Origin of the sequence: Nitratireductor sp. PBL-C9 (assembly GCF_050877045.1) — a bacterium.
In the GTDB taxonomy this organism is placed as follows: Bacteria; Pseudomonadota; Alphaproteobacteria; order Rhizobiales; family Rhizobiaceae; genus Nitratireductor; species Nitratireductor aquimarinus.
In genome coordinates this window covers 1-56,497 of sequence record NZ_JBPAXW010000002.1, presented here as the reverse complement: position 1 = coordinate 56,497, position 56,497 = coordinate 1, and the positions used below count along the sequence as shown (strand labels likewise).

Here is a 56,497-nt window from a genome sequence, read left to right as displayed (position 1 = left end):
GTCGCCGAGCCCATATGCGGCAGAATCACGATCTTGTTCTTCTTCGCGAGCTTGAGAAGCTTGGGATTGACCGACGGCTCATGCTCGAAGACGTCGAGCCCTGCGCCTGCCAGCTTGCCCTCTTCGACCAGGCGGATCAGCGCATCCTCATCCACCACATCGCCGCGGGCCGTGTTCACCAGATAGGCGCGCGGCTGCATCAGCTCCAGCCGGCGCGCCGACAGGAGATGGAAGGTTGCAGGCGTTGAAGGGCAGTTGACGGAGATGATGTCCATGCGGGCCAGCATCTGGTCGAGGCTGTCCCAATAGGTTGCCTCCAGCTCGTCTTCGATGGCCGGGGAAACCCGCTGACGGTTGTGATAATGGATCGACAGGCCGAACGCCTTTGCGCGCCGCGCCACGGCGGTGCCGACGCGGCCCATGCCGACAATGCCAAGACGCTTGCCCCAGATGCGGTGCCCCAGCATCCATGTGGGCGACCAGCCATCCCACTTGCCGCCGCTGCGCAGAACCTCTGCGCCCTCGGTCAGACGGCGCGGCACGGCGAGCATGAGCGCCATGGTCATGTCGGCCGTGTCTTCATTGAGAACATTGGGCGTGTTGGTGACGGTGATGCCCTTCTTGGCGGCGGCCACCACATCGACATTGTCGACGCCATTGCCGAAATTGGCGATCAGCTTGAGCTGATCGCCGGCCTGCGCGATGAGGGCGGCGTCGATCCGGTCCGTGATCGTGGGAACAAGAACGTCGGCTTCCTTGACCGCAGCCACCAGTTCGGGCTGCGTCATCCGCCTGTCGTCGAGATTGAGGCGCGCGTCGAACAGTTCGCGCATGCGCGTTTCGACCTGATCCGGCAGCTTGCGGGTGATGACGACGAGAGGCTTCTTCCTGACGGTCATATGGTCTCCAAAATAACGCCCTGTTGATACCTCTTTAACCAAGATACGCGACACTGCAATGCCGAGCCGGGCTGCCTTCTCTCTATCAAGCGGTGGCGGCCAAGACAAAGAAAAAGGGTGGAAGCGCTCGTTCCGCCAGAACAAGGTTACCGGGAGTTCCGCAATGCCGGCCAACGCGCCATTCCGTTCACTGTTTGCAGCCCTTGCCGTCGCCATGCTGGTTGCGACGCCAATGACGACACATGCACAGGCAAACACTGAACCGAATGAGAAGGTCGGCCCGAGCGGGCTGCCCCTGCCCCGTTTCGTCAGCCTGAAATCGAGCCGCGTGAACATGCGCGTCGGCCCCGGGCTGAGCTACGCGGTGAACTGGATGTACATGAAGTCCGGTCTACCGATGGAGATCATCCAGGAATACGACAACTGGCGGCGCGTGCGCGACGCCGATGGCGCGGAAGGCTGGATCAACCAGGCGCTGCTTTCAGGCCGCCGCACGGCCATCGCGGCCCCGTGGTTCAAGGGCAAGGAAGCCGATATCGAACTGCGCGCAGACCCGCAGGAAGACGCGCGCCTCGTGGCCCATATCGAGCCCGGCGCGATCGGCTCCATCAAGCTCTGCAACGGAGACTGGTGCGAAATGGAATTCGCCGGTTATTCGGGCTGGGTGAACCAGTCGCAGATCTGGGGCGCTTATCCCGGCGAAACGATCAAGGATTGATCGCGGGCGGCGAACGCCGCAGCCTCAGAATATCGGACTGAAAAGTGAAAGCAGGGGGGCTGGCGCGTCCTTCGTGCATCCGACTGGATGCACGGCGATCCAGAGCGTTCCCGCTCTTCCTGGAATTGCAAAAACGCTCGAATGCTTGTTTTTGCGCAATTCCGGACGGACAACCGGTTCCCACTTTTCCTGGAATTGCTCTAGTGGCGCTTGCGGCGCAGTCTCACAACGATATCGACATTCGCGATTTCCATACCTTCCGGCGGTTCGGGAAGGTTGCGGACCTCGACGCCACGCGAGGGAATGTCGAACACCGTCTCGTCTTCCTCGAAGAAGAAGTGATGGTGATCGGACACATTGGTGTCGAAATAGGTGCGTGCGCCTTCCACCTGAACGATGCGCAGCATGCCCGCCTCGGTGAACTGGTGCAGCGTGTTGTAGACGGTGGCAAGCGAAACGGAGAAGCCGGCATGCTGGGCTTCCTCATGCAGTGCCTCGGCCGAGACATGGCGGTCGCCGGAGGCGAAGAGGAGATCGGCGAGCGCGATGCGCTGGCGTGTCGGGCGCAGGCCCGCATTCCTCAAACGCTCTTCCAGCGTGACGTTCTGTCCTTCGTTCGAGATAGACAATGAAACCGTCCGTCTTTCCTGTTGCATGAGCCCCGGATTGTATTTCCCGGCTCTGGCTGCAGCATTTTCTTCATCCGACATATATTCGCTCCATTCAAAGCGATCAATAGCGGCAGTTTTTCGGGGGCAGTCATGGCCGGTTTTGCAAATTCCCACAACGGCTGTTTCCAGCAAGAAACAAGCTGTGATAGGGAGAGCGCACAATGACAAGAAAGGTTTCGGCACGACCGGACCATGGACGGGATGGCTTTTGATGGCGCAAACGAAGAACAGCTACGACTACGAAGATCTCCTGGCCTGCGGCCGGGGTGAACTTTTTGGACCCGGCAACGCCCAGTTGCCTGCTCCGCCCATGTTGATGTTCGACCGCATCACCGACATTCAGGAAGAGGGCGGTGAGTTCGGAAAGGGCTATGCCCGCGCCGAGTTCGACATCAAGCCGGACCTCTGGTTCTTCCCCTGCCACTTCATCGGCAACCCGGTGATGCCTGGCTGCCTTGGCCTCGACGCCATGTGGCAGCTGACCGGCTTCTACCTCGGCTGGCTTGGCTTACCCGGCAAGGGCATGGCGCTCTCCACCGGGGAAGTGAAGTTCAAGGGCATGGTCACGCCTGACGTGAAGAAGGTCGAATACGGCATCGACTTCAAGCGGGTGATGAAGGGCCGCCTCGTGCTCGGCATCGCTGATGGCTGGCTCAAGGCCGATGGCGAACAGATCTACAAGGCAACCGACCTGCGCGTCGGCCTGGCCAAGCAGGAAGCCTGATTTTCAATCACTGACTGGCGGCCGACGTTCGGCCCAAGGAGAGCATCATGAGACGTGTCGTCGTCACCGGTCTCGGAATCGTATCCTCGATTGGCAACGACGCAGACGAGGTAACCGCCTCGCTGCGCGATGCAAAATCGGGCATTTCGTTCTCGGAAGATTTCGCCGAACACGGCTTCCGTTGCCAGGTATGGGGCGCACCGACGCTCGATCCGGCTGAGGTCGTCGACCGCCGCGCCATGCGCTTCCTCTCGAAGGGCGGCGCATGGAACCACGTGGCCATGGAGCAGGCGATTGCCGACTCCGGCCTCGAGGAAGGCGACATCACCAACGAGCGCACCGGCATCATCATGGGTTCGGGCGGTCCGTCCACCCGCACCATCTTTGAAGCCGCGCAGACGACCATCGAAAAGGGCTCGCCCAAGCGCATCGGACCGTTCGCCGTGCCGAAGGCCATGTCTTCGACGGCGTCGGCGACGCTCGCCACCTGGTTCAAGATCCACGGCGTGAACTACTCGATCTCGTCGGCCTGCTCGACCTCCGCACACTGCATCGGCAATGCGGCGGAATTGATCCAGTGGGGCAAGCAGGACATCATGTTCGCCGGCGGCCACGAAGATCTCGACTGGACCATGTCGAACCTCTTCGACGCCATGGGCGCCATGTCCTCCAAGCACAACGACACGCCGGCCACGGCCTCACGTGCCTATGACGCGACGCGTGACGGCTTCGTCATCGCTGGCGGCGCGGGCGTTCTGGTTCTGGAAGAGCTCGAGCACGCCAAGGCGCGCGGTGCGAAGATCTATGCCGAGCTGACCGGCTATGGCGCGACCTCCGACGGTTTCGACATGGTTGCTCCTTCGGGTGAAGGCGCGGTGCGCTGCATGAAGCAGGCGCTCTCCACGGTGACCGGCGATGTCGATTACATCAACACGCATGGCACGGCGACGCCGGTGGGCGATTCCCGCGAGATCGAAGCGATCCGCCAGGTGTTTGGCGACAAGATCCCGCACATCGCATCGACCAAGTCGCTGACCGGTCACTCGCTCGGCGGCGCAGGCGCACAGGAATCGATCTATTCGATCCTGATGATGCAGGCAGGATTCATTGGCGAGAGCGCGCACATCACCGAGCTCGACCCCGAGTTCGAGGGCGCGCCGATCGTGCGCAAGCGCATCGACAACGCCAAGATCGATACTGTGCTTTCCAACTCCTTCGGCTTTGGCGGCACCAACGCCACGCTGGTTTTCCAGCGCTACGCAGGTTGAGATAAGGTCCATGGACGGTTTGATGAAGGGTAAGCGCGGCCTCATTATGGGGGTCGCCAACGACCATTCGATTGCCTGGGGCATTGCCAAGAAGCTTGCCGAACAGGGCGCGGAGCTTGCCTTCACCTATCAGGGCGATGCTTTTGGCCGCCGTGTGAAGCCGCTGGCCGAGAAAGTGAACTCCAAGCTGCTCTTCCCGTGCGACGTGGAAGACAGCGCTTCCATCAACTCCGTCTTCGACGGTCTGAAGGAAGAGTGGGGTTCTCTCGACTTCATCGTTCACGCGATCGGTTTCTCCGACCGCAACGAGCTGAAGGGCCTCTACGCCAACACCACGCGCGAGAACTTCGTGCGCACCATGGTGATCTCCTGCTATTCCTTCACGGAAGTTGCCCGCAAGGCGGCTGAAATGATGGACAATGGCGGGCAGATGCTGACGCTGACCTATGCGGGTTCCACCCGCGTCATGCCCAATTACAACGTGATGGGCGTGGCCAAGGCCGGTCTTGAGGCAAGCGTGCGCTATCTGGCGAGCGACTACGGCCCGCGCAACATCCGCGTCAACGCGATCTCGGCAGGCCCGGTGCGCACCCTGGCTGGTGCCGGCATCTCCGACGCCCGCTACATGTTCTCCTACCAGCAGCGCAATGCGCCGCTGCGGCGCACTGTGGTGATCGACGAGATCGGCGGATCGGCGCTTTACCTCCTGTCCGACCTGTCGTCCGGCGTGACCGGCGAAATCCACTATGTGGATTCCGGCTACAACACCGTTTCCATGCCCACCATGGAAGAGCTGAAGCGGATCAGCGCCGCCACCGGCGACGACTGAACCGGAACAGATCGGCCCGCTACTTGCGGGCCCACAAAACCTTGAACACCGTATCGCGGCGCAGCTCACCCTGTGCCGCGAAATGCTTTTGGAGGCTCTCTTCATAGGGAAGCTGCCTGTTGGCGACGAGGAACAGCCGCCCGCGCGGCTTGAGCGCCTTTGCCGCCGCCGCGATCATCGCATGGCCCATATCGGGCTCCGCAGCCCGGCTGCGATGGAAAGGCGGGTTCATCAGGATCACGTCATAGCGCTCGTTCACCGGCTCTCCCAGAAGGTCCTGCCAGAAGAAGCGCGCCGGCATCTGCGGCGCCCTTGCGGCCATGTTGCGCCGCGCCGCCTCCAGAGACGCGTGATGCGCCTCATAGAGATCGATACTCTTCACCTCCGGTGCGCGCTCGGCCGCGGCAACGGAAAGATAGCCCCAGCCGGCCGCGAAATCAGCTATCGCGCCTGACAGATTGTCCGGCAGGCATTCAACGAGAAGCGCCGAGCCCGGATCAATGCCGTCATCGGAAAAGCCGCCGGCTGCGGTGGCGAAACCGTCCGCCTCGCTGTCGCCGGCGCTCAGCTCGGCCATCAGCGCAGGCTCCAGCCGCTCAGGCCGGCGCAACCAGAACACGACACCATGATGCTTGGAGGCATGATCCTCAAGCTCCACCAGCGACGCCATGCGCTTGCGCACGCTGCCGCCGCCGTCTTTCTTGGCGCAGGCCGCAATGATGAGCGCGCCGGCGCGTGTCCGGTTCAAGGCCTCGGCAAGGCGCTGTTCGTTCTCACGCCGGTGCCTGCCAAGCAGGACAAGCGCCATGTCATAGCCCTCGCCCACCGGCTCCGGCTCCACGGTCACGCCAGCCTGGCTGAGCGCCAGATAGTCGGGCCGATAGCCCTGAATGGCCGTGAGACTTCCCGAGAAGTCGGATGGCAGCAGCAGGCCGCCCGGTGCGCCCAGAAAAAGCACACGCTCCCCCTCGCCCGGCGGATCGATCAGCCCGCGCTCGAATGGAAACAGAAGGGTGGGAAGCGGTGTGTCGGTCATGGATGCGGTTCCGGATATGAAAACGGGCGCGACCTGAATGGCCGCGCCCGCATGTTGGTTCAGAAGGGAAGCGGGATCAGCCCTCGGCGTCCTCGGCCTCTTCCTTCTTCTTCTCGCGGACGATTTCCTTGCCCGTCTCCTGGTCGACGACCTTCATGGAGAGGCGAACCTTGCCGCGCTCATCGAAGCCCATCAGCTTCACGAACACCTTGTCACCTTCCTTGACGACATCGGTGGTCTTGCCAACGCGCTCCTGCGCGAGCTGCGAGATGTGCACCAGACCGTCGCGCGGACCGAAGAAGTTCACGAATGCGCCGAAGTCGGCGGTCTTGACGACCGTGCCTTCGTAGATCTCGCCCACTTCCGGCTCTGCCGTGATGGAGTGGATCCACTTCTTCGCTGCCTCGATTTCCTTGGCGTTGGAAGAAGCGATCTTCACGGTGCCGTCGTCCTCGATGTTGATCTTGGCGCCGGTCTTCTCGACGATCTCGCGGATCACCTTGCCGCCGGAACCGATCACGTCGCGGATTTTGTCGGTCGGGATCTGCATGACCTCGATGCGCGGAGCGAACTCACCCAGCTCACCACGGCTCTCGGAAAGGGCCTTGGCCATCTCGCCGAGAATGTGCAGACGGCCGTCCTTGGCCTGGTCGAGGGCGATCTGCATGATCTCCTCGGTGATGCCATCGATCTTGATGTCCATCTGGAGCGAGGTGATGCCCTCATCCGTGCCGGCGACCTTGAAGTCCATGTCGCCGAGGTGATCTTCGTCACCCAGGATGTCGGAGAGAACGGCGAAGCGCTCGTCTTCCTTGATCAGGCCCATGGCGATGCCGGCAACCGGCTTTGCCAGCGGCACGCCGGCGTCCATGAGGGCCAGCGAGGTGCCGCAGACGGTTGCCATGGAGGACGAACCGTTGGACTCGGTGACCTCGGAAACGACGCGCAGCGTGTAGGGGAACTGGTCCGCTTCCGGCAGCATCGGGTGGATGGCGCGCCATGCGAGCTTGCCATGACCGATCTCACGACGGCCGGGCGAACCCATGCGGCCCGTCTCGCCCACGGAGTAGGGCGGGAAGTTGTAGTGCAGGAGGAAAGCCTCCTTGTAGGTGCCGGTGAGCGAGTCGATGAACTGCTCGTCTTCGCCGGTGCCCAGCGTTGCAACCACGAGGGCCTGCGTCTCACCACGGGTGAAGAGCGCGGAACCGTGCGTGCGCGGCAGAAGGCCTGCCTGGGCTGCGATCGGGCGAACCGTCTTCAGGTCGCGTCCGTCGATGCGGCCGCCGGTGTCGAGGATGTTCCAGCGAACGATCTTGCCCTGCAGGCTCTTGAAGACCGTGTTGACCTGCTCGGCCGACCACTTGGTCTCTTCCTCGCCTTCCGGCAGGAGCGTCTCTTTCACCTTCGCCTTGGCGGCGTCAACGGCATCGTAGCGCTTCTGCTTGTCGGTGATCTTGTAGGCTTCGCGCAGATCGCTTTCGACGATCTTGAGCATCTCGCCTTCGAGCTCGGAGAGATCCGGCGGCGTGAAGTCGCGGGGTTCCTTGGCGGCAACTTCGGCGAGCTTGATGACCGCGTCGATGACCGGCTGGAAGTTCTTGTGGCCGAACATGACGGCGCCGAGCATGACGTCCTCGGGGAGCTGCTGAGCTTCCGATTCCACCATCAGAACGGCATCGCCCGTACCGGCGACGACGAGGTCGAGCTTGGTCTCTTCCATCTCGTCGACATGCGGGTTGAGGACGTACTCACCACCGATGTAGCCAACGCGCGCTGCGCCGATCGGGCCCATGAAGGGAACACCGGAGAGCGTGAGCGCTGCGGAAACGGCAACCATGGCGACGATGTCCGGATCATTCTCCAGATCGTGCTGCAGCACGGTGGCGATGACCTGGGTGTCGTTCTTGTAGCCATCGACGAAGAGCGGGCGGATCGGACGGTCGATCAGGCGGGAGACCAGCGTCTCCTTCTCGCTCGGACGGCCTTCGCGCTTGAAGTAGCCACCCGGGATCTTGCCGGCGGCAAAGGTCTTTTCCTGGTAGTTGACGGTCAGCGGGAAGAAGTCGAAGCCCGGCTTCGGCTCTTTCGCGGAAACGACGGTTGCGAGAACAACGGTCTCGCCATAGGTGGCGAGCACTGCGCCGTCTGCCTGACGGGCAATCTGGCCGGTCTCAAGAATGAGCGGACGACCGCCCCATTCGATCTCAACTTTGTGGTGCTTGAACATATCTTGTCCTTTTGCGCCGAAGGGTGCGCCAACGCCTGGCTGCGCGTCTCTCCGGCTCTGCTTCGTTGTCGGACGAGCCACGGGCAAGACAACGGGAGGCTTGGGTTTGGCCGGCTCTGTGCCGCAAGCATCCTGCAATCCTGCCCCATGACCTGTCCATTAGGGCCTCGGCTATCCGGTCTTGCAGGCATGAGATGGCGGCAAAGCCGCCGTCGCAATCATGCCTGGCCGGAGCCGTGAGACATGCAAATCTTTCGCATGCCCAAATGAGACCGGCGGACACCCCTTGGTATCCGCCGGCCAAATCAGCTTAGCGCCGCAGTCCGAGCTTCTCGATCAGCGTCTTGTAGCGGCCTTCGTCCTTCTTCTTCAGATAGTCCAGAAGACGGCGACGCTGGGAGACGAGCTTCAGGAGGCCACGACGGGAGTGATTGTCCTTCTTGTGGTCCTTGAAGTGCTCGGTGAGGTTCTTGATCCGCTCGGTCAGAATAGCGACCTGGACTTCCGGAGAACCCGTGTCGCCCTGAACGGTGGCAAATTCTTTCAGCAAATCCTGTTTGCGCTCTGCAGTAATCGACATCGGCTTCCTTTCTGGAATTTAGGGAAAAGGGTCGCCCTCAGCCGGGATGTCGTCCAGCCGGGGCCATTCAACAATGCGCACTCAAGGCGCAATGATGGCTGGCATATAGGCGAAATCGCATGCGATTACCAGCCCAAACATTGTCCGTTGCGCCGCCGCTCAGCCCGCCGCTCAGCCCTGGGGCTCCTCGCCGCGCGCCGCTTTGGTGAGATCCGGCTCGAGCCTGTCGACCGGAATCTTGAACACGCATTCCAGCCCGTCACGGTGGAAGACACGTGAAATCTCCGCGTCCAGCGTACCGCCCACCATGCGATCGATGATCTCCGTGCCGAAACCGCGACGGTTTGTGCGCCGGCGCGCCCGCGCCACATGTTCACGCCAGTTGATGACCAGCATGTCGTCCCTGATTTTCCAGGTGATGTCGAGACGCCCGTCATTGTTCGAAAACGCACCATACTTGGCGGCGTTGGTCGCCAGTTCGTGCACGGCAAGACCAATAGTCTGGGCCGGCTGGTTTGCGAGACGGAATTTCGGACCGTTCATCGTCAGGCGATCAGGGCTGTCGGGGCGGAACGGATCGACCTGCACCGACAGAAGTTCATGGAGTTCCACGCCGGCCGCACCGCCGGCGATGAGCAGATCGGTGGACCGCGCAAGACCGTACAGACGCTTCTGGAACGCATCCTGGAAACCGGCGAAGGTGCGCGAACTGCGCGCCGTCTGCTTGGCCATGGACGAAACCACGGTGAGCTGGTTCTTCGAGCGATGCGCCACCTCGCGCATGAGAAGACGGATCTCGTTTTCCGCCTGCTCTCGGTCAAGCGCGGCTTCGGCAAGTGCAGAGGACACGGTTGCGACCTCGGCAATCGGATATTCGATGGCGTGGACCGGTTCGCCCGCCCCCAGCCGTCGCGCATCACGTGCAAGCCGGCGCACCGGCCCGGCGATCTGCCGACCGAGAAGCCATGCCGCGAATGCGCCGATGGCGATGACCAGAAGACCGCCAGCCAGAAGCATGCGCAGCGAATAGCGCATGGGCTCCTCGATCGTCGTGGTGGAAGCCCAGACCACGGATTTCCAGCCGCTGAAGCCCGATTCATCGATGATCGTGATATAGGTGCCGCCCTCCCGGCCCTCCGCTGGCTCCGCCTCGCGGTAGATGCCATCGCCCTCCAGATCCAGGAAGAACGGCTTCCCGACCTCCGAAGACATGAAGGACGAAGCGACAACGGTGTTGTTCTTGTCCACCACCGAGGCGTTCCAGCCGCCACGCAGCATCTGCTGGGACAGCACGTCCGTCAGCGTATCCGCATAGCGCGTCATCACGAGCGTGCGCGGTGGTCCGGAATCGGGAAAGAACGGCTTGACCACCTTGAAGCTCCACTTGCCGGCGAGCTTGCCGAACAGAACGCCCGAGGTGACCGTGGCCTTGCCCTTCAATGCCGCCTCGGCGACCAGAGGATCATCAAAGGGCTGCAAAGCCTCGCCAAACGGCACATTCGTGTTGAGGAGCGGTTTGAAGTTTTCGTCCAGCACGCGCAGGTTGGAGCCACTGCCCGCCAGGGCAAGCTTGGCGCGGTAGTAAAAGTCCTCCATGTCGCCCTCGGTCAGCGACGGCGTGGTGGAGAGGACGCGCAGCGTGGTGTTCATGCCGCTCAATTCGCGGTCCACCGCCTCGGCGATGGAACCGGCCATGGCTTCGGCCAGTGTCGTCACCACTTCGCGCTGTGCTTCATTGTTGCGTTGAAGCAGAACGACCGAAACCCCGATCGCGGGGATGATGGTGACCGCGATCAGGAGGAACAGAAAGAAGCTGATTGGTTTGGGACCTGAGACAAACGCCCCTATGCGCTCAGACAGTGTTCCCCGAGACGCGCTATCCGTTGACTGCATGCAATTCGCCCGACCCTAGCCTTGTTTGTGTACACAATGCACGAAACGGCCAAGGGTTGCGCGGCGAATTGCAGAAATCGTTCTGTTGCCGGATTGAGATCGGAGTGGTCGGGCCGGCAGCTTCAGGCGGCGAAAACGCGCTTCGGCTTGAACATGCCGGCCTCGACGGCGCCAAGCGCCACAAGGCGTCCGCGGGCGCTTGCCCAGGCTTCGGGCGCTTCCACCGGCGCATCGCGTCCGCGCACGATCACCGGATTGCCGAGCCTGAGACGCGCTGCGGCGTCATCGGTGACGGCAACTTCCGGCAGCCCTTCGAGCGCCGTTGCAATGTCGAGAAGATAGGCGTCGAGCGCTGCAAAGTCGCCAGCCTCGCGGTCGCAGTCTTCCAGCGCTTCCTCAAGGGCTTCCAGCGTGACGAGCTGTTCGTCCACGAACGGATAGACCTCGGTACGGCGCAGTTCGGCGATGTGGCCGTAGCAACCCAGATCGCGCCCCATGTCGCGTGCGAGGCTGCGCACATAGGTGCCCTTGCCGCATTCGACCTCGAAAACCGCCTCATCCGGCGTGAACGAAACCAGGTCTAGCCGGCCGATCTCGATTTCGCGCGCGGCGATTTCCACCGTCTCGCCCTCGCGGGCAAGATCGTAAGCACGCTCGCCGCCGATCTTCACGGCGGAATATTGAGGCGGCGTCTGCATGATGATGCCGGTGTAGTTCGGCAGAAGCGCGCGCACGGCCTCTTCGGTCGGGCGCTCGTCGGATGTCTGGGTGACCGGACCCTCAAGATCGTCGGTGGAGCGCTCCTCGCCCCAGGCAACCTTGAAGCGATAGACCTTCGCGCCGTCCATGACGAAGGGAACGGTCTTGGTCGCATCGCCAAGCGCGATGGGCAGCATGCCGGAAGCCAGCGGATCGAGCGTGCCTGCATGGCCCGCTTTCTCCGCATTGAACAACCACTTGATCTTCGAAACGGCGTTGGTGGACCCCATATTGGCTGTCTTGTCCAGAATCAGCCAGCCATTGATACGACGTCCCTTTCGCTTACCGCGTCGCGCCATCAAAGATCATCCTCATTGCCGTCGTCGTCCCCCAGGTCGCGGGCCACTTCCGGCGACTTCAGAAGGCGATCGATCTTGTTGAAATTCTCGAAACTGTCATCCACCCGGAACCGCAGCTCCGGCATGTATTTCATCTGCCGCAGGGCCGGGGTGATACGGCCGCGAATGTAGCGCGCATGGCGGTTGAGCGCCGCGACGACCACATCCTTGTCGGCAGCGCCCAGCGGCGAAACATAGGCCGTGGCGATCTTGAGGTCCGGCGACATGCGCACCTCGGAAACCGAAATCACCGTATTGGCGAGCGCATCGTCGCTGACATCGCCGCGCTGCAGCGCCTGCGAGATTGCATGACGGACCTGCTCGCCGACGCGGAGCTGGCGTTGTGAGGGAGCGGAAGACGGCATGGAGCACCTTCTTGCGGGGAAAGCCCTATTGTATCCGCATCGCGGATATCGGCAAATTATGAAAGCGGAACGTCAGACGCCGGAATGAGAGATGGGGCATCAAGTGCCCCATCTTCCACGTTCCAAACGTACGCGCACCAGAGCATCGGACCGAAAAGTGAAAACCGGTTTTCGGCAGTTCCGATGCTCCATCAACAATCCGGATCGTCCTTTGTGCGTCCGGATGGACGCACGACGACCTAGAGCGAGCGCGTGACCATCTCGACGCGATAGGCCTCGATGACATCGCCGGGGCGAATGTCTTCGTAGTTCTCGAACGCCATGCCGCATTCCTGACCGGCAGGCACTTCGGAAACCTCGTCCTTGAAGCGCTTGAGCGTCTTCAGCTTGCCTTCGTGGATCACCACGCTGTCGCGGATGAGACGCACGCCGGCGCCACGCTCGACCTTGCCTTCGGTGACACGGCAACCGGCAACCTTGCCGACCTTCGTGACGTTGAAGGTTTCCAGGATCTCGGCGTTGCCGAGGAAGGTCTCGCGACGCTCCGGCGACAGAAGGCCGGACATGGCCGCTTTGATGTCATCCACGAGGTCGTAGATGATGTTGTAGTAGCGGATCTCGATGCCTGCATCCTCGGCTGCGTCGCGCGCCTGCTTGTTGGCGCGAACGTTGAAGCCGATGATCGCGGCGCCCGAGGTCTCGGCCAGCGACACGTCGCTTTCCGTAATCGCGCCGGCACCCGAGTGAACGATGCGTGCGCGAACCTCGTCGGTGCCCAGCTTGTCGAGCGCGCCGGCAATGGCTTCGATGGAGCCCTGCACGTCGCCCTTGACGATGAGCGGGAACTCTTTCAGGCCCGTGTCCTGCAGCTGCGACATCATCTGCTCGAGCGAACCGCGCTGACCCGCCTGGCGGGCAACGGACTTCTCGCGCGCCAGACGCTGGCGGTATTCGGAGATCTCGCGGGCGCGGGCTTCGCTCTCGACAACCGCAATGCGGTCACCGGCCTGCGGCGGGCCCTGAAGACCCAGAACCTCAACCGGCATGGAGGGCGGAGCTTCCTTCACCTGGTCGCCATGATCGTCGATCAGCGCACGCACGCGGCCCCACTCATTGCCGGCAACAATGATGTCACCGGTCTTGAGCGTGCCGGCCTGCACCAGCACGGTGGCGACCGAGCCACGACCGCGGTCGAGCTTGGCTTCGATGACGACGCCTTCGGCGGAGCGATCCGGGTTGGCCTTGAGTTCCAGAACCTCGGACTGCAGCAGAACGGCTTCGAGCAGCTTGTCGAGGTTGGTTCCCTTGACGGCGGAGACCTCGACGTCGAGGACTTCACCACCCATGGATTCCACAAACACCTCGTGCTGCAGCAGCTCGGTGCGGACCTTGTTCGGGTCTGCTTCCGGCTTGTCGACCTTGTTGATGGCAACAATGATCGGAACGCCGGCAGCCTTGGCGTGATTGATGGACTCGATGGTCTGCGGCATCACGCTGTCGTCAGCCGCCACCACGAGGATGGCGATGTCGGTGGCTTCCGCACCACGGGCGCGCATCGCGGTAAAGGCGGCGTGACCGGGCGTATCGATGAAGGTGATCTTCTGACCGTCCTGCTCGACCTGATATGCGCCGATATGCTGGGTGATGCCACCGGCTTCGCCCGAAACGACGTTCGCCTTGCGGATCGCGTCGAGAAGCGAGGTCTTGCCGTGGTCGACGTGGCCCATGATGGTCACGACCGGCGGACGCGACTTCAGGTCCTCGGTCTTGTCCTCAATGTTGAAGAGGCCCTCTTCCACATCGGACTCGGCAACGCGCTTCACGGTGTGGCCAAACTCCTCGGCCACCAGCTCGGCGGTGTCAGCGTCGATCACGTCGCCGGGCTTCAACATCTGGCCCTGCTTCATGAAGAACTTGATCACGTCCACGGCGCGCTCGGCCATACGCTGGGCGAGTTCCTGAATGGTGATCGTCTCGGGAACAACCACCTCGCGGGCGATCTTCTCACGCGGCTCCTGATGCTGGGCGCGCTTGAACTTCTCCTGGCGGCGACGCATCGAGGAGAGCGAACGTCCGCGCGTCTCGCCATCGTCGGAAAGCGCGCGATTGAGCGTGAGCTTGCCACGGCGACGCTGATCGTCGGTGCGCGGCTTTGCAGGCGTGCGCGGAGCTTCAACCTTGGGCGCGGCGCGCTTGATCGGCGTGCCCTTGCTCTTGGAGCGGGCATCGCCATCGTCGCTCGGCGCCGGGGCGGGCGTCGCCTCTGCGGCGGGAGCCGGCGGTGCGCGGCGGCTGGCTTCTTCCTCGGCGCGACGACGCGCTTCGGCTTCGGCCTTGAGACGCTCTTCTTCTTCGGCCTGGCGGCGTGCGGACTCTGCCCGCTCGCGCTCACGGCGCTCTTCTTCTTCTGCCCGGCGCTTGGCGTCCTCGGCAGCGCGCTTGCGCTCCTCGGCCTCACGAACCTTGGAATCCTGAAGGGCGCGACGGCGCGCTTCCAGCTCTTCCTTGGAGAGTTCGTTCAGAACCACGCCGGAACGGTTGCCGCCCTGCGGCGGACGCGGACGCTCACGATGGCGCTGCGGCGCAGGCTTGGGCGCAGCCGGCTTCGGCTTTGCCGCCGCCGGAGTCGGGGCCGGTGCGGGTGTCGGCGCCGGAGCCGCCTCGCCGCGTTCGTCAGGCCGCGAGAACTTTCGCTTCTTCGTCTCGACGACGACAGACTTGGAGCGTCCATGCGAGAAGCTCTGGCGCACGGTGCCCTGCTCAACGGAGGGCCGCTTCAGCGTCAGTGTTTTCTTCTTCTCGACGCTCAGCGTCTTGTCGTCACCGGTTTTCGTATCCGTCATTCCACATCCTCTGCGGTGCCCAGTGCAACCGCTGCCGGTTTGTCCGCGCTTTCGCCTCGAAAAGTCCCGAGCGCATTTACGCGTTTCAGCGCCGCCTTGCCCGCGTCCCGCCCGAACACGGCAGCATGTATCACATTTGTGGCTCCCAATGCCAAACTCATTTCTTCTTCGGAAAAGAGTTTGTAAGCCGGTATCGCTGGTCCGCCCATATGAACCACCGCGCGTCGGGCAGCGGTGATCTTGCGAACCCCGTCATGCGAGCCTTCGCGGGCATGCAACACGCCATAGGCCTTGCCACTGCGCACCGAAGCCTCAACCTTCGCCGCACCCAATGCCACGGCTCCGGCCTTGCGCGCAAGCCCAAGAGAGCCGAGAGCGGCTTTTGAGAGCAATTCATCGACCAGAGCGCCGAGATTATCTGGCGGTCTGACCGAAGTTTTCAAGGCACGGGCGAAAAGGTTCTTCTCCGCTGCCTTGTCGACATGGGCGCGGTCAGCAGTGACCCAGCACCCGCGTCCCGGTAGATTGCGCTTCAGATCGGGAACGACCATGCCGTCCGGGCCCGCGACGAACCGGATCAGGTCCTCCGCAGGTCGCGCCTCGCGCGAGACAATGCATTTGCGGTCGTTCATGTCTTCCACGATATCTCCAGAACATCCTGCTAACGCGCATCGCAGCGCGGCTCCACAGGACCACGATCAAACAGGTTTGCAGAGCGCGCTGCATGTGTCACGGGGACCGTCACGCGCTCTGCAGCCATCATATCAGGCCTCTGCGCCTTCTGCCTTCTCGGGCGCTTCCGCACCCTCGACGGCAGCTTCTTCAGTGCCTTCCACAGCCTCGGCCTCAACCTCAGCAGAGGCTTCTGCCTCTTCCTCAGCCTCGGTCACGAGGTCTTCCTCGGAAATCCAGCCCATCTTCAGACGGGCGGCCACAACCATCTGCTCGGCCTCGGCGCGCGAAACGTCGAACTTGGACAGAACGCCCGGCTCGAATTTGGTCTCGCCGTCCTTGCGCTCTTTCCAGCCAACCAGATCGTCGACGGCGTAGCCTGCGAAGTCCTCGATGGTCTTCACGTCGTCTTCGCCGACGGCAACCATCATCGCGGTGGTGATGCCCGGGATCTCCCGCAGCTCGTCCTCAACGCCCAGCTCCTTGCGCTTGGCGTCGAACTCGGCCTCGATGCGCTCGAGATATTCGCGGGCGCGCATCTGGATCTCTTCGGCTGTTTCCTCGTCGAAGCCATCGATGGAGGCAATCTCGCCGGAGTCCACGTAAGCCACTTCCTCGACGCTGCTGAAGCCTTCGGAAGCGAGCACCTGGCCAACCATCTCGTCGACGTTCAGCGCATCCATGAAGAGCGACGAACGCTCGGTGAATTCCTTCTGGCGGCGGCCCGACTCTTCTTCCTCGGTCAGGATGTCGATGTCCCAGCCGGTGAGCTGCGACGCCAGGCGCACGTTCTGACCGCGGCGGCCAATGGCCAGCGAAAGCTGGTCGTCCGGCACCACAACCTCGATGCGCTCTGCGTCCTCATCCAGCACCACCTTGGCGACTTCGGCCGGCTGCAGTGCGTTGACGATGAAGGAAGCGGCGTTCTCGTTCCACGGAATGATGTCGATCTTCTCGCCCTGAAGCTCGCCGACAACCGCCTGAACGCGGCTACCACGCATACCCACACAGGCGCCGACCGGATCGATCGAGGAATCGTGGCTGATGACCGCGATCTTCGCGCGCGAGCCCGGATCGCGGGCCACCGAACGGATCTCGATGATGCCGTCGTAGATTTCCGGCACTTCCATGGTGAAGAGCTTCGCCATGAACTGCGGATGCGTGCGCGACAGGAAGATCTGCGGGCCGCGCTGCTCGCGCCGCACGTCATAGACATAGGCGCGGACGCGGTCGCCATATTTGAAGATTTCGCGGGGGATCAGCTCGTCGCGACGGATGATCGCTTCGCCACGGCCCAGATCGACGATGACATTGCCATATTCGACGCGCTTGACGGTGCCGTTGACGATCTCGCCGATGCGATCCTTGTACTCGTCATACTGACGGTCGCGCTCGGCCTCGCGCACCTTCTGCACGATCACCTGCTTGGCGGACTGTGCGGCGATGCGGCCGAAATCCATGGGCGGAAGCTGCTCGGCGAGGAAATCGCCGGGCTGTGCGTCCGGATTGCGCGTGCGGGCATCGCGCATGGAAATCTCGCGTGCCGGCTCTTCGACATTCTCGACGACTTCCATCAGGCGCTGCAGCTTCATCTCACCCGTCTGCGGGTTGATGTCGGCGCGGATATTGGTCTCCTGACCATAGCGCGACCGCGCGGCCTTCTGGATGGCATCGGCCATGGCGGCGATGACGATCTGCTTGTCGATGGACTTCTCGCGGGCCACCGCGTCGGCGATCTGGAGAAGCTCCAGCCTGTTCGCACTGACTGCCATATCACTCTCCTTCGGCGTGGGTTCCGGGTTCTTCGTCCCCGGCCGGCTCAGTTGCGTCTTGTTTGGCGGACCGCTGCGCGGCCCTTTCCGATGCGGAAGGGCGGCGATTGCGCTTGCGCTCGCGGCGCTCTTCCTTTTCCTGCTTCAGGGCGTCGCGCACCAGATCGTCCGTCAGGACAAGCCGTGCCTCGGCAATCGCCTCAAAGGGGATACCAAAGAGGACATCCTCGTCCCCATCTTCCTCGACCGTTTCCGGCTCGATCGTCACGGTTTCCTCGTCGTTCTCGACGATGAAGCCGCGGAAGCGCTTGCGCCCGTCGAGCAGGATCGAGGTTTCGATTTTGACCAGATGCCCTTCACCCGCAGCGAAATCTTCCTTGCGCACCAGCGGGCGGTCGATGCCCGGCGAAGAGATCTCAAGCTGATAGGCCGTATCGATGGGATCTTCCACATCAAGCACGGGCGAAAGCGCCCGGCTGACTTCCTCGCAATCCTCGACGGTCATCGTGCCGTCGGGCCGCTCGGCCATGATCTGCAGCGTCGCACCGTCCTGCGCGGTCATACGGACGCGCACCAGACGATAGCCGATTGCCCCAAGAACAGGGATGATGATCGCAGCAACGCGCGCCTCGATTCCGCTTTCGCGGATCAGCCGATCATCGTCGTTCCTGTCTTCTGAAATTGCCGTCATCCAACCTCCGGACGGTCGTATCTAACAAAAAAGAGCGGGACCGGCGGGACCCACTCTCCGTCATATCGACCAAGAATTTGAATTTCATATAGCCGAGACGCTGCTTCTTTTCAAGGCCCGCGCTGCATTTGCCGGCGCGCTGCTGGCAACCCGGCGCGCAATTGTTGCACCGCACAAATGCATGGCAGCCCTGCCGTAACGTCGGTTCCCAAATCTCCGGCTGCGGCCTAACTATGCTGCATCGCACAATTGAAGGAGCAGAGAGATGTCCGCACGCAGCTTCGTGTCTGGAATCGGTGAATTTTTCGGCGTTATTGAAAGCGCGGTCGCCGTGTCGTCCGCAGTCCGCAATCGCCGTCGCGCACCGGATGCCGATTTGCGCCGTCTCGGCATTGATCCCGAGCAGTTTTACGCCACGCGCAACCGTTAAGAACGCGGCCGTTCAGGCCTGTTACCCTGTGCTAGAGCATTTCCGCTTTTCGTTGAAACGCGAGAATGCCCTGACTCATTGTCTTTACGCAATTCCGGACGGAAAACCGGTTCCCACTTTTCCTGGAATTGCTGCCGGTCAGGCGACACCACCTGACGGCACAATGCTCACGGGCCTGAGAATGGCCCCAGCCTAGACCCTGAGAAAAGTGAGATAGGCAGGCGTTCTGCCCTCACGGATGGCTTTCGCCTCGTAACGCGTTCCCGGCCAGCCTTCATAGGGCTCGCGCCAGTCATCCGCACTCTGCGCCGGCCAGGTGAAAGCCGGATGCGCATCGCAGTGCAGCAAGGTCCAGTCGACATAGGTGTCGATATCGGACGCAAACCGGAACCGGCCACCGGGTTTCAGCACGCGTGCGAACCGGTCCAGATTGAGCGGGTTCACGAACCGCCGCTTCCAGTGCTTCTTCTTCGGCCACGGGTCGGGATAAAGCAGATCGATCCCGCTTATGGACGCCTCGGGAAGCCAGTCCAGAAGCTCCGTCGCGTCATCATTGTAAATCCGCAGATTGGACGGTACGCCGCCGGCCTCATCGACCGCCGAGGCCAGCTTGGCCATGCCGTTGACGAAGGGCTCCACACCGATGAAACCGCTCTGCGGATGACGCGCCAGCTCGCTAAGCAGGTGCTCGCCACCGCCGAAACCGATCTCCAGCCGCACATTTTCGACCGAACCGGGAAACAGCGCCCGCACATCGGCAGGCGCCGCCTCACCCAGATCAATCAATGCGCCGTCCAGAAGGGCGGCAAGGGCTGCGTCCTGCCTGGGACGCAGCCGCTTTCCGTGACGACGGCCGAAAAAGGCTTCCGTTGATCGTGTGCGCCGTTCTTCAGCCATGTGTCGTTCCGAAAAATCCAGCAAAAGCCGCCTTAAGCGGCTTTTGCGACTGCCTGCTTGAGAGCCTTCACCAGATCGGTGCGCTCCCAGGAGAACGAACCGTCACGCCCTGCCTTGCGACCGAAATGACCATAGGCTGCGGTCTTGGCGTAGATCGGGCGGTTCAGGTCGAGATGACGGCGAATGCCGCTCGGCGACAGATCCATCACCTCACGGATTGCCACTTCCAGCTCCTCCTCGGAGACGCGGCCTGTGCCATGCAGATCCACATAGACCGACAGGGGCTGGGCAACGCCGATGGCGTAGGAAAGCTGGATGGTGCAACGCTCGGCAAGATTGGCCGCAACGACATTCTTCGCCAGGTAACGCGCGGCGTAAGCTGCGGAACGGTCCACCTTGGTGGTGTCCTTGCCGGAGAACGCGCCGCCGCCATGGGGCGCTGCGCCGCCATAGGTGTCGACGATGATCTTGCGGCCGGTGAGACCTGCATCGCCGTCCGGGCCGCCAATGACGAACTTGCCGGTCGGGTTGATGTACCAGTTGCAGTCAGCCGCGATTCCGATGCCGCCGGAAGAAAGCGCCTCATGAATGTAAGGCTCGACGACTTCACGCACCTTGGCGCTGTTCCAGGAAGGATCGAGATGCTGGGTGGACAGAACGATTTCCGTCACTTCCTTGGGCATGCCATCCACGTAACGGACGGTAACCTGCGCCTTCGCATCCGGGCCAAGCTTGCCGGCATCGCCTTCACCCGCCTTGCGGGCATCGGCCAGAAGCTGAAGGATCTTGTGCGAATAGTAGATCGGCGCCGGCATCAGGTCCGGCGTCTCGCGGCAGGCGTAACCGAACATGATGCCCTGGTCGCCAGCGCCTTCTTCGCCCTGACGGTCGGCGGCATTGTCGACGCCCTGGCCGATGTCGGGAGACTGGCCGTGCAGCAGCACGTCGATCTTCGCGGTCTTCCAGTGAAAACCGTCCTGCTCATAGCCAATGGCGCGGATTGCGCGGCGCGCAGCCGAACGGAAGCGCGACGGGTTGATCAGCGGATTGCCCTGGGAATCCGTGGCGATCTCGCCGGTCTGCTTGTCCCGCTTGAGCAGCGTCTCGGGGACGCGAACCTCACCGGCGATCACGACGCGGTTGGTCGTGGCCAGCGTTTCGCACGCAACACGGACCTTCCACGGATCCATGCCGCACTTCTTGGCTTCCCGATAGACCAGATCGACGATCTCGTCCGAGATGCGATCACACACCTTGTCCGGATGGCCTTCGGAAACGGATTCACTTGTAAAGAGATAGTTCTTGCGCGCCACGGGTATCCCCTCTGAGAAGAAGCCGGTCAATATGCCGGCAACAGGCGCCCCCTGTTAGCCAAGCTCTGCCTCAAACGTCAAGCAAAACGGCGGTCACACGAGTCAAAACGGGAAGTGGACATACGCCCACTCCCCGCACCTGGGTCGTGATCAATCCATCGAACTGTTTGAATGGATGAGATCGAGCCTGGCTCAATCCTGGTTTTCGGTGGCCAGAACCTTGACGAGGTCAATGACCCGCCGGCGGACCTTGGGGTCCGAAATTTTCACGAAAGCACGATTCAGCTGAACGCCTTCGCTGCTGTTGAGGAAGTCTACAACGAAGTCGGCGCTCTCCTCGCCCATGCCCTTCGCGGACTCTGTGTCTTCGCCCGGTGCGCCCTCAAAGAAAAACGACACCGGCGCGCTTAAGACCGAAGCAATGGCCTGAAGCCGGCTCGCACCGACGCGGTTTGTGCCCTTCTCGTATTTCTGAATTTGTTGAAACGTTATGCCCAGACTCTCGCCAAGTTTCTCCTGGCTCATACCAAGCATGTTTCTACGAAGCCTGATCCGACCACCAACATGAATATCGATCGGATTCGGTTTTTTCTTGTTTTTGTTCATCACTTCCCTCGCCGTCCGGCACGGGGTTGCCATTGACCGACGTACCAGCCCGACTCACAGAGCCCCAAGCCTGCGAAAATCGAACTGCGATGTAGTCGGCTTATGCACTATGCGTAGCTGAAAGGGGCGATGTCAATTCGCCCTCAGCCGCCGAACAATACTTGACATCAAAAGCAGGAACCCAAAACCAAACGCGATAAACAGCCAGTTGGTTCCCGGTTTTAAAAATTTAAATTGATTATTTCTATCGAGGGGGACCGCGACATCCATAACACCGACGACATTCAGGTCGAATGCATCGACTATGCGGCCCGTTGAATCCACGACGGCCGAGATGCCTGAATTGGCCGAACGCACCAGTGGAACGCCGTTTTCGATTGCGCGCAGGCGTGCCTGGCGGAAGTGCTGATAGGGCCCCGGCGACACGCCAAACCATGCATCATTGGTCACGTTCAGAAGGACATCCGCCTTTTCTGCAGCGCCATCGACAAGCCACGGGAAAATGATTTCATAGCAAACAAAAGGTAAAGCATTAACATCCGAATTGAGCGAGATCGCGTGCCGGGATCCGCCGGCGGTAAACGGCCCTGCCGACTGCACGAGCTCTTCAATTCCAAGCTTATTCAACAAGTTGGCGAGCGGCACATATTCGCCGAACGGCACCAGATGGACCTTGTCGACCGCATCGAGGATCGAACCGTCCGGCCCGATCGCCACCACTGAATTGTAGTAACGCGTCGCGGCCAGCGTTTCGCCCGGCTCCGAGCGCACCGCCCCCGTGATCAGAATCTGCCCCTCGTCCAGAAGGTCGCCCAGTTCCGCCAGCGCTTCGGGGCGATCGGTGAACAGGAAAGGCACCGCGGTCTCGGGCCAGATGATGACGCTTGGCTTTGGAGCATCGTCGATTGCAGGCTGACGGGACAGGCTAAGCAGCAGATCGAAGATGCGCGCCTGCTCCTCGGCGTCCCATTTCTCGGTCTGCATTATTGACGGCTGGACCATGCGAACGGCGATGGTCTTCTCGGCATCACTGGAAGTAGAAAGACTTATGTATCCATAGACCAAATGTATAGCGACAAGACCAATCGCAATACTCATTCCGACGAAGAGATGACGTCGCGTGCCAAGCAATGCGGGCATGGAAAATACAAGGACTGAAAGGAAATTCATCCCGGCTAATCCGACCAGCTTAGCCGATTGCATCGTCAGCAAAGTCGGCATGGCGGCATAACCAATTGCATGCCACGGAAAGCCCGTCAGGACGACGCTTCTAATCCATTCGATGACGCCGAAAGCAAAGGCGAGAGCAACGAGCCTGAAAATTCCGTCCGACCAGAATGATCGCGCAAGCGCTGCAGCCAATCCGTAAAAGACAGCAAGAACTGCCGGCAGTCCGACGACAGCAAACGGCAAGAGCCAGGCAAAGTTCTCTGCTTCGACCAGCAATGCATTGCCGATCCACCAGAGCCCGAACAGAAAATAGCCGAAGCCGAACCACCAACCGATTTTGAATGCCGGCAGCAGCCGCGCCAGAAGCCCCCGACCGTCGCCAACCGCGCCATCGAGAAGCCAGACAAGAATCGGGAAAGAAACAAAGCAGGCGGCGAAAAAATCAAACGGCGGCTGCGCAAATGCAGCCAGCCCGCCGGCCAAAAGTGCGACAAAATAGCGCCGCCATCCGCTAAGCAAAATCAGCCGTCCGGCGACGCTTTCCATCAAACCACCCGCGCAACACGAATCATACGTAGCTGAAGTATCTACAGATTGCCGAGGTTTGAAACCGTTTCGGCAAACTGTTTCGTGTGCATAAGGGCCTGTTTCAGGGGGTAAACGCGGTGGTCAGGAGGCCTGATCCACCCCGTTTTCGGGCGCGCGCGTGGCACGCCGACGCCGCTCAGCCGCCCGATTGTGTACAATACGGACACGTTTGACGCGGCGCGGATCGGCATCGAGCACCTGGAATTCAAAGCCCGGGATGGCCTGCACGACTTCGCCACGCGCGGGCACGCGGCCCAGCGTATTGAAGATCACGCCGCCAATCGTGTCCACGTCCTCGGAGTGCTCCTCGGCGTGGAACTCGTCGCCGATCACCTCCGCGACGTCCTCGATCTCCGCCTTGGCGTCCACGACAAACGCATCCTCGCCGATCTGCTCGATCAGCGGGGCGTCGTCATCGTGCTCGTCCTCGATATCGCCGACAACCATTTCGACAATGTCTTCCAGCGATACGAGACCGTCGGTGCCGCCATACTCATCGATGACGAGCGCCATCTGCGTGCGGGAGGCCTGCATGCGCGCCATCAGGTCGGACGCCAGCATGGACGGCGGGACGAACAGGATCGAGCGCAGAAGGCTGAGATCGCCGATCGTGCGATCCAGATCCACCTTTGCGAGGTCAAAAGCCACCGGTTCCGGGGTTTTGCGGCTGCGGCTTCTCTTCGCACGCGCGGTCTTGGTGATGTGGCTGACCACATCACGAATGTGCACCATGCCGCGCGGATCATCCAGCGTCTCGCCATAGACCGGCATGCGGGAATGTCCGGACTTCTCAAACGCGTTGAGCAGTTCGCCAAGCGTGGTGCCGAGTTCGATGGCTTCGATATCGGCGCGCGGCACCATCACATCCTCGACGCGTAGTTCGCGCAGCCTCAGGATGTTCTTGAGCATCGCCCGTTCGCCGGGCGAGAAGGCAGCAGTGTCGTGGGTCTGCTCGTCGAGCGCGTCTGCAAGGTCTTCGCGGATCGAAGATCCGTTTCGAATGCCAAGTGCAGCCATCATTCTCTCCCAGAGGGACAGGCGGCTTCCGGAGCTTCGCGGGGGAGGTCTACTAGACCCCTCTTCCCCCTCCTCGGGGGATCTCGTCTCGCCTCCAGGCGCGTCGCCTGTTGCGATCATCGTGTTTTCTGTCATGGCCGTTTGTTCAATTGAGACCTTCAGTTAGGCATAGGGATCATCAATGGCAAGGGTCTGCAACGCTTTGCGTTCCAGATCTTCCATCTCTTCCGCCTCTTCATCGGTCTCATGATCATATCCCATGATATGCAAAAAACCGTGAATGATGAGGTGGGTGAGGTGATGATCGAACGTTTTCGCCTCTTCCGCAGCTTCTCGCGCAACGGTTTCATGGGCGATGATGATGTCGCCGAGAGGCGGCAGTTCCGGTCCCGGATTGATCATGTCGGGGGCCGGAAACGAAAGCACATTGGTCGGCTTGTCCTTGCCGCGCCATTCACGATTGAGAACGCGGATCTCGGCGTCGCCCGTAAACAGCAGGCTCACCGCGCCACTCTCGTCGGGCTGAAGCGCGATTGTCGCGGCCGCAGCCCCGATGGCGCGCTCGGCCAGCGCCTGAAGCGCGGCCTCAGGCGCCCAGTCACCGGCTTCAACGGTGATTTCAATGTCGATTGCCGGGATCTCACCGGCAGGGGAAACTTCAGTCATCGGCTTGTGCGGATCAGTCCCGCGTCTTCTTGTCGTAGGCCCGGACAATGGCTGCCACCAGCGGATGGCGCACCACATCCTTCTCTCCGAAGCGAACCGTAACGATGCCAGGCACGTCGCCCAGAACCTCAAGTGCTTCGACCAGGCCCGACTTGGTGTTGGGCGGCAGGTCGATCTGGCTCGGATCGCCGGTCACGATCATGCGCGCATTCTCGCCAAGCCGCGTCAGGAACATTTTCATCTGCATCGGCGTGGTGTTCTGCGCCTCATCGAGGATGACCACCGAATTGGCCAGCGTGCGGCCGCGCATGAAGGCGAGCGGCGCGATCTCGATCACGTCGGCTGCCAGCGCGCGTTCCACCTTTTCCGCCGGGATCATGTCGTAAAGCGCGTCATAGAGCGGGCGCAGATAGGGATCGACCTTCTCGCGCATGTCGCCGGGCAGGAAGCCCAGCCGCTCACCCGCCTCAACCGCCGGGCGCGAGAGGATGATGCGATCCACAACGCCGCGCTCCAGAAGCATGGCGGCATAGGCGACGGCAAGGAAGGTCTTGCCCGTGCCGGCCGGCCCGATGCCGAACACCAGCTCCGAACGCTCCAGAGCGCGCATATAGGCGTCCTGATTGGCCGAGCGGGCGTACACGGTGCGCTTGCGCGTGGAAATCTGCGCCGCGGCGAGCTTTCCCTTTGCCTCCATCGTCGGAAGGGTCAGTTGCTCATCGGCGGCAATGGCGAGGCGCACGGCCCCGTCCACGTCGGATGGAGCAAGCTCCGTGCCCTTCTGGAGAAGATCATAGAGATAGTCGAGCGCACGGCGCGCCTGCGCCGTTGCAACGCTGTCTCCCTTCACCGAGAGCTCATTGCCCTTGGAGCGAATGTCGACGCCAAGCCGCTGCTCGATCTGGGCCAGATTCTCGTCGAAAGGCCCGTAAAGGGCGCTGGCCAGCTTGTTGTCATCGAAGGTCAGCACGATGTGCGCCATGTCCGACGCCCCGGAGGGCTGGTTCTTCAACTCAGTGCTGGCGGTCAAGCGCCCCTCCTTTACAACACCGGTTCGGCAAACAGGCTGTTCGGTCCCGCTTCCGTGATTCTAACAGAAACAATGTCGCCGATTTCGCCGGCCTTTTCATCAACAATCACAGGCTGGAGCCATGGCGAACGCCCGACGCGCTGACCGGGCTGACGGCCGGGCTTCTCCAGAAGCACGTCCATCTCACGACCGATCAGGCTTTTGGCAAAACCGCGCTGCTGCTCGATGAGCAGCGCCTGAAGCGCCTGAAGCCGCTCGTCCTTGACCGCCTCCGGCACCTGATCGCCAAGATCCGCACCCGGCGTTCCCGGCCGCGGCGAATATTTGAACGAAAAGGCCTGCGCATAGGTCACGTCGCGCACGAGCTGCATCGTGTCCTCGAAATCCTGATCCGTCTCGCCGGGGAAGCCGACGATGAAATCGCCCGACATGGCGATATCGGGACGCGCCGCACGAATGCGGTCGATCAGGCGGCGGTAATCGTCGCCCGTGTGCTTGCGGTTCATGGCCTTGAGGATGCGGTCGGAGCCCGACTGAACCGGCAAATGCAGATAGGGCATCAGCTTGGGCAGATCGCGATGGGCCGCGATCAGCGCATCATCCATGTCGCGCGGATGGCTTGTCGTGTAGCGAAGCCGGTCAAGACCGGGGATTTCCGCCAGCCGGAACAGAAGCTCGCCGAGCCCCCATTCGCGGCCATCCGCGCCCTCGCCATGCCAGGCGTTGACGTTCTGGCCAAGCAGCGTGACTTCGCGCACGCCGCCCTCGGCAAGGCGCTCCGCCTCGGCAACGATCTGCGCCACCGGGCGCGACACTTCCGAACCGCGCGTATAGGGCACGACGCAGAAGGTGCAGAACTTGTCGCAGCCTTCCTGCACGGTCAGAAACGCCGTCACGCCACGATTGCGCACCACGCGCTTCTGCGGCTGCGGCAGATGCTCGAACTTGTCTTCGATGGCGTATTCGGTCTCGACGATCTTCTCGCCGCCGAGCGCGCGTTTCACCACCTTGGGCAGGCGATGATAGGTCTGCGGCCCGATCACCAGATCGACGGCGGGCGCACGGCGCAGGATTTCCTGCCCCTCGGCCTGCGCAACGCAACCGGCAACGCCGATCACTGTTTCGCGGCCGGCCTGGCTGCGCTCTTCCTTGAGCACGCGCAGACGACCAAGCTCCGAATACACCTTTTCCGCCGCTTTTTCGCGGATATGGCAGGTGTTGAGGAGAACGAGGTCCGCCTCTTCGATCTGGTCCGTTGGCGCATAGCCATCCGCCGCCAGCGCATCCGACATGCGCTGCGAATCGTAGACATTCATCTGGCAGCCGTAGGTTTTTACGAAAACCTTCTTGTCGGCGGGGCGCATTTCGGATGCGTTGCCAGTGTTTTCGGTGCCGCCAATTTCCGGCGCGATATTCTCTTCCATGCCGGTTTCCTAACGTTTTTGCGTGTCAAAAAACAGACGATTCTTCGCTGTGTGATGAATCCGTCAAATTTCGGTGCCGCGTAAGCCTGCCGTAAGCATGGCGCGCACCTGCGCCTCGGCTTCCCGCGTGACGGTCTTGCGGTCGCCTTTTGCCAGAAACGGGATCGGATCGCCATAGCGCACAGCGATATCGATAGGCCGTGACTGCCAGAGCGTGATCAGATTGGGCAGAAGGTCGGTGTCGCCGATCCACGAAATGGCCGCGCGCTCGCGCCGGTCGAGCCGGAGCCCGCCCTTGCTCACATAGATGAGCGCCACCGGCTGCAGCGTGACGCTGTCGGCCCTGTCGCTGGCAAGCGCCAGCTGTGCCGCGCCAAACAGCGTGCTCTTGAAGGGCAGCACCCGGTTTCCGTCGCCGGTCGTGCCCTCGGCAAAAAGCACCATCGGATCGCCATCGGCCAGCCGTTCGGCGATCTCGCGCGCCTGTTCCGGCGAGGAGCGACGGCGCTCACGCTCGACAAAAACGGAGCGCTGCTGCCTGGCGAACGTGCCGAGGATCGGCCATGTGCGCATTTCCGACTTGGCAATGAAGTGCACGCCATCGAGCGAACCAAGCACCAGAATGTCGAGCCATGACACATGGTTGGCGACGATCATCAACGGCCGGTCTTTCGCCGGGCTGCCTTCCATGCGCACCCGAACGCCAAGCATGCGCAGGGTGAGCCGGTGCCACAGGCGCGGCACGATGCGGTCGCTGAGGAGCGGTGTGCGCAGCGCGATTTCCTGCACCACCATGAGCGGAAGCGTGTAGAACGCGATCACCAGGATCGCGATGACGAAACGAAACGTGCTGAACATCAGCCCTTGATCAGCCCCTCTCTGCGGCCCAATGCGGCCCCCTTGCGAGGGATGGACGCTTACAGCATTTCTCCGCCGGGGGGAAACACCGCGCTGGCAGAAACCGTCTAAAGATCACGGCGCATCACCAGCGCGCTGGTGCGCTTGCCGCTCGCATCGCGGTAATAGTCCGGTCGGCCGCCCACCTGCAGGAAACCGAGCCGGCGGTAAAGCGCGATTGCCGCCGTGTTGGTTTCGTCCACTTCGAGGAAGAGCGCCGACACACGGTCGCCATGCAGCCGGAACAGAACCGCATCCATCAGTTGCCGGCCAAGGCCCTGGCGTCTGTGACTGCGCGTCACGAGAATGGTTAGGATCTCGCCTTCATCCGCCGCCTGACGCGCAAGCACGAAGCCGGCCATCTGCCCGGGCTTTCGCCCCACTTCCACGACCGCAAAGCCGAACACGCCCTCCTGCGTGAGGAGAGATTCAAACTCGGCATCGCTCCACGGGCGGGCGTAGCCCTCCGCATGCATGTCAGCCAGAACCAGACTGTCGGCCACTTCCAGCGGCCGCACGACGAACTCACGCCGTCTTGGAAAAAGCGCCATCAGCCTTCCTTTCGCGGCAGGGCGAAATTCTGCTGGGGAGCCGCTTCCGGCGCGCGCAGGTAAAGTGGCCTGGGCGGCTCGCTGCCCGGCCCCTTGGCCGCCGCCAGTCGGGCAAAGGTGGCAATGTCAGCCGTTGCTCCGGCAGAATGAACATCAAGAGCGGATGGCGCAGCCTCGGCGACCAGCGCCGCTGCAGCGCCATAGACGACGGCGTTTTCGCGCAGCGCCCATTCGGCAAGCGCCTCCACCGGCAGGCTTTCCGGCGCCAAAACGGCGCGGCCTTCGCTGTCGTAACCGGCGGCAAACAAATTCTGCACCCGCTGCCCCAGCGCCACCAGAACGGGACGGCCGGGAATGGCTGCATGCGCCTCGGCTCCAAGCGCCTCCAGCGTGGAAACGCCGATGGCCGGAACCTTGAGCGCCAGCGCCAACCCGCGCGCTGCCGAAACGCCCACGCGCACACCGGTGAACGAGCCCGGCCCGACCGAAACGGCCACCGCCCCAAGCGCGTCATAGCCAAGGCCCGCGCTCGCAAGCGTCTGCTCGATCACGGACATGACATGTTCGGCATGCCCCTTGCCCAGATCCAGCACATGCCGGCCGAGTTCGCGGTCCTTATCGGTGTCATAAACGCAGGCGGCGCAGAGCGCCGCCGCAGTGTCGATTGCAAGAATGTTCATCGAGACGTCAGCCCGGCGTCCTTTTCGTTTCAAACCGCCGGCGAATCCGATGCGCCATCAGCGGGTCAGGAAGCCCTATTTGCCCTGTCCGCCGCCTTGAGTTCAAGACGGCGCGCATGCAGAACCGGCTCGGTGTAGCCATTGGGCTGCTCCCGTCCCTTGAACACAAGGTCGCAGGCCGCCTGGAAAGCGATGGAACCATCGAAATCCGAAGCCATCGGGCGATAGAGTGGATCGCCTTCATTCTGCCGGTCAACGACAGCCGCCATGCGCTTCATCGTTTCCATCACCTGCGCTTCGCTGGCGACACCATGGTGTAACCAGTTTGCCATGTGCTGTGCGGAAATCCGCAGCGTTGCGCGGTCTTCCATCAGGCCCACATCGTTGATGTCCGGCACCTTGGAACAGCCGACGCCCTGATCGATCCAGCGCACCACATAGCCCAGAATGCCCTGCGCGTTGTTGTCGAGCTCCTTCTGGATTTCCTCCGGCGTCCAGTTGGGCCGCGTGGCGACCGGCACCGAAAGGATATCGGAAAGCGCTGCGCGCTTGCGGTTCTTCAATTCAGCCTGCACCGCATGCACATCAACCGTGTGGTAATGCATGGCGTGGAGCGTGGCTGCCGTTGGCGACGGCACCCAGGCGGTGTTCGCACCGGCCTTCGGATGGCCGATCTTCTGCACCAGCATTTCCGCCATCAGATCCGGCATGGCCCACATGCCCTTGCCGATCTGTGCGTGTCCGGAAAGGCCGCATTCCAGACCGATATCGACATTCCAGTTCTCATAGGCCGCGATCCAGGCGGCCTGTTTCATGTCGCCCTTGCGGATCATCGGGCCGGCTTCCATGGAGGTGTGGATCTCGTCGCCGGTGCGGTCGAGGAAGCCGGTGTTGATGAAGACCACCCGCTCGCGCGCGGCGCGGATGCACTCCTTCAGATTGATCGTGGTGCGGCGCTCCTCATCCATGATGCCCATTTTCATGGTGTTCGGCGCCATGCCGAGCGCTTCCTCGGCGCGACCGAACAGTTCCACCGCGAAGGCCACTTCTTCAGGGCCGTGCATCTTCGGCTTCACCACATACATGGAGCCCGCGCGGCTGTTCATGCGGCGACCGTCTGCGCCGACATCGTGCAGCGCGATGGCTGCGGTGAACAGCGCGTCCATGATGCCTTCCGGCACTTCATTGCCATCGGCGTCCAGGATGGCCGGGTTGGTCATCAGGTGACCGACATTGCGCACCAGCATCAGCGAACGGCCGGGCAGCGTGAGCGTGCCGCCATCGGGCGCGGTGTATTCGCGGTCGGGGTTCAGGCGGCGGGTGAAGGTCTTGTCGCCCTTCGTCACCTGTTCTTCGAGGTCGCCTTTCATCAGGCCGAGCCAGTTGCGGTAGACGACAATTTTGTCTTCCGCGTCCACGGCGGCGACGGAATCCTCGCAATCCTGGATCGTGGTCAGCGCCGATTCCAGCACCACATCGGCAATGCCCGCCGCATCGGTCTTGCCGATCGGGTGCGTGCGGTCGATCACGACTTCCGCATGCATGCCATTGGTGGCGAGCAGAACGGCGGTCGGCTGATCGGCTTCGCCGCGATAACCGGTGAACTTCGCGGCGTCCTTCAGGCGCGCTTCACCACCCGCGGTTTTCGCCACGAGCTGACCGTCGACAACCGAAAGCCCGGTGACGTCCGTCCAGGAAGCACCGTCGAGCGGCGCGCTGCCATCAAGGAAGGCGCGCGCCCAGGCGATGACCTTTTCGCCGCGCTTCGGATTGTAGCCCTTGCCCTTTTCCGCGCCGTCATCGTCGGAGATGGCGTCCGTGCCGTAAAGCGCATCGTAGAGCGAGCCCCAGCGTGCATTGGCCGCGTTGAGCGCATAGCGCGCATTCATCACCGGAACGACGAGCTGCGGCCCGGCGACGGTGGCGATTTCCGGATCGACATTCTCCGTGGAGACCGAGAAGGCCTCGCCTTCCGGCAGCAGATAACCGATCTCGCGCAGGAACGCCTGATAGGCTTCCTGATCGGCGGGCGCGCCGTTTTCCCTGTACCAGGCGTCGATCTTTTCCTGCAGCGCGTCGCGCTTGGCCAGCAGCGCGCGGTTCTTCGGGGCGAGATCGTTCACGATCTCCGCCAGCGCTTTCCAGAACCTGTCGGGCTCGATGCCCGTGCCGGGCAGTGCCTCTTTTACGGCGAAATCACGCAGCTCTTCCGCAACCTTCAACCCATGAAGCTCAACGCGATTTTCCATTTGGCAGACACTCCTCTTCCCGATGTCAGAAATGATGCACTGCTTTCACCACGCCAGCGTCACGCGGTCAATTCGCCGGATGGCGAAGAAGTTTCAACGTGAAGCAAGGTTGAGCCACTCTTTTGCCGAACGACCGATCCGCCCGACACCGGAGGCGAGCATTCCGCACAGGCCAAAAATGCTCTACTGTTAGCCATGGCGTTCGTGGATATCCTGATCGAGATTGCGAACTGGGTGCGGACCGAGCTCATCAATCTCGCCAACCCCTGGACCTTCTACCAGCTCGCAATCATTGCGATCCTGTTCATTGTCGCGAAGCTCTCTTCGCAGGGACTGGAGAACCGGCTGGAGGCCCGCGCCCGGCGCATCAAGGGGCATCAGGGGCTTCTGCGCGTGATCATCGCGCTGATGCGGCGCACGGACTGGATTCTCTTCGTCATACTGCTTTTCATCGTGCTGACCGTGCTGCGCGCCAGCACCTGGCCAAGCCGCACCGTTCTGATCTCGCTGACGCTGTCGCTGTCGCTTGCCTGGCTGTTCACCTCGGTCGTCTCGCGCATCATCCGCAACCGCCTGCTTGCCCGGACCATCGGCTGGATCGCCTGGACCTACGCGGCCATCGTCATTCTGGGCGTCAATGACGAGGCTGCCGCCTTTCTCGACACGCTGGCCCTGCCGCTCGGCAAGACGCGACTGAGCGCGCTGGTGCTATTGAAGGCGGCAGTGCTTCTCACCGCCACCGTCTGGCTCGCCATCGTCATCGGCAATTACTTTGATGAGCGCGTCCAGCGCTCCGACGAACTCACGCCGTCGATCCGCGTCCTGCTCGGCAAGCTGGTCAAGATCGGGCTGGTGATCGCCGCCGGCGGCATCGCCCTTTCCTCCGTCGGCGTGGACCTGACGGCGCTCACCGTGTTTTCCGGCGCCATTGGCGTGGGCCTCGGCTTCGGCCTGCAAAAGGTCGTCTCCAATTTCATTTCGGGCATCATCATCCTGCTCGACAAGTCCATCAAACCGGGCGACACGATCACGCTCGGCGACACATTCGGCTGGATCCGCGAACTGAGGGCGCGTTTCGTCTCCGTCATCACCCGCGACGGGCGCGAATATCTGATCCCCAATGAGGACTTCATCACGCAGCAGGTCATCAACTGGTCGTTCAGCGACGAGATGGTGCGCCTCGACGTGCCCTTCGGCGTATCCTACGAAGCCGATCCGCATCAGGTTTCCGCGCTTGCCATCGAAGCGGCAATCAGCGTGGGGCGCGTGGATGCCGACCGCCGGCCCGTCTGCTGGCTCACCGGTTTTGGCGATTCCTCACTCGACTTCGTTCTGCGGTTCTGGATCCGCGACCCGCAGCAGGGCCTGACCAATGTGCGCGGCAAGGTGCTGCTCGCGCTGTGGGACACGCTGAAGGAAAACGGCATCGAGATCCCCTATCCGCACCGCGAGGTGATCATGAAGCAGCCTCCGACCGGTCCTGCGAGACCCGCCACCGGGGACTGAGCCTGAAAAGCAAAACGCCGGCGCGGGGCCGGCGTTTCGATGTTCATCCGTGATGCAAAGGGCGCGAAGATTACTCTCCGGCTTCCTTCTTCTTCGCTGCATCGTCCATCAGCTCGTACCACATCGCGTTCAGCACGGCGAAAGCCGCAGCGAGGGGAAGTCCGAGCAACCATGCGAAATACCACATGTCCTGATCTCCTTGTCTTTGTCGCGCGGCCCGCTCAGTAAGCGTGGCCCTTGCCTTCGCGAATTTCCTCTTCGTCGACCTTGCCCCACAGCACCTTGTAGACCCAGCTCGTATAGGCAACGATCAGCGGCACGAAGATGCCCGTCACCACCAGCATGATGAACAGGGTGAGGTGGCTGGACGAAGCGTCCCACACCGTCAGGCTCGCACCCGGTGCGATGGAGGACGGCAGGATGAAGGGAAACATCGACACACCAACGGTGGAGATGATGCCCAGCACCGACAGCGCACTGGAAAGAAGCGTCGTCACCTCGCGCCGTGCGCGGAACAGGATCAGGGCGAGCGTTGCGCCGAGAAAGCCGAACGCGGGCGCGGCCATCATCCATGGATGCGCGGCATAATTGGCAAACCATGCGCCGCCTGCCTGCTCCACCGTTTTGGCGAGCGGGTTGGACGGACCGTCCGTGACGATGGCGCTGGTGATGCGGTATCCGTCGATGCCGGCCCACAGCCACAGCCCGCCGAGCGCGAACAGCACGATGGTCGCGACCGCAGCGATGCTGCCGAAGGCGCGGGCGCGATCGGCAATCGGACCAGACGTCTTGACCATCAGCCAGGACGCGCCATGCATGACCAGCATCGAAACCGACAGAAGGCCGCAAAGAAGCGCAAACGGGTTGAGCAGCTCGATGAGCGTCGTGCCCTCATAGAAAATGCGCAGATCGTTTTCGAGCCGGAACGGCACGCCCTGCAGGACATTGCCCACGGCCACACCGAAGATCAGCGACGGCACGAAGCCACCGATGAACAGCGCCCAGTCCCAGGTCGCCCGCCAGGTCGGGTTTTCGCGCTTGGACCGGTACTTGAAGGCGACCGGACGCAGGATGAGCGCGAACAGGATGGCGAACATGGCGAGATAGAAGCCCGAGAAGGACACCGCATAGAGCGGCGGCCAGGCGGCGAAGATCGCGCCGCCACCCAGGATCAGCCAGACCTGGTTGCCTTCCCAGACCGGGCCGACCGCGTTGATGACGACACGGCGCTCCGTGTCCGTCTTGGCCACGAAGGGCAGGAGCGCCCCCGTTCCCAGATCGAAACCGTCAGTGACGGCGAAGCCGATCAGCAGCACGCCAAGCAGCAGCCACCAGATCACGCGCAGGGTTTCATAGTCGATAAGCGTGTGAAGGATCATGATCTTTACTCCGCCGGAACGAAGGCGCGGGGACCGAACGCGGCCTCCGGCTCATCATCGGGTTCGGGGCCCTTCCGGATGGCGCGCAGCATGAGCGTCATCTCGACAATGAAGAGCACGGTGTAGATTGCCGAGAAGCCGATGATCGTCATCAGCACCGTCGAAGCGCCAAGGTTCGACACGGCGGCGGCGGTGGGCAGGATGCCCTCGATGATCCACGGCTGACGGCCAAACTCCGCGACGATCCAGCCGCATTCGGCAGCGATCCACGGCAGCGGGATCGCGATCACCGCAAGGCGCAGCAGGAACGGATAGCGATCCAGCCTGTGACGTGCGGACAGGTAGAAGAACACGCCCATCAGCGCGATGAAGGAGAAGCCGAGCCCGACCATGATGCGGAAGGTCCAGAACAGCGTCGGCACGTTTGGAACCGTGTCATTCGCCGCCTGTGCGATCTGTGCATCCGTGGCCTCGCGCGGATCGTCCACATAGGGCTTCAGGAGCAGCGCATAGCCGAGGTTCCCGCCATTCTCCTCAAACGCCTCGCGGGCTTCATCCGGGATGGCGGCCGTGCTGCCTGCCGCGCGAATGTCCTGCAGCGCGTCATAGGCGATGATGCCCTGTCTGATGCGCTCCTCGGCATGCTCCACCAGTTCCACGATGCCGGGGATCTCGGTGGTGAGCGAGCGTGTCGCGATGATGCCCATCACCCATGGAATGTGAACGGCGTAATGCGTCTTGCGGGCCTCCTGATCGGGGAAGCCGAAAGCGGTGAAGGATGCCGGTGCGGGCTCCGTCTCCCACATGGCCTCAATGGCCGCGAGCTTCATCTTCTGATGCTCGCCTTCGAGATAGCCGCTCTCATCGCCCAGAACCACGACCGACAGCGCGGAGGCGAGACCGAACGAGGCCGCAACCGTCATCGAGCGCTTGGCCAGATCCCTGTGCCGGTCCTTGAGCAGGTACCAGGCGGACACGCCGAGCACAAAAACGGAAGCCGTGACATAGCCGGCGGAGACCGTGTGAACGAATTTCGCCTGCGCCACCGGGTTGGTGAGTACCGCGAAGAAGTCGGTTACTTCCATGCGCATGGTCTGCGGGTTGAAGGCAGAGCCGACCGGGTTCTGCATCCAGCCATTGGCGATGAGGATCCACAGCGCCGAGAAGTTTGAGCCGATAGCCACCGCCCAGGTGGCGGCCAGGTGCCCGAGCCTTGAAAGCTTGTCCCAACCGAAGAAGAACAACCCGACAAAGGTCGCTTCCAGGAAGAAGGCCATCAGGCCCTCAATGGCAAGCGGCGCGCCGAAGATGTCGCCCACATAGTGGCTGTAATAGCTCCAGTTCATGCCGAACTGGAATTCCATCACGATACCGGTGGCGACGCCCAGCACGAAGTTGATGCCGAAAAGCGTGCCCCAGAACTTTGTCATCTGCCGCCATATGGTGCGGCCGGTCATCACGTAGACCGTCTCCATGATGGCGATCAGCACCGACAGCCCAAGCGTCAGCGGGACGAACAGAAAGTGATAGAGCGCGGTAATCGCAAACTGCAACCGCGAGAGATCAACGATGTTCAGTTCCATTGTTTCATCCGGCTTTCCGGCTCCTTTGGTCTTCGGGGGAAGCGCTCAATCCGGTCTCAGACCGTCGAGCAGACTTTCATAGTCGGCCGTGCCACGCCGCACATCGGCGACGATCCGGCCATTGTTCATGTGAAGGATGCGATCCGCCCCTTCTGCTTCGCGCCGTATATGCGTCGATACCATCAGGGTCTTGCCCGAGGCATAATTGGCGACCCGCGCGATCACGTCGTTTGCTGTCTCACGATCAAGCCCTTCTGTCGGCTCATCAAGGAGCCAGACCGGCGCATCGCGCAGCACCAGCCGCGCCATGGCAAGCCGGCGCGCCTGACCGGAAGAGAAGCCCGCACCGCCTTCACCAAGCCACGTGTCGAGCCCGGCAGGCAGGTTCGCTAGGTGACGTGAAAGACCCGCAGCCCCCAGCGCCGCCAGCATGGCGTCGTCATCCGCAACCGGATTGGCGAGCGCGAGATTGCCGCGCAGCGTGTCGTGAAAGAGTTCCGTGCGCTGGGTGAACAGCGTGGCCGGCAGGCTGGCCACATCGCCCTGATCGGCTGCCAGCTCGCCGGCGATCACCGAAAGAAGGGAGGACTTGCCTGCCCCGCTCTGCCCCACCAGCGCGATGCGCTCGCCACGGTCGATGCGCAGCGATACATCCGCAAGCGCAACCTCCGCAGCGCCCGGATGGCGTGCGGTCACGCCTTCCAGACGAATGGCAATGCCGGCATCCTGCGGGATTTTATTTTCCGGCGCATTTTCTTCGCCATTGAGGCGCGGGCCGACACGGCGCACGGCCATCAGCGTTCGGCCAAGTTCCACTGCGCCACGCCGCAGGGCCGCGAAGGGCTCGGTTGCCGTCAGCGCGACCAGAAGCGCCAGCGCTGCGACCGGCGCGCCGATCTGGCCGGCCTCGGCCAGCGTCGCGACGACGAGAAGGACTGCCGCCAGCAAGACGGCCCCGGCCACGCCGAGCGCGACACTGACGCCGGTTTCCGTGCGGTTCATGGCGTCGTCGGCATCGGCAAGCCGTGCATCCGCTTCGGCAATGGACATGCTCTGGGCGTCGAGGCGGCCTGCCATGACAAGCTCGCCCTGACCGCGCACGAGATCAATGCTGCGCGCGCGCAAAACCTCAAGTGCATGGGCCCGCCGGCGCGCCGGGCGTTCCGCGTGACGCGCGGCAAAAGCCGGCACACCAAGCCCGACCGCCAGAAGAAACAGCGCCACGCCGAGGCCGAGGCGAACATCGATGAAGCCGAGCGCAAGCCCCGCGACAAGCGCAGCGCCGGCGGCGGAAAACAGCGGCACCATCACCCTGAGATAGAGCGAGTCCAGTGCGTCGATATCGATGGTCAGCCGGAACAGCAGACGCGCGGGACGCGCCATCATGGCGCGGGCGGCACCCGCAACGGCCCAGCCGCGAAACAGTCTCTCGCGCAGTTCGGCAAGCACTTCCAGCGTCGCGTCATGGGTGACGATCCGCTCGCCATAGCGCGATGCGGTGCGTGCGAGTGCGAGAAAGCGAATGCCGGCGGAGGGCGCAAAAACGTCAAAGGCGAGCGCAGTCGCCACGGAAAGCCCGGCAATGGCCGTGGCGGCGATAAACCAGCCCGACAGACCGAGAAGCGCGATGCCGCACAGAACCGTGGCGAGCGACAGCAGCGCGCCGGCGAGAAGCTTGTTGCGGTTGCCCGCCCAGAAAAGCGCGGCCACCGCGCGAAGATTGCGGCTGCGGGTCATAACGCGCCTCCTGCAGTCTGCGGCGTCTGCAGCGTGATCACGCGATCCATGCGGCTCGCCAGCACCGGATCGTGCGTGGCGACCACCAGCGTCTTGCCCGCGCTGATGCGCAGAAGGCTGTCGGCAATCTCTTGCGCCGTTTCCCGGTCGAGATGCGCTGTCGGTTCGTCGGCGAGCACGAGGCCGGTCTCGGGCGTTGCCGCCGCGCGCGCCAGCGCGAGCCGCAGCGCCTCACCGCCCGACAGGCCGAAACCGCCTTCGCCGATCATGGCCGGACCACGCGCAGCGGCAAGCCGCGACAGGCTGACCGCCTCAAGCGCATGGGAAACCTGCTTCGGTCCCACGCCTTCGCGGCCCAGTGCGACATTGCTGGAGATCGTGCCGGGGAAAATGTGCGGATCCTGCCCGATCCAGGCGATTGCCCTACGCAGATCTGCCGCACCGGCATCGTCCAGTGTGCGTCCATCGATGCGGATCGTCCCGCCATCTGGCGCAACCAGGCCCGCAATAAGGGCAAGGAGCGTCGACTTTCCCTCGCCGCTTGGAGCCATCAGCGCGACCCGTTCGCCGGGCTGGATATGGAGATCGAAACCGGAGAAGACCGGCGCGCCTTCGGCCGTGTGACTGAAGCGCAGATCCTCGACCGAAAGCGAGAGCGCACCCGGCTGCCCCTCCCGCAAAGATGTCGGCGTGGCGGATGCGCCCACCAGATGCCGGCCCGACTGCGCCAGTTTTTCCAGCGCCTCGAACGCGGCCTGCCCGGACGCCCGGTCATGCCAGACAGCGGAGAGATCGCGCAGCGGCTCGAAGAAGGACGGGGCCAGAAGCAGGATGAAGAGCCCTTCGGCCAGGGTCAGCTTGCCGCCCCATGCGCCGAAATTCAGTTCGCCCAGCAGGTGGAACCCCACATAGACGGCGACCATCGCCACACCGAGCGCGGCAAAGAGTTCCAGCACTGCAGACGACAGGAAGGCAATGCGCAGCACCGCCATGGTGCGGCGGCGCAGATCTTCGGCGCTGGCGCGCAGCCGGTTGGCGGTGCGGTCCACGGCGTCGAAACTGCGGATGGTGGTCAGGCCGCGCAGCCGGTCCATCAGGAACGCGTTCATGCTGCCCATTTCGGCAAGCTGTTCCTCGCTCGCCTGCTTGGCGCGCCAGCCGACCAGCGCCATGAAGATGGGAATAAGCGGAGCGGCAAGCAGAAGCACCAGCCCGGCCACCCAGGAGTAAACGAACACGCAGGCGAGAATGGCAAGCGGCACGATTGCCGCCTTCTGACGCGCCGGGCGAAAACGCGCCACATAGGGAACGATGGCTTCCGCCTGCTCCGCAAGCGTGCTGGCGGCCAGTCCCGACGAGGGCCGCGTCGTATCGAGCGGCGAGGTTTCGCAAAGCGCCGCCACCGCCTGAACGCGCAATGCGCTCAGCTGGCTGCGCGCCTGCCGGAAGGCCAGACGACTGCCAGCGCCATCGGCCACTGACCGGGCCACACCGAGAACAAGAATGCCAAGGGCGGGAAGCCACGCCGCCGATGCGCCCTCACCCGCCGCAATGCCGCCAACCGCCATGGCCAGAAGCGCCGCCTGCGGGAGCCACAGGAGAGAAGCCGTCACCTGCAGAAGAACCGCCGCGCGGCTGACACCCTTTTCTGCCTGCGCGGCGTCGCCTTGCCGTCCTGCCGGATGCGCGCGCGAAACCGCGCGACCGGCTGCGGGCGCGGAGCGCTCTTCAAGGGCCGCGTCAACACTCGTCATGACGTCTTCGATCCCTTGCGCTTGCGGCCGAGCGAAACAATCCGGTCCTTGGTGTCGATCAGTTTCGTCACTTTGGAGCCGAGGTTCAGCAATGTCGCAAGCTGCTCCGTCTCGAGATGTTTCACATCGTCATACCATTTCGTCAGTTGCTCAATGAGCGTCTGCATTTCCGCCAGCTTGGCCTGTGCATGACGCTCTTCCTCGCTGCCCGGCGACTGCATCAAAAGCTCGCGCAGCACCGAAAGCGTGGGGTCGACTTCGCGCTTCTTGCGCTCCTCGGCGAGGGTGCGCAGAATCTGCCAGACATCGTCCGGCGTCGTGAAGTAATCGCGCCGGTCTCCTGGAATATGTTTCAGAAGAACGAGATTCCAAGCCTGTAGCTCGCGCAGACTCATCGAGACATTCGAGCGCGAAATGGAAAGCGCTTCGACAATGTCATCCGCGCAGAGCGGCTTCGATGAAGCATAGAGCAGTGCATAGATCTGCCCGACCGTGCGGTTGATGCCCCAGCGGCTGCCCATTTCTCCAAAGTGCAGCACGAAGGACTGCAAAAGTGGCGGGAGGTTCATGATGAACACACCTGACATTGATTTCAGTAATTTCTGAAATTTGTGTAGAACCCTGCCGTTCCGAACGCAAGCCTGCCGCACACGGTGCGCCGTTATGCAGCAGGGGCTGCGCGCCCATTGCCGTCACGCTTTCATAGCGCGCCGACATGTCGGCTGGACGTCAGCTTTTGACCGGAAAGGAAAACTCAGCGCTCTATGCGCGTCGGCACCCTGAACCGCGCCACGAGACGCAGGCCTAGAACGGACATGACGAAGAGCATCCAGACCGGGTCTGTGCGGCGGAAGAAGAAGCTCTCCAGAAACGCGTTGAACAGGCTGAACGTCACGATCATCATGAAGAGATCGGCGAGAAAGATGTTCTCGCGATAGGGCGGGGTGCGCGCAAAGTCGCGCAACGGCACGAAGAGAAAGGTGATGATGGCGGTGCAGAGCGCCAGAAGCCCCATGCCAAGCGCCATGTCGACATAGCCATTGTGCCCGTGAACCGTGCCGCGAATGTCCCACGACCGATCAAATGGATGGTCGGAGGAAAACACGGTCTGCGTGAGCCAGAAGTTCTCGAAGCCGTAGCCGAACAATGGCTTCTTCGCGATCATGTCTCCGGCATAATCCCAGATGGGCGTGCGGCCGGTATAGGTGAGATCCGGCGCGAGCGTTGCCGCAAGATCCTTCACCGGCCCGATATAGACAATGCCGAGCGTGGCCACGGCAAGCGTTGCCACCGCCGCGATCACCAGAACCGGCACCAGCGAGCGCAGCCCGAAGAGACCGGGCAGCGCCACCAGCATACCGGCCAGCGGCACCGTGGCCGTGGTGGTCTTGGAGCCGGTGTGGAAGACGAAGATCATCGCCAGAACGGCAATCGCCCCGCCAGACCAGCGCCAGCCGCGCCGCCACAGATAGAGCCCGGCGAAGGAGAGGCCGGCCATGACCGGACCGGCAATGTTCTTGTGCGTGAAGACGCCGCGCCACAGGCCCGCATGCTGCGCTTCGACATCATAGGCCTGGTGAACCGCGACATCGCGCAGGGCGACGACCCCGAAATAGGAAAGCCCGAGGATCACGAAACCGGCGAAGACAAGCACGCGCGAAAATGCATCCGCATCGCGCGGCAGCGTCAGAATGGCCGCCACGGTCAGGATGCCGATGAGGGAGAACGCCACGGTGCGCATCGTGTCGGTGGGCACCGGCGTGTTGAGCGTGGCAATGGCGAGGAAGCCAAGCAGAAGAAGCCACCACGGGCTCAGGAGCGCCACCAGCACCCGCCGGTCAACGAGCATCAGCAGCGAGGCCAGCGCCACCGCGCCAAGCCCGCCAAAGCCAAGCTGATTGACGATGTCGCCGCCGCTGCCGCTCAGCTGCGGCCCGGATGGCTGGAACGGGCGGAAGGAAATCATCAGAATGGTGAGGAGCACCGCCGCAATGACCGTGGAGGGCTGCCCCGTCGCAACCATCCGCGTGATGAAGGAGGGCTTCTTCCGGCTGGCCTCCGCGCGGTGCGCGCCTGCACTGTAATCATCCGCCCCGTAGGGCCCTGAATATGTGCTGCTCATGGCCTACCCGCGCCCGCTGCCGCGCGACCCCTGGGAGGTCACGGCTGCCAATCGGGAAAGTTCGGGGTTGCTCGCCATACCGGGATCAGAACCTGTTGCGCTTGCCCCATAAAGCGCGACGCCGCTTAAGGCTGCGTTAATTATGATCCACGCCGTTTGCGCCTATGGGAGGCGCGGCGGATGGCATCACCCACACCGTGCCCGTTTCGGGATGCCGCCCTATTGTCGCGTCGATCCGGTAGACCCGCTTCAGAAGCGCCGGTGTGAGCACCGCGTCCGGCGTGCCCGCTGCAACCAGCCTGCCATGATCCAGAACGCACAGCCGGTCGCAGAACATGGCCGCCAGATTGAGATCGTGCAGCGCGGCAACCACAGTGGTGCCCAGCCCGCGCATGAAACGCAGGAGCTGGAGCTGGTGGTGAATGTCGAGATGGTTCGTCGGCTCATCAAGAACGAGAAGCCGTGGCTGCTGCACCAGCGCACGCGCGACGAGCACGCGCTGCCGCTCGCCGCCCGACAGCGTGCGGAACGCGCGCTCCTGCATCGCCGTCAGCCCCAAGAGTTCGAGCCCCGCCGCGATCAGCGCGTGATCATGCGCCGTGTCTGCCTCCAGAAGCCGCTTGTGTGCGGAGCGCCCCATGGCCACCACATCGCGCACGGTCAGCGGAAATTCCGCCGGCATGTCCTGCAGCACCGCGCCCACATTGCGCGCCACCCACTCGGTCGGCTGCCGCCAGGCATCCTCGCCATCGACGAAAACCGAGCCGGACGACGGCCGGTTGATGCGATAGATTGTGCGCAGAAGGCTCGATTTTCCGGCGCCGTTCGGCCCCAGAAGACCGACCATCTCGCCCTTGCCCACGCTGATCGACACATCATCGACCAGCACCCTGTCGCCCGCGCGAAACGTGACCGAGCGCAGGTCGAGCGTTCCCGGTTCCATGCTCATCGCGCACCGCCAAGCGCGCGCGCATCGCGCCGCAGCAGCCAGATGAAGAACGGCCCGCCCACCAGCGCGGTGACGATGCCCACCGGCAGCTCCAGCGGCGCGATGACCGTGCGCGCCACGAGGTCCGCGCCAATGGTGAAGCTCGCCCCCAGAAGCGCCACCGCCGGCAATGCGCGGCGATGATCCGCGCCGACAAGGAAACGCACGATGTGCGGCATGATGAGCCCGACAAAGCCGATCACACCGGACACCGCCACGGTGATGCCGGTGAGCGCTGCCGCCAGCACGAACATGCTCTGGCGAAAGCGCTGCACATTGAGGCCGAGCGCCACAGCGCTTTCGTCTCCGGCCATCAGCAGGTTCAGCCGGCGCGCCTGCACCAGCATCACGCCAAGCCCGAGCGCAAGGGCGGCAAGCGGTATGGGAATGAGCTTCCATTGCGCCGTACCGAAACCGCCCAGCGTCCAGAACAGGACGCGGGAAGCAAGCTGCGGGTCCGGCGATGTCAGCACGATCAGGCTCGTCAGCGCGCTCAGAATGGCGCTCATCGCCACGCCCGCGAGCACAAGCCGTGTCGGGGTCATCTGGCCGCCGGTGCGCGCCACCCAGAACACGACAAACAGCGTGACGAGCCCGCCCAGAAAGGCCGAAATATGCAGCGTGAACGCGCCAAATCCCAGAAGCCCCCAGCGCATCACCACCACAGCACCGGTGGCCGCACCGGACGAAACGCCCAGAATGCCCGGCCCCGCCAGTGGGTTGCGAACGATGGACTGGATCGTCATGCCCGTCACGCCAAGGCTCGCCCCGACAAGAGCCGCAAGGAAGACGCGCGGCATGCGCGTCTGAACGACGATGGTTTCGTAAGCCGTGCGCCAGTCCGGTTCGACAAGCCCGTCGCCGAACACGAGATTGGCGAGAATGGCGAGCGCCGTGCCGCCGGGGATATGCACCGAGCCAAGCATCAGCCCGGCAAGAGAAACGCCGAGAAGCAGCGCAACCATGAAGACGATGACCAGCGCATAGCCGGTAACGCCACGCCGCGACGCCCCACCCTCAAGACCATGCTGCACGGCCCCGCCCCGCGCGGGCGGCGCGGACTGGAGAATGGCGATCAGCGCTTCATGGCTGTTCGCCTTTTCCTCTCTGGAGGCCGGTGCATGCATCGTTAGAAACCGTATCTAAGCCGGCTACTTTTCGATCCGGTCGGGATGGAATGCCCGTGCGAGCTTTTCCACCGCATCGATGGAGCTCGGCCCCGGCTGTCCCCAGACGGAATCGATGGTGACGAATTTCTCGCCCGCAATGCCGGGCACATTCTCCACCGTCGGGTTGGCCTTCAGGATCTCGATGCGCGCCTGGCCCAGTTCGCCGGCCGGATCGCCAACCACCTGGCCACCGGCCGTGCCTGAATAATAGACAACGATGTATTCAGGCGCGCGTTCGGCGATCTGCTCCCAGGAGACCTGGCCATAGCGGTTTGCCACATCGCCAAAGATGTTCGCCCCGCCGGCCCGCTCAACCACATGCGAAAGCATGGTGTTTCCGAGCACGGCGCGCGGTGCGGATTCGCCGCCATTGAAGATGAACACCGGCATGGCCTCAACGCCATCGAGCTTTGCTTCCACCTCGGAAAGGCGCTCCTCGATGTCGGCGATCAAAGCCTCGCCGCGCTCGCGCACGCCGAAGATTGCCGACATGGAGCGGATTTCCGCATAAAGCTCGTCGAAACCGAACTTGCCGAGATTGCAGCCCTCGGTGTTGAGGCGGGTTTTCATGCCCAGATCGTGAAGCTGATCGCGCGTGTGGCGGCTTTCGCTGAACCCGTCCGGATAACCGGCATAGACGAAATCGGCCTCCGCCTCGATGAGCTGTTCGGTAGTGGCGACCAGCGGTGAAAGCACGGGAACCGTGTTGTACGCCGCCTCGTATTGGGGGCTGATTTTGAGGTTCGCCATATAGGAGGTCCCGGCCATGCGGTCTTCCAGACCGAGCGCCAGCATCATCTCCGTGGCGTTGTTGCTCAGCGTCACCGCCCGCGCCGGCGGCGCTTCATAGGTGGTGGTGTAGCCGCAATTCTCATCCGTATAGGGAAAGTCCGCCTCATCGGCAAAGGCGGGCGCAGACACCAGAACGAAACCTGCGACCGCAAGCCCGCGCAGACCGATTAATCGCGACATCAATTCACTCCTTCTATGGCCGGCATGCCGCCGGCGCTTTCAACTGGGGATGGGGGTTGTTCTGGCTGGCCGAGCGCTGGCATGACCTCCGCTGCAAACAGTTCCATGCCGGCGAGCGCCACATCGTTGGCGATCAGGCCGTTGGCGCTGAACAGGCAGCGAATGCTGTTCGCGCCGGTCTCCGCCGAGAGCGCGCGCAATTGTGCAAGGCAATCCTCGGGCGTTCCCGCGATGGTGAAATCCGCCAGCATGGCGGCGCGATCACGCAGCGCAGGCGGCTGCATTCCACGCTCCAGCGCCCGTGCCGCGCGCCGTGCATTGAGCTTTTCCAGAAGCGCATCGACCCGCTCCATGGCCTCCGCCCGGGTCGGCGCGATCATCACGTAACGCGACAGCGATGAAGCAACGAGCGGCGCGCGCGATCCACCATGGCGATCAAGTGCTGCATGAAACACGGGCAATTGCCGCGCTTCATTGGGTTCGAGGCTCAGGAGAAGCGGAAAACCGTTCCTGGCGGCGATGTCGACCGTCTCTTCCGAGACGCCGGCGACATAGATCGGCGGATGCGGCTTTTGCACCGGCGGCGGCCCGACGGAGACGTTGGAAAAACGCCACGGCCCGCCATCCGCCGAACAATGTGGTTTCGTCCAGGCGTCGATCATGATCCTCAGCGCTTCGGCAAACCGCCTTGATGCGTCATCGCGCGAAATCTCGAGCGCGGTGAATGTGCCGGGCTCGGTGCCGCGCCCGATCCCCACATCCACGCGCCCGCCGCTCTGAAAATCGAGCTGCGCGATCTGCTCGGCAAGCAGCAGCGGATGATAGAGCGGCAAAACGAGGATCGACGTGCCGAACCGCAGCCTCTCCGTCCGCGCCAGAACCTCCGCGCCAAGCAGAAGCGTGGACGGATAGGGCAGCGTTTCGCGACCGAAATGAAATTCGTTGAACCAGACGCCGCCGAAACCAAGCGCGTCCGCCCGTTCGACAAGACGCATCAGCGCCCGGTGGTCGCCAAGCGCGCCTTCACGGGCAAAGCCTGCCAGATCAACGCGCATGGCGCGACCCGCCCGAATGCGGCGCACCACATTGGAACAATCGGCTCAGTTCGGCCTGCGCCGAAGGAAATCGGGAAACGGATCGGAGACGTGACGTCCCGATAGACGGACTCATTGCCGGCAAAGCGCCTGCATGCATTCTGGGCCTCCTGCCGGCGCACCTCGTCCGGCGTTCATGGTCTATGCATGAGGCAGGTCTCCTGACTCGCGGCTCGAACGTTCGGTCCGCCTTCCCGGCTTTCGCCAGTGGCATTGGAAAGAACTTGCCGCTTACAGTTGCGAGGGCAGTCCCGGAATTGGTCTGTCTGGCAGACCGCACCGGGTTCCCTTTTCATCCGCGAAAGGCGGAACCGCATGCGGCGGCGACCCTATCCGCGAAGGAACCGCGACGCAACCGCGAATGGCGTTTGCGCGAAAGAACGGCTCCCACACAAAAAGACACCCGCCGGATAGGCGGGTGCAAGTTGGGAAACACAACAATGTTGTGGGGAGAAATTTCGAGGATCGGACCGAAAAGCGGAAACCGGTTTTCGGTCCGATCCTCTATCAAGTGTTTCGATCGTCCTTTGTGCATCCGAACGAACGCGCGGCGATCTAACGCCTCCAGCGCACGAAATAGCGCTCGAGCAGTGTCACGAAACCGAACACCGAGAGACCCATCAGGCTGAGCAGAAGGATCTGCGCGAAAACACGGCCAACGCGCAGCTGACTTGCCGCGACACGGACCAGCTCGCCCAGGCCCTCGCCGCCGCCCATATACTCGCCGACGACAACGCCGATCACGCTCCACACTGCCGCCAGCTTGAGACCGGCGAAGATGTAGGGCGTCGCATAGGGCATCTGCAGCTTGATGAGCGTCTGCCAGCGGTTCGCCTCAAGAGATTTGAACAGCATCGACATGTTGCTGTCGGTTGCCGCCAGGCCCGCCGCCGTGTTGATCGTCACGGGGAAGAACGAGATGAACGCGGCCATCATGATCTTCGACTCGATGCCGAAGCCGAACCACGCCACGAACAGCGGCGCGAAGGCCACCTTCGGCATCGTGTTGATCGCCACCACATAGGGCATGATAGCCTTGCGCCCCAGCGTGGTCGCGCCGATGATCATGCCGAGCGTGAGGCCGATGGCCGAAGCCAGCAGAAAGCCGAAGACAACCTCGACCAGCGTGATCCATGTGGCATGGGCCACATAACCGCCGGTGAACAGATTGTTGAGCGTGAAGATGAGGTCCTGCAGAACCTGATAGGGCCCCGGCAGAACCAGCTGCGAGATGCCGCTATAGGTGACGGCCATGTGCCACACCGTGACAACGGCCGCACCGAACAGCAGCACGAGCAGCCATTGCGGCGTGCGCTCGATCAGCGTCTTGCGTTCATTTTCGGCAAGCGCGATCAGCACCTCGGGATCGACAGTTTCCTTGTCAGTCATGGCTGGCCCCCTCTCCGCTTCCGAACAACAGGTCGTGAATTTCGCGGACATATTCGTTGAAGCGGTTGCCGGTAATCATGTCGGGCGTACGCGGACGCGGCAGATCAATGTCGATGCGCTTGACGATCCGGCCCGGTCGCGGTGACATCACGAAGACGGAATCCGCCAGGAAGATCGCTTCCTGGATAGAGTGCGTAACGATGATGGCCGTGGCCTCGCGCGAACGACAGATCCGCTCGAACTCCACATTCATCTGCTCGCGCGTAAATTCATCCAGCGCGCCGAACGGTTCGTCCAGGAGCAGGATTTCCGGCTGGGTCACCAGCATCCGGCAAATGGCCGCGCGCTGCGCCATGCCGCCGGAAAGCTCTGCCGGCACTGCATTGGCAAACTCGGCAAGTCCCGCCATCTCGAGAAGTTGCGTTGCGCGTTCGCGCGCAGCATTCGCGGCATTCCGCCCCTCGCGGATTTCGATGGGCAGCAGCACGTTTTCCATCACGCTGCGCCACGGCAGAAGCGTGGGCTGCTGGAACATGATGCCGATATGCTCATTCGGCCCGGTCAGAGCCTCGCCTCTGAGCGTGATTTCTCCGCCCGTCGGCGGGATCAGGCCGGCAATCATCTTCAGAACAGTCGACTTGCCACACCCACTCGCACCGACGAGAGAGGCCATTTGGCCCCTCTCCAGCTCAAACGACACATCCTTGGCGGCATGGATGATGTCGGCTTGGCCTGATCGTGCGCGGCGGTAATGCTTGTTTACATTATCAAGACGAAGGATCGCGTCCCCGTCCGACCGCACATCATGCATCACTTGGCCTCCAGGTTTTCGACGAACTCATTGGTGTAGACGACCGACAGATCCTCGATCGCTGCATCAAGTTCGCCCGTGTCGAGCAGGCTCTTGTGCCATGCATTCCAGCCGCTCTCCGGCAGGTAGCCGAGCGTGTTGCCGCCGATGGGCGCATACTGCTGGTTCACGGTCTCGAGAAGAGCACGCGCATATTCACGGCGTTCCACTTCCTGCGGATTGTAGGTCTCGCCGTCTTCGAGAACGCCTTCCGGGTTCTCCATGCCCCATTTGGTTGCCTTGTGGATCGCCTTAGCGAAGCCGGCCACCATCTCCGGGTTGTCACGGTAGATCTCACCGCGAACAGCCAGACCGTTGCCGAACAGGTCGAGGCCCTCGGGCGTGAGGTCGATCACATCGACGCCACGGTCCTTCAGAACCGCGATACCGGTGAAGGATGCTGCAAAAGCGTGGATCGTGTCACGATCGAACGCCGTCACGGCCATGCCTTCCTGACCGATGGTCACGAACTTGTATTCGTCCGGCTCGACACCAACGGATGCAAGCGCGCTGCGGGCGAACGAAACCTCGGCGCCGTCGGCGGTGGACACGCCGATCTGCGTGCCACGCAGGCCTTCTGCGCTTTCGATGCCGTCATTGCGGTCACCGGCAAGCACGAACAGGCCGCGCGAGAACAGGTTGTAGAAGAATTTTACGTCAGCGCCGCGCGCAACGGCGTTCAGCACCGGGCCCGGTCCAGGTGCGCCGAATTCAGCGCGGCCAGCTTCCATGGCCTGAAGAACGGCACCCGATCCGTCCAGGCTCTTGATCGTGACCTCGAGGCCTTCTTCCTCGAAGAAACCGCGCTGCTGCGCAACGATCATCGGATACCAGGCCATCGCGGAAGAGCCCGGCAGAACCACCGTGACCTGCTTCAGCTCCTGGGCCATGGCGACCCCGCCGGTGATTGCGAGCGCGGCAGCCGCCACGCCCATGTGGCGCATCCAGCGCGATGCCTTCTGTGCCATTGTCTTGCAGTCGTTAAACATTCGGTCCTCCCTGTTTTGCCTACGACCAGTCAGATGCCGGGAGCACGGCTCCACGGCACTCGCCAAAGCCAATTGCCCGGAAACCCTCCCGTTCGCATCGGCCTTCGAGTACGATTTCATCTCCGTCCTGCAGAAAGCTGCGGCTCTCTCCATTGCCCAGATCCAGCGGCTCCGCGCCGCGGCGCGTCAGCTCGAGCATGCAACCCTGCGACCCCGGCTTTTCGCCGGAGATCGTGCCGCTGGCGATCATGTCGCCCGGCATCATCGGGCAGCCATTGGTCATGTGGTGCGTGATCATCTGTCCGAAGGTCCAGTAGAGCCCCGCCGCATTGGCGCGCGTCACGGTGAGCGGTTGATCGCCGCGCTCCCGCATCGCCGCGCTCTCAAGACGCACCGTCAGATCGATGTTCAGAGCGCCGCCCTCGGCCTCGTCCTGATCGGCGAGATAGTCGAGCAGCGGCGGATCGTCCGCCAGCCTCTCGCGCGCCGCCACCCGGAAAGGAGCCAGCGCTTCCATCGTCACCACCCAGGGCGAGATGGTCGTTAAAAAGCTCTTGGAAAGGAACGGACCAAGCGGCTGGTATTCCCAGGCCTGAATGTCGCGCGCGCTCCAGTCATTGACGAGGCACACGCCAAACAGCCGTTCCCGCGCTTCCGGCAGACGGTGCACGCCGCTGTCGTTTCTGCCGCCGCCGATGAACGCGCCCAGTTCCAGCTCGTAATCGAGCATGCGGCTCGGCGCGAAAACGATGTCGCCACCCACCCGGATCTGGCCATTGGGACGACGCACCTCTGCACCCGACACACCAATGGAGGACGCGCGCCCGTGATAGCCAACCGGCAGGCTCTTGAAGTTCGGAAGCAGCGGATTGTCCGGCCGGAACAGCTTGCCGACATTGGTGGCGTGCTCGACCGAGCAGTAGAAATCCGTGTAGTCGCCGATCCGCGCCGGCATGCGCATCTGCAGGGTTTCAATCGGCAGAAGGAACCCCTCGATGCTCGACTGCATCTCGGAGCCGGCGCGCAGGGCGCGGTGCAGCCACAGGCGCAGCGCACGCCATTCCGCCGGCGAACGCGCCATCAGCGCATTCAGATCGTCCCGACACAAAATGCCGCGCGCATCCGCGCCGAAGATTTCATCGAGAAGCCCCGCTGCGGCGCAGGCCGACAGATTGAGCGCCTGGTCGCCAATGGCAACGACAATCACCGCTTCTGCATCATCCCCTGCCGTGGCGACGCCATAGGGCAGGTTTTGCAGGCCGAACGCCGAGGTCTCCAGATTGGCGCTGGGAACCCAGCTTTCCGCGTTGGGATCATGCGTTTCGTCGAGCGTCCAGATTGTCATTGATTGTTATGCCGATGATTGGTTACAAAGTTTGCATACAAAAAAGCATCCAAAAACGAATACGTCAAGGGATGCAAACAAAGGTTTGAATGGAGCACGCTTTATGGAATATTGGTTGTGCTTCGGCGGTTCGGGCTCCTCAGGTTGATCAGGGAGCGATTTGAGCCACATGAATATCCTCAGGGAGCAGCATCAAATGAATGGAGCCTGGGTCATCGAAGGGCCTTTGCCGCGCGAGCGCATGATGCCGTCCGGTCAGACCGCACCTTCTTGGCTGCGCAAGCTTGAGGAGCGCGTCATTGCCGGCGATGATTTCTGGCAGATCGCTGGCGCGCTGCGTCAGGGCGAGGCTCAGCAGGCGGATACCGAAAAGGGTGGCGCCCAGGCCGTCCCCTTTGTCGAGCTCGTCTATGAGATGCTTCGCATCGCCATCCGCACCGGCGCGCTGTCCACCGGCACACCGTTGATCGAAGCGGAGATCGGCGAAGCGCTCGCCGTCAGCCGCACCCCGGTGCGCGAGGCGATGCAGCGCCTTTCCGCCGACGGGCTCCTCTCGCGCCGCAAGCGCGGCTGGGAAGTCCGCAAGCTGGACCTCGTTCAGATTCGCGAATCCTATGAAGTGCGCATGGCGCTCGAAGGTTTCGCCACGGCGCAGGCCGCCATTCGCGCAAGCGATGAAGAGATCGCCTCAATCGTGGCTTCAACGCGGGCGCGGTCCGAACTCGGCTTCGAAGACATATCGGATCGCCTGACCTCGAACCGCGAACTGCACGGGCTGATCTTTGCCGCCTCGGGCAATGAACGCCTGGTCGATTCGATCAGGAAGAACATGCAGTATTACTTCGCACATCGTTTTGCACAGTTCGTCTCACGCGAAGAAGCCGCTCTCTTTCAGAAGCAGCACGAACTGATTGCCGATGCGATTGCCGCGCGCGACCCGCGCGAGGCGGAGCTGCTTGCCCGGCAGCACGTGAAGTCGACCTATCTCGCCTTCGAGAAGTTCTACAAACTGCTCTAGGATCAGGGCTCTAGCAACCGGAAGCCGCCTTCAGCCCCCGGCGAAATTCACACCGGTGGGCTGCGGGGCGAAGCGGACGAGCCGACTGTCCGTAACGCCGGCCTGACGATGCGGCAGCGCTTCATGGTAGGCCGGGTCGCGCATCATCTGCGCAAACGCGCCGACCGATGGATATTCGGCAATGAAGCAGATGTCCCACGCCTCTGCCTGCGGGCCGATCAGCATCAGCTCGAAACCGCCCCGCCAGACGATGCGCCCGCCCAGCCGTTCCAGAACGGGCGCGCTGATCCGGCTGTATTCCGCATAGGCGTCCCGACCGCTTGCCACCCGGCCATCCGGATAATCCGCCCGCTCACGCAGCTTGATGAGATTGAGCATCTGGACCGGCCCCGGCCGTGCATCCGCCCGAAACGCCTCCCAGATCTCCTTGGTGAAACCGGTGTAACGCGTCATCTGCTTCACCTTCCCTGATAGACGGGCGTACGCCGTTCGATCCATGCGTCGAGCCCTTCATGCACATCTGCCGTCGCGCACATGCGGGCAAACTGTTCGCGCTCGATCAGAAGCCCCTCTTCAATCGTCGTGTTTATGCCCCGCGTCACGGCCGAGATGATCCGGGCGGCCGCCAGTGGCGAATGCTGCAGGATGCGCTCCGCCAGCTCAAACGCCGCAGGAAGCAGATCTTCCGCAGGCACCACCCTGTTCACCAGCCCCAGCTCATGGGCGCGCTGCGGCCCGAACGTATCTCCCGTCAGAAGAAGTTCCAGCGCGCGCTTTCGCCCCGCCAGTCGCGACAGGCGCTGCGTGCCGCCAAATGTCGGCGGAATGCCGATATTGATCTCCGGTTTCGCGAAAATCGCCTGCTCGGAGGCAACCGCCAGATGCACCGCTTCGGTGATCTCGCAGCCGCCTCCGAAGGCGATGCCATTGACCGCCGCGATCACCGGCTTGGAAAACGCCTCGAAGCGCGCCGTCATCTGCTGGCCGCGACGACAGAAGGCGCGCACCGCTTCTTCTGCGCCCTGCCTTATGCTCTCGGCGAATTCATGAATGTCTCCGCCAGCCGAAAACGCCCGATCCCCCGCCCCTGTCACCACCACGGCGCCGATTGCCTCATCCGCCTCGATCTCATCGAGCAGGGACAGCAGCCGATCATTGGTCGCGTAATTCAGAGCGTTCAGTTTCGACGGGCGATTCAGCGTCAGAAGCGCGATACGCCCCTTCCTTTCGCAAAGCACGGTGTTCTGCATTTTCCTGCCTCTCCAGTTGAATTGACAGAAAGGTTAGGACCGGGCACGCTGCATGGAAACTCACTGGTTAGTATACATGGTTGCGGCATCCGATGAACACGAAACAGCAGAAGCCCAAACCGGCCCGCGAACGGGTCGTCGATGCAGCAAGCAAGCTGTTCTATCGGGAAGGGATTCGCGCCGTCAGCGTCGATGCCGTTGCAGAGGAAGCGGGCGTAACCAAGAAGACCTTCTACTATCATTTCAGAAGCAAGGATGACCTCGTCGCCGAGTATCTCAGTTCCCGCGACCAGCCAAATCTCGATCTGTTCGAAAGCTGGTTCAGGAGTGCTGAAGGCGATGTGGCGGACCGGGTTGAGGCGATTTTCACGGGCGTCGCCCGATCCGCGCGCCATCCCGCATGGCGCGGCTGCGGCTTCCTGCGCACCGCAGCCGAGCTGGCCAATCTGCCGGGACACCCAGCCATGGTGATCGGCGCGAGCCACAAGAAGAAATTCGAGAACTGGCTTTCAGGCGAACTCACCGAAAGCGGGATCGACAATCCTGCGGCGATCGCCCGCCAGATTGTGGTTCTGCTCGACGGCGTATTCTCAACGCTTCTGGTGCACCGCGACGCAGACTATGCGGAAGCCGCCGGACAGGCCGCCAGAACGCTGATCCATTCGTCATACCCGACACAGAGCACGGCAGCCTGACCGAGGCCTCCCCCGCACAACGGGCTTTGGAAAACCCATGCCTTCTGAACGTGTCAAAGCGCGGTGCCGGGCTGCCCCCGCTCGGCACATGCGCCGGCGACTGCCTCGAACGGCAGCAGGATCGATCCGAAACGGCTTGGAAACGCCCGCGCCGCCTCGAACATGGCGAGATCCCGCCAGGGTTCGGGAAAAGTGACCGCTTCTCCCGCCAGAAGGCGGCGCAGCAGACCGGCAATCTCGCCGACGCCGGCGCAGGTCTCTCCAGTGGCATGGCGCACGACGATGGCGGTAGACGCCATGCCGAGTGTGCAAGCGCGCGTGCGCCACCCAAGCGCGCCAATCGCATCGCCCCGCCACTGCACATCAAGCGTTACCGTGCTGCCGCAGGTGCGGCTCGTCCGGGTGATTGAGGCATCCGCCGGGACGAGCCGCCTGTCAGTGCGAACCCCGGCGGCCAGATCCCGCAGGCCGCGCTGATAGAGCGCGGCCAGGTCCGCATCGGCGCTCATTCGACGCTGTCATCCTTCATCTGCCGGCCGAGAACCGACAGAAAGGTCAGCGCAAAATAAAGCCCGCGCCGCACATCCTCATTGCCGGCCACGCGCAGCAGGCCGAGAAGGGATGGCACCTGGGCCTGTGCGGTCTGTGTCGCGGCATAGCGCGCGGCATTGCCGACGTTCCACGCAGCGCCCACGCTTTCCTCATAGGCCTTCATCAGTTTCTGCACCATCGCGTCGTCGAACATGTCGACGCCGTCGGATGCAAGCGATGCGAGATCGACCAGATTGTGAAGACGGCGGCCCTGCAGGAGCGGTGCAAGCTTCTCGAGAAGCTCCACGAGCCCGCGCTCGGTGGCTTCATCCATTGCGGCGAGCGCCTTCGGTGCTCCGGCAGCGGCTTCGGGCGTGTCCATGACTGTATCGTTCATTGTTTTCCTCCGGATGCCGTTGTCAGATGATGCCGCGCGCGACGGACCAGTAGATTCCGCGATTGAAGGCCTTGCGGAGCAGTCCCCCGACCTTGGTCGGCGGGGTGGGATGCACGTCCTCGTCATAGTCGTACCAGAGCGGCATGCCGGCCTCGAGGCCCATCTGCGCCACGGCCTGAACCTTGCCGTCATAGGCATCGACCGTGCGGCCAAGCCGGATGTCGCCGGCGATGTTGTTGGCGATCACCGGGCACTGGTTGTGACAGGAACCGCCGGCCTTGGAGATCGGCAGATCGACCGTGTCACCCATGATGTAGGCGTTGGGGTGGCCTTCGAGCTGCAGCGTCTGGCGGTCGGTGGGCAGCCAGCCCTCATTGTTCGGAGCCTGCGAAATGCCGCTTTCCAGAACCGCATCGACCGCGCGGATCGGCGGCGTACACATGAGAAGATCGAACGCCTCTTCACCGCCCTCTTCCGAGTGGGCGATCTTCTTGCCCGCGTCCACGGAGTCCAGCGTGAAGCCGCGCTGATACTTGATGCCCTTGGCTTCGAACACCGGCGGCAGCACCTCACACACCTCCTGCTGCAGGAACAGGCAGTTGCGCAGAAGCTGCGAAACGGTTGGATAGGTGTAGACGATTTCGCACTGCTCGCGCACGCCCTTGCGGCGCAGATATTCATCCACCATCAGCGTGGTTTCCATCGGCGCGATGCCGCACTGATGCGGCACATTCGGCGTCTTCGGGAAGTTGACGGTGATGAAGATGCGCCCCTTCTCGAAATTGCGCAGCTTCTCGGCAAGCTGGCGCGCGGGGCCGTACTGATAGAAATAGTCGCCGCCTTCCTTGAGGCCCGGAATGCGCTCGGGTGCGGGCAGGCAGCCCGTCGAAACGACGATGTAGTCGTAGCCAATCGTCTTTCCGCTCTGCGTCTTCACGGAGGAGCCCGCAAAGTCGAAATGCACCACCTTGTCCACCTCGAAGGTGATCTCGGGGCGCAGGAGCGTGCGCTGTTTGCGCCGTAACTCGCCCTCGAAGAACATGTCGAAAGCGACATACATGAAGGCTGGCTTGTAGTAGTGCCATGGGGAATCGGACAGGAGCGTGACCTTGATTTCTCCCCGCGCGATTTCGGGATACATCTTGGCGACGATGCTGTTGGCCGTCATCGTGCCACCGATGCCGCCTCCCACGATAAGTATATGTTTGGTCAACGCTAACCTCCCTGCTTTCACTTAGCTGGCGCAGATATCTTGATCCGTCATCTCAGAGGATTAGCATGCAGGAGAAAGGCAGCGCCGGCGGATGTTTCCAGAATGGAAAGGTTCGATATGGCGGGGGAAACGCGCATGCAGGAAACGGAAATCCGCCAGGTCGTTCAGGCCCAGATCATCGAATGTCTCAACCGTTTTTATGCGATTGAGACTGGTTTGTGGGGCGGTCCTTTGGATGCTTTGATTGTTCGTACGATCATCACGGGGAAGATTGAGGGTCGATTTTACGATCTATCTTCGCTTTCGATGACGTTGGGTCTTCCGCTTTCGACGACGCACCGGAAGATCCTTGAGCTTGAGGCTTCTGGATTTCTGGAGCGAGTGCGCAGCGGGCGTTCGACGCATCTTGTCCCGACGCGCCGGAGCTGCGTTGAGCTGGACAAGAGTTTCGAGGAGATGGTTTCGACGCTTCAGCGTCTTTACCGGGGTGGTCCGGGGCTTGGTGAGGACAGGCGCGGTTCAGCGTCCCGGGAGCGTCTCTGAGCGACGGGGCAACGCATGTCAGCTGTGCCCGTGCCTTTGGGTTTCTGGGAATCTGGTCGGTTTTCTGGAGCGTTAGAACGCAAAAAACCCCGCGGCGTGTGCAGCGGGGTTTGTTCGTTGATTTGGTTGCGGGGGCAGGATTTGAACCTGCGACCTTCAGGTTATGAGCC

53 protein-coding genes and 1 riboswitch (1 of these 54 cut by a window edge) are annotated in these 56,497 nt (G+C 62.6%); of the genes, 9 read left to right on the top strand and 44 right to left on the bottom strand.

Annotation, left to right across the window (positions count from 1 at the left end):
- Window positions 1-899, bottom strand: partial view of a 2-hydroxyacid dehydrogenase gene (locus ACRTG1_RS04195; RefSeq protein ID WP_113153834.1) — the 5' portion only. It extends 103 nt beyond the left edge of the window; 899 of the gene's 1,002 nt are visible here — the first part of the coding sequence; its start codon is at window positions 897-899; the stop codon falls past the left edge of the window.
- A 163-nt stretch (window positions 900-1,062) separates the two neighbouring features.
- Here ACRTG1_RS04195 and ACRTG1_RS04190 point away from each other — a divergent pair, with 163 nt between their 5' ends.
- Complete coding sequence (locus tag ACRTG1_RS04190; RefSeq protein WP_113153833.1) at window positions 1,063-1,617, top strand: SH3 domain-containing protein; 555 nt, start codon at window positions 1,063-1,065, stop codon at window positions 1,615-1,617.
- Window positions 1,618-1,817: 200 nt separating this feature from the next.
- Here the strand turns inward: ACRTG1_RS04190 and irrA are convergent, their stop codons facing one another.
- Window positions 1,818-2,246: an iron response transcriptional regulator IrrA gene (irrA, locus tag ACRTG1_RS04185; protein WP_236042250.1), complete on the bottom strand. Its 429-nt coding sequence runs from the start codon at window positions 2,244-2,246 to the stop codon at window positions 1,818-1,820.
- Window positions 2,247-2,499: 253 nt separating this feature from the next.
- Here irrA and fabA point away from each other — a divergent pair, with 253 nt between their 5' ends.
- The 3 genes from fabA to fabI are packed head-to-tail and all read left to right on the top strand — an operon-like array spanning window position 2,500 to window position 5,109.
- On the top strand, window positions 2,500-3,012 hold the full coding sequence (fabA, locus tag ACRTG1_RS04180) for a 3-hydroxyacyl-[acyl-carrier-protein] dehydratase FabA (protein WP_113153832.1): 513 nt from the start codon (window positions 2,500-2,502) through the stop codon (window positions 3,010-3,012).
- A 47-nt stretch (window positions 3,013-3,059) separates the two neighbouring features.
- Window positions 3,060-4,280, top strand: coding sequence for a beta-ketoacyl-ACP synthase I (gene fabB, locus ACRTG1_RS04175; protein ID WP_113153831.1), 1,221 nt, complete (start codon window positions 3,060-3,062; stop codon window positions 4,278-4,280).
- A 10-nt stretch (window positions 4,281-4,290) separates the two neighbouring features.
- Window positions 4,291-5,109 carry an enoyl-ACP reductase FabI gene (fabI, locus tag ACRTG1_RS04170; protein ID WP_113153830.1) on the top strand — a complete coding sequence of 273 codons (819 nt, stop codon included), beginning with the start codon at window positions 4,291-4,293 and terminating at the stop codon, window positions 5,107-5,109.
- Between the two features lie 19 nt (window positions 5,110-5,128).
- Here the strand turns inward: fabI and ACRTG1_RS04165 are convergent, their stop codons facing one another.
- The 10 genes from ACRTG1_RS04165 to rimP all read right to left on the bottom strand — a co-directional run bounded on the left by ACRTG1_RS04165 (window position 5,129) and on the right by rimP (window position 18,285).
- Window positions 5,129-6,145 (bottom strand): class I SAM-dependent methyltransferase, encoded by a 1,017-nt coding sequence (locus ACRTG1_RS04165; protein WP_206548778.1) that lies wholly within the window; start codon window positions 6,143-6,145, stop codon window positions 5,129-5,131.
- 76 nt (window positions 6,146-6,221) lie between these two features.
- Entirely contained in the window at window positions 6,222-8,372 is a 2,151-nt protein-coding gene (gene pnp / locus ACRTG1_RS04160) for a polyribonucleotide nucleotidyltransferase (RefSeq protein WP_113153828.1), read from the bottom strand.
- A gap of 310 nt (window positions 8,373-8,682) precedes the next feature.
- Window positions 8,683-8,952, bottom strand: a complete 270-nt coding sequence (gene rpsO, locus ACRTG1_RS04155; protein WP_113153827.1) for a 30S ribosomal protein S15 — start codon at window positions 8,950-8,952, stop codon at window positions 8,683-8,685.
- Window positions 8,953-9,123: 171 nt separating this feature from the next.
- On the bottom strand, window positions 9,124-10,845 hold the full coding sequence (locus ACRTG1_RS04150; RefSeq protein WP_113153826.1) for a sensor histidine kinase: 1,722 nt from the start codon (window positions 10,843-10,845) through the stop codon (window positions 9,124-9,126).
- 122 nt (window positions 10,846-10,967) lie between these two features.
- Entirely contained in the window at window positions 10,968-11,903 is a 936-nt protein-coding gene (gene truB, locus ACRTG1_RS04145; protein WP_113153825.1) for a tRNA pseudouridine(55) synthase TruB, read from the bottom strand.
- The gene (rbfA, locus tag ACRTG1_RS04140) at window positions 11,903-12,307 is read right to left on the bottom strand and encodes a 30S ribosome-binding factor RbfA (RefSeq protein WP_113153824.1); all 405 of its coding nucleotides are present in this window, start codon (window positions 12,305-12,307) and stop codon (window positions 11,903-11,905) included. Before rbfA ends, truB begins: the two co-directional genes overlap by 1 nt.
- 239 nt (window positions 12,308-12,546) lie before the next feature.
- Window positions 12,547-15,150 carry a translation initiation factor IF-2 gene (infB, locus tag ACRTG1_RS04135; RefSeq protein WP_113153823.1) on the bottom strand — a complete coding sequence of 868 codons (2,604 nt, stop codon included), beginning with the start codon at window positions 15,148-15,150 and terminating at the stop codon, window positions 12,547-12,549.
- Complete coding sequence (locus tag ACRTG1_RS04130; RefSeq protein WP_113153822.1) at window positions 15,147-15,782, bottom strand: RNA-binding protein; 636 nt, start codon at window positions 15,780-15,782, stop codon at window positions 15,147-15,149. The genes infB and ACRTG1_RS04130 overlap by 4 nt, the downstream gene beginning before the upstream one ends.
- A gap of 132 nt (window positions 15,783-15,914) precedes the next feature.
- Window positions 15,915-17,594, bottom strand: coding sequence for a transcription termination factor NusA (gene nusA / locus ACRTG1_RS04125; protein WP_432515787.1), 1,680 nt, complete (start codon window positions 17,592-17,594; stop codon window positions 15,915-15,917).
- 1 nt (window position 17,595) lies between these two features.
- A complete protein-coding gene (gene rimP, locus ACRTG1_RS04120) occupies window positions 17,596-18,285 on the bottom strand; it encodes a ribosome maturation factor RimP (protein WP_113153820.1) in 690 nt (229 codons plus the stop codon).
- Window positions 18,286-18,550: 265 nt separating this feature from the next.
- Between rimP and ACRTG1_RS04115 the strand changes: the two genes are divergently transcribed.
- The gene (locus tag ACRTG1_RS04115) at window positions 18,551-18,715 is read left to right on the top strand and encodes a hypothetical protein (RefSeq protein ID WP_204360859.1); all 165 of its coding nucleotides are present in this window, start codon (window positions 18,551-18,553) and stop codon (window positions 18,713-18,715) included.
- Window positions 18,716-18,907: 192 nt separating this feature from the next.
- Here the strand turns inward: ACRTG1_RS04115 and trmB are convergent, their stop codons facing one another.
- The 12 genes from trmB to ACRTG1_RS04055 form a co-directional block, all read right to left on the bottom strand.
- Window positions 18,908-19,612, bottom strand: coding sequence for a tRNA (guanine(46)-N(7))-methyltransferase TrmB (gene trmB, locus ACRTG1_RS04110; protein WP_206544363.1), 705 nt, complete (start codon window positions 19,610-19,612; stop codon window positions 18,908-18,910).
- Between the two features lie 32 nt (window positions 19,613-19,644).
- Window positions 19,645-20,925, bottom strand: coding sequence for a methionine adenosyltransferase (metK, locus tag ACRTG1_RS04105; RefSeq protein ID WP_113153819.1), 1,281 nt, complete (start codon window positions 20,923-20,925; stop codon window positions 19,645-19,647).
- Between the two features lie 192 nt (window positions 20,926-21,117).
- Window positions 21,118-21,531 (bottom strand): helix-turn-helix domain-containing protein, encoded by a 414-nt coding sequence (locus ACRTG1_RS04100; RefSeq protein WP_113156121.1) that lies wholly within the window; start codon window positions 21,529-21,531, stop codon window positions 21,118-21,120.
- A gap of 132 nt (window positions 21,532-21,663) precedes the next feature.
- Window positions 21,664-23,247: an apolipoprotein N-acyltransferase gene (gene lnt, locus ACRTG1_RS04095; protein ID WP_206544361.1), complete on the bottom strand. Its 1,584-nt coding sequence runs from the start codon at window positions 23,245-23,247 to the stop codon at window positions 21,664-21,666.
- Window positions 23,248-23,370: 123 nt separating this feature from the next.
- A complete protein-coding gene (locus ACRTG1_RS04090) occupies window positions 23,371-24,306 on the bottom strand; it encodes a hemolysin family protein (protein WP_206544776.1) in 936 nt (311 codons plus the stop codon).
- 162 nt (window positions 24,307-24,468) lie between these two features.
- Complete coding sequence (ybeY, locus tag ACRTG1_RS04085; protein WP_206544360.1) at window positions 24,469-24,972, bottom strand: rRNA maturation RNase YbeY; 504 nt, start codon at window positions 24,970-24,972, stop codon at window positions 24,469-24,471.
- Between the two features lie 13 nt (window positions 24,973-24,985).
- Complete coding sequence (locus ACRTG1_RS04080; protein WP_113153816.1) at window positions 24,986-25,954, bottom strand: PhoH family protein; 969 nt, start codon at window positions 25,952-25,954, stop codon at window positions 24,986-24,988.
- A gap of 59 nt (window positions 25,955-26,013) precedes the next feature.
- Complete coding sequence (gene miaB, locus ACRTG1_RS04075) at window positions 26,014-27,366, bottom strand: tRNA (N6-isopentenyl adenosine(37)-C2)-methylthiotransferase MiaB (protein ID WP_283800388.1); 1,353 nt, start codon at window positions 27,364-27,366, stop codon at window positions 26,014-26,016.
- Between the two features lie 123 nt (window positions 27,367-27,489).
- Entirely contained in the window at window positions 27,490-28,284 is a 795-nt protein-coding gene (locus tag ACRTG1_RS04070; RefSeq protein WP_432515786.1) for a lysophospholipid acyltransferase family protein, read from the bottom strand.
- Between the two features lie 107 nt (window positions 28,285-28,391).
- Complete coding sequence (locus ACRTG1_RS04065) at window positions 28,392-28,874, bottom strand: GNAT family N-acetyltransferase (protein WP_206544358.1); 483 nt, start codon at window positions 28,872-28,874, stop codon at window positions 28,392-28,394.
- The gene (gene tsaB, locus ACRTG1_RS04060; RefSeq protein ID WP_432515785.1) at window positions 28,874-29,554 is read right to left on the bottom strand and encodes a tRNA (adenosine(37)-N6)-threonylcarbamoyltransferase complex dimerization subunit type 1 TsaB; all 681 of its coding nucleotides are present in this window, start codon (window positions 29,552-29,554) and stop codon (window positions 28,874-28,876) included. Before tsaB ends, ACRTG1_RS04065 begins: the two co-directional genes overlap by 1 nt.
- 65 nt (window positions 29,555-29,619) lie before the next feature.
- A complete protein-coding gene (locus ACRTG1_RS04055; protein WP_432515784.1) occupies window positions 29,620-31,803 on the bottom strand; it encodes a malate synthase G in 2,184 nt (727 codons plus the stop codon).
- A 195-nt stretch (window positions 31,804-31,998) separates the two neighbouring features.
- Between ACRTG1_RS04055 and ACRTG1_RS04050 the strand changes: the two genes are divergently transcribed.
- Window positions 31,999-33,309: a mechanosensitive ion channel family protein gene (locus ACRTG1_RS04050; RefSeq protein ID WP_432515783.1), complete on the top strand. Its 1,311-nt coding sequence runs from the start codon at window positions 31,999-32,001 to the stop codon at window positions 33,307-33,309.
- A gap of 70 nt (window positions 33,310-33,379) precedes the next feature.
- On the opposite strand, the gene cydX is transcribed toward ACRTG1_RS04050, so the two are convergent.
- The 15 genes from cydX to fahA all read right to left on the bottom strand — a co-directional run bounded on the left by cydX (window position 33,380) and on the right by fahA (window position 50,680).
- On the bottom strand, window positions 33,380-33,496 hold the full coding sequence (gene cydX / locus ACRTG1_RS04045) for a cytochrome bd-I oxidase subunit CydX (protein ID WP_113153809.1): 117 nt from the start codon (window positions 33,494-33,496) through the stop codon (window positions 33,380-33,382).
- Between the two features lie 34 nt (window positions 33,497-33,530).
- Window positions 33,531-34,688: a cytochrome d ubiquinol oxidase subunit II gene (gene cydB / locus ACRTG1_RS04040; RefSeq protein ID WP_432515781.1), complete on the bottom strand. Its 1,158-nt coding sequence runs from the start codon at window positions 34,686-34,688 to the stop codon at window positions 33,531-33,533.
- A gap of 5 nt (window positions 34,689-34,693) precedes the next feature.
- A complete protein-coding gene (locus ACRTG1_RS04035; protein ID WP_206544355.1) occupies window positions 34,694-36,271 on the bottom strand; it encodes a cytochrome ubiquinol oxidase subunit I in 1,578 nt (525 codons plus the stop codon).
- Between the two features lie 45 nt (window positions 36,272-36,316).
- Window positions 36,317-38,008 (bottom strand): amino acid ABC transporter ATP-binding/permease protein, encoded by a 1,692-nt coding sequence (locus ACRTG1_RS04030; protein ID WP_432515780.1) that lies wholly within the window; start codon window positions 38,006-38,008, stop codon window positions 36,317-36,319.
- Window positions 38,005-39,762, bottom strand: coding sequence for a thiol reductant ABC exporter subunit CydD (cydD, locus tag ACRTG1_RS04025; RefSeq protein ID WP_432515779.1), 1,758 nt, complete (start codon window positions 39,760-39,762; stop codon window positions 38,005-38,007). Before cydD ends, ACRTG1_RS04030 begins: the two co-directional genes overlap by 4 nt.
- On the bottom strand, window positions 39,759-40,331 hold the full coding sequence (locus ACRTG1_RS04020; protein ID WP_206553408.1) for a GbsR/MarR family transcriptional regulator: 573 nt from the start codon (window positions 40,329-40,331) through the stop codon (window positions 39,759-39,761). Before ACRTG1_RS04020 ends, cydD begins: the two co-directional genes overlap by 4 nt.
- 185 nt (window positions 40,332-40,516) lie before the next feature.
- Window positions 40,517-41,884 carry an O-antigen ligase family protein gene (locus ACRTG1_RS04015; protein WP_224924673.1) on the bottom strand — a complete coding sequence of 456 codons (1,368 nt, stop codon included), beginning with the start codon at window positions 41,882-41,884 and terminating at the stop codon, window positions 40,517-40,519.
- Between the two features lie 136 nt (window positions 41,885-42,020).
- Window positions 42,021-42,833: an ABC transporter ATP-binding protein gene (locus tag ACRTG1_RS04010; protein WP_432515778.1), complete on the bottom strand. Its 813-nt coding sequence runs from the start codon at window positions 42,831-42,833 to the stop codon at window positions 42,021-42,023.
- Window positions 42,830-43,999, bottom strand: a complete 1,170-nt coding sequence (locus tag ACRTG1_RS04005; RefSeq protein WP_432515777.1) for a FecCD family ABC transporter permease — start codon at window positions 43,997-43,999, stop codon at window positions 42,830-42,832. Before ACRTG1_RS04005 ends, ACRTG1_RS04010 begins: the two co-directional genes overlap by 4 nt.
- Before the next feature lie 24 nt (window positions 44,000-44,023).
- The gene (locus tag ACRTG1_RS04000; RefSeq protein ID WP_432515776.1) at window positions 44,024-45,013 is read right to left on the bottom strand and encodes an ABC transporter substrate-binding protein; all 990 of its coding nucleotides are present in this window, start codon (window positions 45,011-45,013) and stop codon (window positions 44,024-44,026) included.
- The gene (locus tag ACRTG1_RS03995) at window positions 45,013-46,068 is read right to left on the bottom strand and encodes an LLM class flavin-dependent oxidoreductase (protein ID WP_317090291.1); all 1,056 of its coding nucleotides are present in this window, start codon (window positions 46,066-46,068) and stop codon (window positions 45,013-45,015) included. The genes ACRTG1_RS04000 and ACRTG1_RS03995 overlap by 1 nt, the downstream gene beginning before the upstream one ends.
- 173 nt (window positions 46,069-46,241) lie before the next feature.
- A riboswitch (cobalamin riboswitch) is annotated at window positions 46,242-46,438 on the bottom strand.
- Between the two features lie 224 nt (window positions 46,439-46,662).
- Window positions 46,663-47,496 carry an ABC transporter permease gene (locus ACRTG1_RS03990; protein ID WP_206548796.1) on the bottom strand — a complete coding sequence of 278 codons (834 nt, stop codon included), beginning with the start codon at window positions 47,494-47,496 and terminating at the stop codon, window positions 46,663-46,665.
- Window positions 47,489-48,307, bottom strand: a complete 819-nt coding sequence (locus ACRTG1_RS03985) for an ABC transporter ATP-binding protein (RefSeq protein ID WP_206548797.1) — start codon at window positions 48,305-48,307, stop codon at window positions 47,489-47,491. The genes ACRTG1_RS03990 and ACRTG1_RS03985 overlap by 8 nt, the downstream gene beginning before the upstream one ends.
- Window positions 48,307-49,335, bottom strand: a complete 1,029-nt coding sequence (locus tag ACRTG1_RS03980; protein ID WP_206548798.1) for an ABC transporter substrate-binding protein — start codon at window positions 49,333-49,335, stop codon at window positions 48,307-48,309. Before ACRTG1_RS03980 ends, ACRTG1_RS03985 begins: the two co-directional genes overlap by 1 nt.
- 19 nt (window positions 49,336-49,354) lie before the next feature.
- A complete protein-coding gene (fahA, locus tag ACRTG1_RS03975; RefSeq protein ID WP_432515775.1) occupies window positions 49,355-50,680 on the bottom strand; it encodes a fumarylacetoacetase in 1,326 nt (441 codons plus the stop codon).
- Window positions 50,681-50,876: 196 nt separating this feature from the next.
- On the opposite strand from fahA, the gene ACRTG1_RS03970 reads away from it, so the two are divergent.
- Complete coding sequence (locus ACRTG1_RS03970; RefSeq protein WP_206548800.1) at window positions 50,877-51,698, top strand: GntR family transcriptional regulator; 822 nt, start codon at window positions 50,877-50,879, stop codon at window positions 51,696-51,698.
- 30 nt (window positions 51,699-51,728) lie between these two features.
- Here the strand turns inward: ACRTG1_RS03970 and ACRTG1_RS03965 are convergent, their stop codons facing one another.
- Both ACRTG1_RS03965 and ACRTG1_RS03960 read right to left on the bottom strand, forming a co-directional pair.
- Window positions 51,729-52,151 (bottom strand): DUF1330 domain-containing protein, encoded by a 423-nt coding sequence (locus ACRTG1_RS03965; protein WP_432515774.1) that lies wholly within the window; start codon window positions 52,149-52,151, stop codon window positions 51,729-51,731.
- A 5-nt stretch (window positions 52,152-52,156) separates the two neighbouring features.
- Window positions 52,157-52,948: a crotonase/enoyl-CoA hydratase family protein gene (locus ACRTG1_RS03960; RefSeq protein ID WP_317090288.1), complete on the bottom strand. Its 792-nt coding sequence runs from the start codon at window positions 52,946-52,948 to the stop codon at window positions 52,157-52,159.
- Window positions 52,949-53,040: 92 nt separating this feature from the next.
- Between ACRTG1_RS03960 and ACRTG1_RS03955 the strand changes: the two genes are divergently transcribed.
- Complete coding sequence (locus tag ACRTG1_RS03955; protein ID WP_432515773.1) at window positions 53,041-53,643, top strand: TetR/AcrR family transcriptional regulator; 603 nt, start codon at window positions 53,041-53,043, stop codon at window positions 53,641-53,643.
- 53 nt (window positions 53,644-53,696) lie between these two features.
- On the opposite strand, the gene ACRTG1_RS03950 is transcribed toward ACRTG1_RS03955, so the two are convergent.
- From ACRTG1_RS03950 to ACRTG1_RS03940, 3 genes are read right to left on the bottom strand one after another with little or no spacing between them, the layout of a single operon-like run.
- On the bottom strand, window positions 53,697-54,152 hold the full coding sequence (locus ACRTG1_RS03950) for an iron-sulfur cluster assembly scaffold protein (protein ID WP_432515772.1): 456 nt from the start codon (window positions 54,150-54,152) through the stop codon (window positions 53,697-53,699).
- Complete coding sequence (locus ACRTG1_RS03945) at window positions 54,149-54,571, bottom strand: DUF1641 domain-containing protein (protein WP_299940962.1); 423 nt, start codon at window positions 54,569-54,571, stop codon at window positions 54,149-54,151. The genes ACRTG1_RS03950 and ACRTG1_RS03945 overlap by 4 nt, the downstream gene beginning before the upstream one ends.
- 22 nt (window positions 54,572-54,593) lie before the next feature.
- Window positions 54,594-55,784: an NAD(P)/FAD-dependent oxidoreductase gene (locus ACRTG1_RS03940; RefSeq protein ID WP_113153795.1), complete on the bottom strand. Its 1,191-nt coding sequence runs from the start codon at window positions 55,782-55,784 to the stop codon at window positions 54,594-54,596.
- A 102-nt stretch (window positions 55,785-55,886) separates the two neighbouring features.
- Between ACRTG1_RS03940 and ACRTG1_RS03935 the strand changes: the two genes are divergently transcribed.
- Entirely contained in the window at window positions 55,887-56,327 is a 441-nt protein-coding gene (locus tag ACRTG1_RS03935) for a hypothetical protein (protein ID WP_204360857.1), read from the top strand.
- Window positions 56,328-56,497 lie beyond the last annotated feature (170 nt).

Coding starts and splice junctions, on each gene's coding strand:
- ACRTG1_RS04190 (WP_113153833.1), top strand. CDS start 1,063: ATGCCGGCCAACGCGCCATTCCGTTCACTGTTTGCAGCCCTTGCCGTC.
- fabA (WP_113153832.1), top strand. CDS start 2,500: ATGGCGCAAACGAAGAACAGCTACGACTACGAAGATCTCCTGGCCTGC.
- fabB (WP_113153831.1), top strand. CDS start 3,060: ATGAGACGTGTCGTCGTCACCGGTCTCGGAATCGTATCCTCGATTGGC.
- fabI (WP_113153830.1), top strand. CDS start 4,291: ATGGACGGTTTGATGAAGGGTAAGCGCGGCCTCATTATGGGGGTCGCC.
- ACRTG1_RS04165 (WP_206548778.1), bottom strand. CDS start 6,145: ATGACCGACACACCGCTTCCCACCCTTCTGTTTCCATTCGAGCGCGGG.
- pnp (WP_113153828.1), bottom strand. CDS start 8,372: ATGTTCAAGCACCACAAAGTTGAGATCGAATGGGGCGGTCGTCCGCTC.
- rpsO (WP_113153827.1), bottom strand. CDS start 8,952: ATGTCGATTACTGCAGAGCGCAAACAGGATTTGCTGAAAGAATTTGCC.
- ACRTG1_RS04150 (WP_113153826.1), bottom strand. CDS start 10,845: ATGCAGTCAACGGATAGCGCGTCTCGGGGAACACTGTCTGAGCGCATA.
- truB (WP_113153825.1), bottom strand. CDS start 11,903: ATGGCGCGACGCGGTAAGCGAAAGGGACGTCGTATCAATGGCTGGCTG.
- rbfA (WP_113153824.1), bottom strand. CDS start 12,307: ATGCCGTCTTCCGCTCCCTCACAACGCCAGCTCCGCGTCGGCGAGCAG.
- infB (WP_113153823.1), bottom strand. CDS start 15,150: ATGACGGATACGAAAACCGGTGACGACAAGACGCTGAGCGTCGAGAAG.
- ACRTG1_RS04130 (WP_113153822.1), bottom strand. CDS start 15,782: ATGAACGACCGCAAATGCATTGTCTCGCGCGAGGCGCGACCTGCGGAG.
- nusA (WP_432515787.1), bottom strand. CDS start 17,594: ATGGCAGTCAGTGCGAACAGGCTGGAGCTTCTCCAGATCGCCGACGCG.
- rimP (WP_113153820.1), bottom strand. CDS start 18,285: ATGACGGCAATTTCAGAAGACAGGAACGACGATGATCGGCTGATCCGC.
- ACRTG1_RS04115 (WP_204360859.1), top strand. CDS start 18,551: ATGTCCGCACGCAGCTTCGTGTCTGGAATCGGTGAATTTTTCGGCGTT.
- trmB (WP_206544363.1), bottom strand. CDS start 19,612: ATGGCTGAAGAACGGCGCACACGATCAACGGAAGCCTTTTTCGGCCGT.
- ACRTG1_RS04100 (WP_113156121.1), bottom strand. CDS start 21,531: ATGAACAAAAACAAGAAAAAACCGAATCCGATCGATATTCATGTTGGT.
- lnt (WP_206544361.1), bottom strand. CDS start 23,247: ATGGAAAGCGTCGCCGGACGGCTGATTTTGCTTAGCGGATGGCGGCGC.
- ACRTG1_RS04090 (WP_206544776.1), bottom strand. CDS start 24,306: ATGGCTGCACTTGGCATTCGAAACGGATCTTCGATCCGCGAAGACCTT.
- ybeY (WP_206544360.1), bottom strand. CDS start 24,972: ATGACTGAAGTTTCCCCTGCCGGTGAGATCCCGGCAATCGACATTGAA.
- ACRTG1_RS04080 (WP_113153816.1), bottom strand. CDS start 25,954: ATGGCGCACATCGTGCTGACCTTCGATGACAACAAGCTGGCCAGCGCC.
- miaB (WP_283800388.1), bottom strand. CDS start 27,366: ATGCGCCCCGCCGACAAGAAGGTTTTCGTAAAAACCTACGGCTGCCAG.
- ACRTG1_RS04070 (WP_432515786.1), bottom strand. CDS start 28,284: ATGTTCAGCACGTTTCGTTTCGTCATCGCGATCCTGGTGATCGCGTTC.
- ACRTG1_RS04065 (WP_206544358.1), bottom strand. CDS start 28,874: ATGGCGCTTTTTCCAAGACGGCGTGAGTTCGTCGTGCGGCCGCTGGAA.
- tsaB (WP_432515785.1), bottom strand. CDS start 29,554: ATGAACATTCTTGCAATCGACACTGCGGCGGCGCTCTGCGCCGCCTGC.
- ACRTG1_RS04055 (WP_432515784.1), bottom strand. CDS start 31,803: ATGGAAAATCGCGTTGAGCTTCATGGGTTGAAGGTTGCGGAAGAGCTG.
- ACRTG1_RS04050 (WP_432515783.1), top strand. CDS start 31,999: ATGGCGTTCGTGGATATCCTGATCGAGATTGCGAACTGGGTGCGGACC.
- cydX (WP_113153809.1), bottom strand. CDS start 33,496: ATGTGGTATTTCGCATGGTTGCTCGGACTTCCCCTCGCTGCGGCTTTC.
- cydB (WP_432515781.1), bottom strand. CDS start 34,688: ATGATCCTTCACACGCTTATCGACTATGAAACCCTGCGCGTGATCTGG.
- ACRTG1_RS04035 (WP_206544355.1), bottom strand. CDS start 36,271: ATGGAACTGAACATCGTTGATCTCTCGCGGTTGCAGTTTGCGATTACC.
- ACRTG1_RS04030 (WP_432515780.1), bottom strand. CDS start 38,008: ATGACCCGCAGCCGCAATCTTCGCGCGGTGGCCGCGCTTTTCTGGGCG.
- cydD (WP_432515779.1), bottom strand. CDS start 39,762: ATGACGAGTGTTGACGCGGCCCTTGAAGAGCGCTCCGCGCCCGCAGCC.
- ACRTG1_RS04020 (WP_206553408.1), bottom strand. CDS start 40,331: ATGAACCTCCCGCCACTTTTGCAGTCCTTCGTGCTGCACTTTGGAGAA.
- ACRTG1_RS04015 (WP_224924673.1), bottom strand. CDS start 41,884: ATGAGCAGCACATATTCAGGGCCCTACGGGGCGGATGATTACAGTGCA.
- ACRTG1_RS04010 (WP_432515778.1), bottom strand. CDS start 42,833: ATGAGCATGGAACCGGGAACGCTCGACCTGCGCTCGGTCACGTTTCGC.
- ACRTG1_RS04005 (WP_432515777.1), bottom strand. CDS start 43,999: ATGCATGCACCGGCCTCCAGAGAGGAAAAGGCGAACAGCCATGAAGCG.
- ACRTG1_RS04000 (WP_432515776.1), bottom strand. CDS start 45,013: ATGTCGCGATTAATCGGTCTGCGCGGGCTTGCGGTCGCAGGTTTCGTT.
- ACRTG1_RS03995 (WP_317090291.1), bottom strand. CDS start 46,068: ATGCGCGTTGATCTGGCAGGCTTTGCCCGTGAAGGCGCGCTTGGCGAC.
- ACRTG1_RS03990 (WP_206548796.1), bottom strand. CDS start 47,496: ATGACTGACAAGGAAACTGTCGATCCCGAGGTGCTGATCGCGCTTGCC.
- ACRTG1_RS03985 (WP_206548797.1), bottom strand. CDS start 48,307: ATGCATGATGTGCGGTCGGACGGGGACGCGATCCTTCGTCTTGATAAT.
- ACRTG1_RS03980 (WP_206548798.1), bottom strand. CDS start 49,335: ATGTTTAACGACTGCAAGACAATGGCACAGAAGGCATCGCGCTGGATG.
- fahA (WP_432515775.1), bottom strand. CDS start 50,680: ATGACAATCTGGACGCTCGACGAAACGCATGATCCCAACGCGGAAAGC.
- ACRTG1_RS03970 (WP_206548800.1), top strand. CDS start 50,877: ATGAATGGAGCCTGGGTCATCGAAGGGCCTTTGCCGCGCGAGCGCATG.
- ACRTG1_RS03965 (WP_432515774.1), bottom strand. CDS start 52,151: ATGACGCGTTACACCGGTTTCACCAAGGAGATCTGGGAGGCGTTTCGG.
- ACRTG1_RS03960 (WP_317090288.1), bottom strand. CDS start 52,948: ATGCAGAACACCGTGCTTTGCGAAAGGAAGGGGCGTATCGCGCTTCTG.
- ACRTG1_RS03955 (WP_432515773.1), top strand. CDS start 53,041: ATGAACACGAAACAGCAGAAGCCCAAACCGGCCCGCGAACGGGTCGTC.
- ACRTG1_RS03950 (WP_432515772.1), bottom strand. CDS start 54,152: ATGAGCGCCGATGCGGACCTGGCCGCGCTCTATCAGCGCGGCCTGCGG.
- ACRTG1_RS03945 (WP_299940962.1), bottom strand. CDS start 54,571: ATGAACGATACAGTCATGGACACGCCCGAAGCCGCTGCCGGAGCACCG.
- ACRTG1_RS03935 (WP_204360857.1), top strand. CDS start 55,887: ATGGAAAGGTTCGATATGGCGGGGGAAACGCGCATGCAGGAAACGGAA.